The following is a 57,671-nucleotide window of genomic DNA, read 5'->3' as shown; positions in this document are numbered from 1 at the left end:
TTTGGTATCTATGACGGCTATTTGGGTTTGTATGAAGATCGCATGATCAACCTGGACCGCTACAGCGTGTCAGACATGATTAATCGTGGCGGTACTTTCCTGGGTTCTGCCCGTTTTCCCGAATTTCGCAATGAAGAAATTCGCCAGGTCGCTATCGAAAACATGAAGAAGCGCGGCATTGACGCGCTGGTCGTGATTGGCGGTGACGGCTCTTACATGGGCGCAAAGCGCCTGACTGAAGTGGGCTTTCCGTGCATTGGTCTGCCAGGCACCATTGATAACGATGTTGCCGGCACCGATTACACCATTGGTTATTTCACTGCGCTGGAAACAGTAGTAGAAGCCATTGACCGCTTACGTGACACCTCGTCATCGCACCAGCGTATTTCAATTGTTGAAGTGATGGGCCGTCATTGCGGCGACCTGACGCTGGCAGCCTCAATTGCGGGCGGTTGTGAATTTATTGTATTGCCAGAAATTCCTTATACCCGTGAAGAGTTAGTTGCGGAAATCAAAGCGGGTATTGCCAAAGGTAAAAAACATGCGATTGTCGCTATTACCGAGCACATCTGCGACATTGACGATCTGGCGCGCTTTATTGAAACAGAAACCAAACGTGAAACACGCTCAACTGTCCTGGGTCACATTCAGCGAGGCGGAGCGCCTTGCGCCTATGACCGTATTTTGGCATCACGTATGGGCGCTTACTCGATCGAGCTGCTGATGCAGGGTTACGGCGGACGTTGCGTGGGGATTCAAAACGAAAAAATGGTGCATCACGACATTATTGATGCCATTGAAAATATGAAACGTCCTTTTAAACGTGACTGGCTGGACACCGCAAAACAGCTTTACTGATTTTTCAGGGCGTATTATTAATGCGCCCTGCCATCTTCGCTGTATATTCCCTTAAGTTATATTGGCTTTTTTTTAATTCTTTTAGCTCTGCTTTGGTTTATGTCACGCTTATTCCATAACGACATTGGGAGAGCGCGTGATGAACAAGTGGAGTATCGGTTTTACCCTGTTGCTGGCATCCTCCAGCGTATTGGCAAAGGATATTCAGTTATTAAACGTTTCCTATGATCCAACGCGTGAGTTGTATGAACAATACAACAAAGCGTTTAGTGCGCATTACAAACAGGAAACTGGCGATAATGTAGTGATTCGTCAATCTCACGGCGGCTCTGGTAAACAGGCCACCTCAGTGATCAACGGTATTCGCGCTGATGTTGTCACGCTGGCATTACAATCAGATGTTGATGCAATTGCTGAACGCGGCCGCATCGACAAAAACTGGATCAAACGTTTGCCGGATAATTCCGCTCCCTACACGTCCACCATTGTTTTCCTGGTACGTAAAGGCAATCCCAAGGGGATCCATGACTGGAGCGATCTGATCAAGCCGGGCGTGTCTGTTATCACGCCAAATCCAAAAACGTCAGGCGGGGCTCGCTGGAACTATCTGGCGGCGTGGGGTTGGGCATTAGATCATAACAATGGCGATCAGGCTAAAGCGCTGCAATACGTCAAAGCGCTGTTTAAAAACGTTGAAGTGCAGGATTCGGGGGCACGTGGCGCGACCAACACCTTTGTAGAACGTGGGATTGGTGACGTGCTGATTGCCTGGGAAAACGAAGCGTATCTGGCTGTGAACAAGCTGGGTAAAGACAAGTTTGAAATCGTTACGCCGAGCGAATCGATTCTGGCTGAACCTACTGTTTCGGTTATCGACAAAGTCGTCGATGAAAAAGGCACGCGTAAAGTGGCCAATGAATACCTGAAATACCTCTACTCGCCAGAAGGCCAAACCATTGCAGCGCAGAACTATTACCGTCCACGCGATACAGAAGTGGCGAAGAAATTTGCCAGCACTTTTGCACCGGTAAAACTGTTCAACATTGACGACAAATTTGGCGGCTTGACAAAAGCGCAGAAAACGCACTTCACTGATGGCGGCACCTATGATCAGGTTATGAAGCCGTAATATTATCGTATCGTTCAGCTAAACCCCGAAAGCTGGGTAACCAGTCAGTAGGGGTTTTGTCTTTTTAGCGCGGTTTAGTTCCAGGCTGGCCATGTTCTTGTGCGTGACATTGAAACGTTACCAGGCGAGGATGCTGACTGGTCGGGAACAGAGGAAGCCTTGCTATGCAGGGACGTCGTTGCGCCTTCAATCCAGTCGTGGTTCTGCTCGCACTCATTATTACCGCAATGCTTGTCGCGGCCTTTCATTTCAGAAAAAATTCTGACGCCTTATGGCAGATTGTCAGCGAAAAATGCGTACCAAATCTGCAACGAGAAGGTCAGCCAATGCCATGCCAGAAGGTTGACCTTGCGCGTGGCTATGCAACCCTGAAGGATCTGAAAGGTCCGCTGCAATACCTGCTTATCCCAGTGGTGAAAACCACTGGCATTGAAAGTCCGCAACTGCTTGACCCTGCTACAGCCAACTACATTGCCCTTGCCTGGCAAGAACGGCATTTATTAGCGCAACGTCGTGCTAAGCCTATTAAAGATCGCATGCTGTCGCTGGCGATCAACGCACAATATGGCCGCACGCAGAATCAGCTACACATTCATATCTCTTGTTTGCGACCTGATGTGCGACAGCGCCTCGACGTGCTGGCAGCCTCTCTCAACGATCAATGGCAAACAGAAACCTTACGCAAGCACCGCTATTTGCTGCGCACGCTGACAACGCCGGAATTGCTACAGCAAAGCGCATTTATCCGTCTGGCGACAGAAGTACCCAATGCGCGCAACGCAATGGGAAAATATGGTCTGGCAGTGGCAAGCTTATCGGATGGTCGTTTGGTGTTAATGGCAATTGAGCGTAACTGGCTGCTGTTTAACAGCGGCTCGGCAGAAGAATTGCAGGATCACAGCTGTAAATTATTGCGACCAATAAATGAGGCGGCACAGGCGCCGCCCTTCAATCCACAGGTAAAGACTTACGCGTTTTTCGCTGCGGCTGCGGCTTTAACGATTACGGTGAAAGCTTCGGCTTTCAGCGACGCACCGCCAACTAATGCACCATCAATATCTGGCTGAGTAAACAGCTCGGCGGCATTCTTATCGTTAACAGAACCGCCATATTGAATGATCACCTGTTCAGCGATAGCTGCATCTTTCTTAGCGATATGATCGCGGATGAATTTATGAACCGCCTGCGCCTGCGCTGGCGTGGCCGATTTACCGGTACCGATCGCCCAAACAGGTTCATAAGCGATAACGGCATCTTTGAACGCTTCCGCGCCCTGTGTTTCTAATACTGCGTCAATCTGACGTGCGCAGACTTCTTCTGTTTTTCCCGCCTCATTTTCTGCATCGGTTTCACCGATGCACAGAACAGGGATCAGACCAGCTGTTTTCAGCACTGCGTATTTTTTAGCGATGAATTCGTCGCTCTCTTTGTGATAAGTACGACGCTCAGAGTGACCGATGATGATGTATTTCGCACCGATGTCTTTCAGCATGTCCGCTGAAACTTCACCCGTGAATGCGCCAGACAGATTCACATCTACGTTCTGAGCACCCAGTGCAATGTGACTACCGGAGATAGCATGTTTTGCCTGATCGAGGTAAATCGTCGGTGGCGCAATCGCCACGCCACACCCTTCAACACCAGACAGCTCTTTGCGCAGACCGTCGATCAATTCGGCTGTCATGTGCTTGCTACCATTCAGCTTCCAGTTACCCATAACCAGTGGATGTCGCATTCTATCCTCCGCATAATGCGTTCATGAAATGGCACTGCCGGCAGGCAGCGTTATCTGCCAGACAGTATAGAGATCAAATGTGTCGATAGCTTTGCTTTTCGTCATTTTTGCCCAACCGATCAAGGGCTGGCGAGCGTCAGCTTGAGGGGTTCGATAGCGAAAGTTAATCCCTTATCACCGTTATCAGCCACCACAAAGCGCAAAGCGCCTTCATTATGGGCAAAATAGGGCGAGCCTTTGCCGTCGCTCAGGAGCTTCTCCAGCTTTTTATATCCCTCTTCAGGGGATAAACCCGGCACAAAAAAGCGCAACATTGCCGTCATATACTCCATGGCCCTGGTCTGAGATGCGCTTTGGTCCGGTCCCGGCAGCGGTAACCAGGTAATTTGCAGGGTTTTAATCTTGCCGGTGCCCGGTTCCAGCGCGGTAGAAGCATACAGCGTTTCGCTGATTTTACTGGCAGCGCGCGTCAGATTGCTTTTGTCATCCCGATTATCAATGGCACGATATTCCATCAGCGGAAGTTGAGGGTTAGTCGCGTTATATTTCTCGCGAAACTGGCCGATAGTCATATCAAAAGTCGGTGCGCCGGATAACAGATAAGGCGCGGTAGGCATATGTTCGGCCCGATCCCGTGGTAGTGGATCGGCGGCAAATGCCGGAACCGTCAGCGCAAAACTTAACAACAGCGCGCCAGGCAAACTCTTCATTTTTGTCGACCCTAACCAGTAAACTCAGCCCCAAATTAGACCGGGTTTTAACCGCAAGGTCAAAAGCGCGGCGGCTTAAATTTCTCTCAGGGTGATAAAGCCTAACATTACGCAGCGCTGGCATGGCTTGCGGCACCGTCAGAGAAGCCGATGTGGTGCCGCGGCGTTGCCGGTGCGATATAAAGCGGTTTACCAGTAATGTTCGCTGGTCATATGTCCCGGTTTGCGCTTGAGATGTTTATGCATGCCGCGCGACTCCTTCAGCAGCTGCTGGGTGTCACGCACCATTTGTGGATTGCCGCACAGCATAATATGGCTACTTTCTGCCTCCATCGGCAACCCAACGACGCGTTCCAGCTCACCACTTTCGATCAATGCGGGAACGCGGCCAGTTAGCGAACCGGCAATCTCCTCACGACTCACCACGGTCTGAATGTGCAGTTTGCCGTTATAGATCTGCTGGAGCTGCTGCATCAAGGGCAAAAAACTTAAATCGGCGGCATAGCGCGCCGCATGCACCAGCACAATGTTTTCGAAACGCTCCAGACCTTCGCCCTGCTGCAAAATCGACAGATAAGGGCCAATCGCGGTGCCGGTCGCCAGCATCCACAGCGTTGTGCAGTCCGGCACCTCTTCCAGTACAAAAAAACCGGAAGCCTCTTTCGTTACCATCACTTGATCGCCAGGCCGTAACGCAGACAGATGTGGACTCAATTTTCCTTCCGGTACAGTGACCAGATAAAATTCCAGCAGGGGATCGTTTGGTGCATTCACATACGAATAGGCGCGTTGTACGCGTTCGCCATTAATCTCCAGTGCCAGCTTGGCAAATTGTCCGGCGATAAACGTATCGACAGGCGCCTGAACCCGCAGGCTGAACAGCGCATCGGTCCAGTTCTTCACTTCTTTCACTTGCGCATTGACCCACTCGGCCATATTCACTCCTTGGTTGATTTTCAGGCATACGGGTATCTTCGCTATCTGGCACTGTGATTTCCACCCTGCGTCCGTTCAAAGGCTCTAATCGACAAACTGTTATGTCACCTTTACAAGCTGGTGCATAAACTTGACGTATGCAAGTTCTGCGCTTTTATCACACCCCTCGCTTTGTCATCGAATCCTGATATTTTGTCCCGCCAGTAACCCTAAGCAACCCTGCGTTATGGCTGCTTTTTTCTTAATTTACAGTTAGAAATTTTGCTCAATAATGATGAATAAACTGGAAAATCGCCCGCTGCTGGTGATGTTAATTGTTCTGGTCGCGGTCGGACAGATGGCACAAACCATTTATGTTCCGGCGATGGCAACCATGGCGGAGGCGTTAAACGTGCGTGACGGCACCATGCAACGCGTTATGGCGGCCTATTTAATCACCTATGGGGGATCGCAACTGATCTACGGTCCGCTTTCCGATAGCGTAGGGCGGCGCCCGGTGATCCTGGCTGGCATGATGATCTTTATGATCGGCGCGCTAATCGCGATGCTGGCGCCTGCACTCAATATTTTGATATTGGGCAGCGCTATTCAGGGAATGGGAACCAGCGTGGCTGGTGTGATGGCGCGAACCCTGCCCCGCGATCTCTATTCTGGTCAACCGCTGCGTCAGGCGAACAGCTGGTTAAATATGGGCATTTTAGTCAGCCCGTTGCTGGCTCCCGTGATTGGCGCATTGCTGACGCAACTGTTTGGCTGGCACGCCTGTTTCGCCTTTTTACTGGCGCTGTGTCTGACCGTCACGGGCGCAATGGTGCGCTGGTTGCCGGAAACGCGTCCTTACAGCGCTGAAGTCACGCCATTTTTTATGCGTTACGCTAAATTGCTGAGCGACATCAACTTTATTCGCTATATCATTTTATTGATTGGCGCGCTGGCGGGAATTGCCGTGTTTGAGGCCAGCTGTGGTGTGCTGCTGGGTGGCGTACTGGGGCTGAACAGCTTAACTGTGAGCATTCTGTTTATCCTGCCTATTCCGGCTGCCTTCTTCGGCGCCTGGTTCGCCGGACGTGAGCAGCGTTCGTGGCACAGCCTGATGTGGTATGGCGTAAACAGTTGTCTGCTGGCGGGTATCCTGATGTGGCTTCCGGCGTGGTTTGGTGTCATGAATATCTGGACGCTGTTAGTGCCTGCTGCGCTATTTTTCTTTGGCGCAGGTATGCTGTTTCCACTGGCGACATCCGGTGCCATGGAACCCTACGCGTGGTTAGCAGGGAGCGCAGGCGCATTGATCGGCGGTTTACAAAATTTAGGGGCCGGGCTGGGGGCATGGTTGTCAGCGTTTATGCCACAGCGCGATCAGTTCAGCATGGGTATGCTGATGTTTTTTACCGCGTTGGTCATGTTGATCTGTTGGTTGCCGCTCTCACGTCAGCCGGAAGGCGGCAACCAGCCAGTTACAGGATAAACTGATGCAGCGCTGGATCCTTCCGGTCGAGATAGTGAATCGACTGAATACGGCGGATGGTACGCGATTTACCGCGAATCAATAAGGTTTCACTGGTGGCGATGTTGCCCTGGCGCGTTATGCCCTTGAGTAAATCGCCGCTGGTGATGCCGGTGGCAGCAAAAATGACATTGTCGTTACGCGCCATCGCATCCAGCGTTAGCAGTTTGCCTGCTTCAATATTCATCTCGGCACAGCGCTGTAGTTCCTGTTCACCCAGTTGACGGTTTTCTGGGCTGTCGCCTTTTACCTGATGTCGCGCTAATAATCTTCCCTGCATATCGCCATCCAGCGCACGGATTACAGCTGCTGATACCACACCTTCAGGCGCGCCGCCAATTCCGTACATCACGTCTACTTCGCTATCCGGCATGCAGGTCAAAATCGAGGCTGCGACATCGCCATCCGGGAAGGCAAACACGCGCACACCGAGCTGCTGCAGCTGTTTGATGACAGCATCGTGACGTGGCTTAGCCAAAACCGACACGGTTAACTGCGTCAGCGGTTTATTTATCGCAGCAGCAATATTACGCAAATTCGTTTCCAGCGGCAGGTCGAGATTGATATGTCCACGAGCAGCCGGACCCACAATCAGCTTTTCCATATACATATCAGGCGCGTGCAGAAAACTGCCTTTATCGCCAACCGCCAGTACGGCCAGCGCATTGGCCTGACCCATTGCGGTCATGCGAGTGCCTTCAATCGGATCGACGGCAATATCTACCGCATCGCCGGTGCCGGTTCCGACTTTTTCACCAATGTAGAGCATTGGCGCTTCATCGATTTCACCTTCGCCGATCACAATCTGGCCGTCGATATGAATGGTATTTAAGACGTGACGCATCGCGTGGACAGCGGCGCCGTCGGCAGCGTTTTTATCGCCGCGTCCTAACCAGCGGTATCCCGCTAAAGCGGCCGCTTCGGTTACGCGGGAAAATTCAATGGCAAGTTCTCGTTTCATGGCATGCACCTGACAAAAAAACAGGCAGGCAGTGTAACACAGCGGGAGTCGGGCGGGGGGAAAGGCCCGCGACAGCACATCGCGGGCCAGAACATTATTCTTGATCTTCCCAGGCTTGCGCACGGGCAACGGCTTTTTTCCAGCCTGCATAACGGAAGTTACGCTCGGTAGTTTCAAGGCCTGGACAGAACTCACGCTCGATAACGGACTTGGCGCGCACTTCCTCCAGATCTTTCCAGAAGCCAACCGCCAGACCTGCCAGATAAGCTGAACCCAGCGCAGTCACCTCGCGCACTTCGGGACGCTCAACGCGCGTACCAAGAATGTCCGACTGGAATTGCATCAGGAAATTATTCGCGACCGCGCCGCCATCTACACGCAGCGACTTCAAACGGTTTTTCGCATCGTTCTGCATGGCTTCCAGCACATCACGCGTCTGATAAGCCACAGACTCCAGCGTTGCACGGATAATATGGTTAGCGTTGGCGCCGCGCGTCAGGCCGAAAATCGCACCGCGCGCATACGGATCCCAGTAAGGGGCACCCAGGCCGGTAAATGCTGGCACCATATAAACGCCGTTAGAATCCTTCACTTTCATCGCAAAATATTCAGAGTCAGCAGCATCGCTGATTAGCTTCATTTCGTCACGCAGCCACTGAATTGATGCGCCACCGATAAACACCGCGCCTTCCAGCGCATAGTTTACTTCGCCGCGTGGACCGCAAGCGATAGTGGTCAACAGGCCATGGGTTGACGTTACGGCTTCGGTCCCGGTGTTCATCAACATAAAGCAGCCAGTGCCGTAGGTGTTTTTCGCCATGCCAGTTTGAACGCACAGTTGACCATATAGCGCAGCCTGCTGATCGCCCGCAATACCCGCGATGGGAATACGCGTACCGCCTTTACCACCGATATTGGTCTGGCCGTAAACTTCCGAGGAGGATTTTACTTCTGGCAGCATCTCACGTGGAATATCAAGGATGTCCAGCATACGCTGATCCCATTCCAGCTTGTGGATGTTGAACATCATGGTACGCGAGGCGTTGGTATAGTCAGTGATATGCACGCGTCCCTGGGTCATTTTCCACACCAGCCAGGTGTCAACCGTACCGAACAGCAGCTCGCCGCGTTTTGCGCGTTCACGTGCTCCTTCTACGTGATCCAAAATCCACTTCACTTTCGTGCCGGAAAAATAAGGGTTAATCACCAAACCGGTGGTGTGCTGGATATACTCCTCCAGACCCTCTTTCTTCAGCTTGTGACAGTAATCTGCGGTACGCGGATCCTGCCAAACGATAGCGTTGTAAATAGGCTTACCGGTTTCTTTGTCCCAGACGATGGCGGTTTCGCGCTGATTGGTGATACCGATCGCCGCGATTTCATCAGAGCGAATGTCCGCATGGGCCAGCACTTCAACTAAAGTGGAGCTTTGTGATGCCCAGATGTCCATTGGGTCATGCTCAACCCAGCCCGCTTTTGGGTAGATCTGGGTAAATTCGCGCTGTGATACCGCCACGATGTTTGCGTCGTGATCGAGGATCACGGCACGGGAACTGGTTGTGCCCTGATCGAGCGCGACGATGTATTTTTTATCGGTGGTAGTAGTCATAAATTCTGTCCTGATGATAAAGGTGAAACTTACGCTTTACGCTGTTGAGCGCGTGCGACCGGTTTTTCTGTTGTAGGGCTGGCAGGTTCCTGTACTGCGCCAGGTAAATGGCGGCCAATCAGAGCGCGATACCCAAAAGCACCCAAACAAGCACCCACAATGGGACCAAAAATCGGCACGAGGAAATAAGGAATATCACGACTGCCAGTAAAGGCCACGTTACCCCAACCGGCTAACCAGGCGAAGAGTTTTGGACCGAAATCACGCGCCGGGTTTAAGGCGAATCCGGTCAGCGGACCCATTGATCCGCCAGTAACGGCAACCAACAGGCCAATCAATAGCGGTGCCAGCGGACCACGGGGCAGGCCGTTACCATCATCGGTCAGGCCCATAATTACCGCCATCAGCACGGCAGTAATGACCATCTCTACTAAAAATGCCTGGCCTACGCTGATTTGCGGATTGGGATACGTTGAGAAGATACCGGCTAAATCGAGGCTTTCGACAGTGCCTCGCACCATTTGATGGCTGGCTTCGTAATCGAGGAACAGGTTGTAATACAGTCCATAGACCAGCGCCGCCGCGCAGAAGGCACCCGCAATCTGCGCAATGATGTAAGGTACGACTTTACGTCCCTCAAAATTAGCAAACAGGCAAAGCGCGATGGTAATAGCAGGATTAAGATGCGCACCCGATACGCCAGCGGTGAGATACGCTGCCATGGAAACACCTAATCCCCAGATGATACAGATTTCCCACTGACCGAACGCAGCGCCCGCTAATTTCATCGCAGCAACACAACCGGCGCCAAAAAAGATGATCAATCCGGTTCCGATAAATTCGGCGATACACTGGCCTTTGAGCGTGTTAGTTGTCTGACTCATGATGTTATTCCTGAAGCGAGGTTAAATTTTATCCGTTTTTGTTCTCAATCCGTGAGCCACCCAGCTCTAATGTAGGGCTGCTGTAAACTTATCGTTAACGAACATAAACGAGAAATAGCGAAATCAATTTTTGTGTGCTGTGTCATAAAAATGCGCGTTATCGCGTGTTTTTGCTTTCCTTAATCATCATATGCGCATTCCTGAATGGTGAGCGCGATCGCGCAAATACGCAGCAAGTCGATTCTTAGGCATAGGCTGAAAAGTGTTACATACTGCGCTGGAAAGGGCAGCGTTGCTGGACTTGCGCGGTGAGGCTACATACAATCGAAACATCGTTGCTGGCTGAAGCGTTGTGCGCTTAAGTTGGCATCATCAACGCCTTGCAAGATTTGGGAGAGGTCAGAAAGATGTCATTTGAAGTGTTCGAAAAACTGGAAGCGAAGGTACAGCAGGCGATTGATACTATCACTCTGCTGCAGATGGAAATTGAAGAACTGAAAGAGCAGAACAACAATCTGCGTAATGACGCGCAACAGGCGGCAGGTAATCAGGACGCACTGGTGCGTGAAAATCAGCATCTGAAAGAGGAGCAGCATGTCTGGCAAGAGCGCCTGCGTGCACTGCTGGGAAAAATGGAAGAGGTTTAAATTAAGCCTCAGCTGAGATGAAAAACGGGTGCGCTGGCACCCGTTTTCGTTGCTGGCTTTATTCGATGTCCAGCGGATCTTCTGAAAGAATCATGCCGGTGTTATCAGCGTACAGATGGTCACCCGAGAAGAAGGTGACGCCGCCAAAGTTAACGCGCACATCGCTTTCGCCAATACCTTCACCCGCAGCGCCAGCCGGAACGGCGGCGATGGCCTGAATGCCGACCTCCAGCTCTTCCAGTTCATCAACCTGACGTACCGAACCGTAAACCACGATACCTTCCCACTCGTTTTGTGCCGCTAAACGCGCCAACTGCGCATCCACCAATGCACGACGTACCGAGCCGCCACCGTCAATCAATAATACGCGACCACGGCCATTCTCTTCGAGCAGATCGTAAAGCAAGCCATTGTCTTCAAAACATTTCACTGTGGTAATCTGACCACCGAATGAGGTGCGCCCACCAAAGTTTGAAAAAAGCGGTTCAACAACATTCACTTCTTCATGGTAGATGTCGCAGAGTTCAGATGTATCGTATTTCATAAGGGTTTCGTCTGTTTGCCACAGGAGCGGTAAGTATATCGCTTTCTGCGGATTGTTGGCAAAATCATCAACGGATGAAAAGAGCGATGCATCAGCGATATGCAACGAAAAAAGCCCAACCGGATGGCTGGGCTTTGAGCAAACGCATAGACAGCAAGATTAAAGGATAAAGCGACTCAGGTCTTCGTCTGCAACCAGCTGATCCAGGTGCTGGCCCACGTATTCGGCGTCAATGGTGACCGATTCGCCATGACGATCGCTGGCATCATAAGAGATGTCTTCCATCAGGCGCTCCAGCACGGTATGCAGGCGACGCGCACCAATATTCTCGGTCGTTTCGTTAACCTGCCATGCCGCTTCAGCAATACGGCGAATACCGTCATCGGTAAAGTCAATATTCACGCCTTCGGTATTCATCAACGCTTTGTACTGCACGGTAACAGACGCATTCGGTTCGGTCAGAATGCGCTCGAAGTCGTTCACGGTCAGCGCCTGCAATTCAACACGAATCGGCAAACGCCCCTGCAGTTCTGGAATCAGATCTGACGGGCTGGCGACCTGGAACGCGCCGGAAGCGATAAACAAGATATGGTCAGTTTTCACCATGCCGTGTTTGGTTGACACCGTGCAGCCTTCAACCAGCGGCAGCAAATCACGCTGTACACCCTCGCGCGACACATCCGGTCCGCCGGCGTTCTGGCCGCCGCGCTTACAGATTTTGTCGATCTCATCGATAAACACGATGCCATGTTGCTCAACGGCTTCGATGGCGTCTTGTTTCAGCTCTTCTGGGTTGACCAGCTTAGACGCTTCTTCTTCAATCAGCAGCTTCATCGCTTCTTTGATCTTCAGCTTGCGCGGCTTCTGTTTCTGGCCGCCCAGGTTCTGGAACATTGACTGTAACTGGCTGGTCATCTCTTCCATGCCCGGAGGCGCCATAATTTCTACTCCGGCTGAAGTCGCCGCGAGATCAATTTCAATCTCTTTGTCATCCAGCTGGCCTTCACGCAGTTTTTTGCGGAATGACTGACGCGCTGCGGACGGTTCGCTGTTTTGCTCCGCCTGACCCCAGTTATTTTTCGCCGGGGGGATCAATACATCGAGAATGCGCTCTTCCGCCATCTCTTCTGCACGATATTTGTTCTTCTCGATTGCCTGCATGCGCACCATTTTTACAGCCGCATCGGTCAGATCGCGGATAATAGAATCCACTTCTTTACCCACATAGCCGACTTCGGTGAACTTGGTGGCTTCGACTTTAATAAATGGCGCGTTAGCCAGTTTAGCCAGTCGACGCGCAATTTCGGTTTTACCCACGCCGGTTGGACCGATCATCAAAATATTTTTCGGCGTAACTTCATGGCGCAGCTCTTCATCAAGCTGCATGCGGCGCCAGCGGTTACGCAGCGCGATAGCCACGGCGCGTTTTGCACTGTCCTGGCCGATGATAAAACGGTTTAGCTCGCTGACGATTTCGCGAGGAGTCATCTCAGACATGGTTAAAATCCTTACGACTTAGACGGTAATTCTTCGAAATTAACGTTGTGGTTAGTGTAGATGCAAATATCACCGGCAATATTTAGCGATTTTTCCACGATGTCGCGGGCACCCAGATCGGAGTTTTCCAGCAGCGCGCGCGCCGCAGCCTGGGCATAAGGACCACCGGAACCAATCGCGATCAAATCATTCTCAGGCTGAATCACATCACCGTTACCGCTGATAATCAGCGACGCAGACTCATCAGCCACCGCCAGCAGGGCTTCGAGACGGCGCAACATACGGTCGGTGCGCCAGTCTTTTGCCAGCTCAACAGCGGCCTTCACCAGATGACCCTGATGCATTTCAAGTTTACGTTCGAAGAGTTCAAACAGGGTAAAGGCATCTGCGGTGCCGCCAGCGAAACCGGCAATTACTTTATCATTGTAAAGACGACGCACTTTTTTAACGTTGCCTTTCATTACGGTATTGCCGAGAGTAGCCTGGCCATCACCGCCAATCACTACCTGGCCGTTGCGTCGTACACTTACTATTGTTGTCACGGGCAGACCCCTTGTTCAGTCGAAAAAAGCTTCGCGCAACGAGGCGCGAAGCATCATGCAAATTGATATGGGGCGGGTTTGACGGGTTTCAACCCCCAACGGTAAGCGGAATACAGCTGGAATGGCCAGAACCGCGCAGACGTTTTAAGACGTTGTCGACAGTCGAACGATCTTTATACGGGCCGATAACTACGCGATTCCAGCCGCCACCGGTTGTGATGCGGCTTTCGAAGCCTTCAAATGCTAAGCCAGCACGAACTGATTCAGCCTGATCGGTGCCTTTGAATGAACCGCACTGTACCATCCAGCGCTGTGATGAGGCTTTTTCAACCGGTTTTTTCGCCGTTTCTTGCGGTTTCGGCTGAGCAGTGGGGGTTGGCTCATGCGTGATCGGTGCTGGTTGCGGCTGATGTTGCACGCTCTGCTGTTGTTGTTGGCGTTGTTGCTGAAGCTGTTGACGCTGCTGCTGTTGAACTTGCTGTTGCTGGCGCTGGAGTTGTTGCAATTGTTGCTGATGTTGCAGCGTAACCTGACGCTGTGCTGGAGTTTGTTCGTTCCACGGTACTTCGTTTAGCTGCGTTGGCTGTTGACGCATATCGGCTTGCATCTGCTCCAGCAGTTGGCGCTGTTCATCAGTTAATTGCGTTTGCGACTTCACTTCGCCGCCCGCCGAAGGTTCGATTGGCGTCGGCACCGTTACCTGACGGTTTTCCAGCTCTTTGATGTATTTCCAGCGCTCTTCAGGCTTCGGCGGTAAGCCATTGCCGTTGGCTTTATGATCCGTAATCACCGGCGTATCTTCTTTTTGGTGATGCGCGAGGAACCATAAACCACCGGCAAAGGTCACCAACACCGCAACCGCCAGTACAATCATTAATTTCGATGCACCCGATCCGCCTTTAGTGCTCTTCTTGCTACGGCTGGGGCTTTTTTTGCGACGCGTCCCTGTTGAACGTCCGCGGCCTACATAATCTTTTTGTGCCACTCTCGTTCAGATACCCTTTAAAAAATAGTGCCAAATGGGCGATTTTACTGCTGTTAATCGGCCCGGTAAGGAGTCCGCCATGTTACTTAAGGGCCGGTGCTTTGACCAGCAGTGTTCGCCTTAAGAATTTACTGAAAAAAGTAGAAAGTTACGTCTATTTTTCACGTTTTTTGCATGGCGCGGTGCTGCCTCGTACCGCCAGCTCAGCATCTAGCAGGCGTGAGCCATTATTTACCCGCTGACCCTGTAACTCATCAAGCAACAGCAGCATTGCTTCCCGGCCAATCTGATAACGCGGCTGTGTCACCGTTGTCAGCGGCGGCTCGCAATAGCGCGACAGTTCAATGTCATCAAAGCCCACGACTGAAAGATCTTCCGGGACGCGAAGCCCCATGCGTTTTGCCTGCTTTATCGCGCCGAGCGCGATAATATCGCTGTGACAAAACAGGGCGCGCGGAGGTTGCGGCAGCGCCAGTAGCTGCTTCAGTGCCGCCACGCCCGCTTCAAACGTAAAGTTGCCACGTACGATATAAGTCGGATCAATCGCCAATCCGCTACGGCGCATCGCCTGAAGGTAACCCTGCAGACGATACTGGCACAGCGGCATGGTTTCAGGCCCGGCAATACAGGCAATCTGTGTATGACCCAGCTGAAGCAGATGATTAACCGCTTCGAAGGATGCGGTTAAATTATCAATATGTACCGTTGGCAAAGCCATCTCAGGCGCAAATTCATTGGCCATCACCATTGGCGGCAGGTTGCGTTGTTCATCAACACTGGCATCAAAGGGTAATTGTGAACCGAGCAACACCATGCCATCAACCTGGCGCGCCAGCATCATGTTCATGAAGGTCTTTTCTTGCTGATTTTGATGCGCACAGTCGCCAATGAGTACCAGGTAACCTTCCTGCGCTGCGGTCACTTCGACGCCACGAATGATCTCACTGAAAAAGGGATCACAAATATCGGGTACGATAATCAGAATAGTTTGTGTCTCACCCCGGCGGCCGTTGCGTGATAAACCATGCGGCGCATAGCCGACAGCAACGACAGCGCGCTCAACTTTCTGTCGGGTTGCGGCAGAGACTTTTTCCGGATTCATTAGCGCACGAGAAACGGTTGCGGTCGAGACGCCCGCTTTTTCCGCCACATCTTTCATGGTAGTGGCGGGCTGTTGTTGATTCTGCTCCAACACTGACTCCTGACGCGTTATTCACGTTCGAATGTTTATTTGGTCTGACCTGAAAGCAGGCCGGTCAGTATTGTTAACGATCGCCCGGCAAGGTTGTTACTTAATTTGCATAAAAATTGTGACTTATGCGACTTTTTTCGATCTGGCTCGCACTCTTGCTGCAACTTAGCTTTCTGTTGGATCAATATCCAGCGTCCATTTCACCTTACGTGCAGTCGGCAGGGTGGAGACCAGGGGTAATGAACTGCTAAGTAAGTGTTGTAAACGCTTACGTGATGGATGTTGCACCAATAGCTGCCAACGCCAGCGTCCGCTACGCTTGGGTTGCAGGGCAGGTAGCGGACCCATTAACCACATCGATTTGTCATTGAGCGGGCTGACTTCCAGCAGATTTCGCAACTGTTGCAGAAATTCGGCAGCCTGCTGGTTATCATGATCTTCCGCACGAAACAGCGCATGGCTGGTCCATGGCGGTAAAAACACCGCTTGTCGTTCCAGCAGCGTTTGCTGAGCAAAAGCAAAATAGCCCTGATGCAGCAATATTTGCAGCAATGGATGTTCAGGATGATGGGTTTGCAGCAGCACTTCGCCCTGTTTGCCTGCACGACCCGCACGTCCGGCAACCTGGGTATATAGCTGCGCAAAGCGTTCTGCTGCGCGGAAATCTGCTGAAAATAGTGCGCCATCCACATCCAGTAACGCTACCAGTGTCACATCTGGAAAGTGGTGACCTTTTGCCAGCATTTGCGTACCAACCAGTATACGGGCGCCGCCACGATGTACATCGGCCAGATGTTGTTCCAGTGCGCCTTTACGGCTGGTGGTGTCACGATCGATACGCGAAACGGCAACACCGGGAAACAGCGTACCGAGATGCTGTTCGAGCTGCTCCGTTCCGACGCCAACCGGCAATAAATGAGTTGAACCGCATTGTGGACACTGGTTTGGTAGCGGACGCTGGCTGTCGCAGTGATGGCATCGTAGCTGACGCTGATGCTGATGTAGCGTGTAATAACGATCGCAGCGCTGACACTCAGCTATCCAGCCGCAATCATGACAGAGCAGGGCGGGTGAGAAACCGCGTCGATTCAGAAACAGCAGAACTTGATTGTTCGCCTGCAGATGCTGACGCATTTTGCCAATCAGCGCAGGCGCAAGACCGCCAGTCAGCTGTACGCCTTTTAAATCAATCAGCTGCTGTAGCGCGGGTTTAGCATTACCGGCACGTTTCGTCAGATCGAGCTGGCGATATTTGCCATTACGCACGTTATGCAGCGTTTCCAGCGCAGGTGTCGCTGACCCCATCACAACCGGAATATCCTCTTCATGTGCGCGGAACACTGCTAAATCGCGGGCCTGGTAGCGCCAGCCTTCCTGCTGCTTGTACGAACTGTCATGCTCTTCATCAATGATGATGACGCCAGGCCGCGCCAGCGGCGTGAAAAGCGCCGAACGTGTACCAATCACAATCGCCGTTTCGCCACGGCGTGCACGCAGCCAGACTGCCAGACGTTCGCTGTCATTCAGCGCGGAATGCAACACATCAACTGGCGCGTCAAAACGTTCACGAAAGCGGGCGATGGTCTGTGGTGTTAAACCAATTTCCGGCACCAGGACCAGCGCCTGTTTGCCACGCGCCAGCACATTTTCCAGCACGCTAAGATAGACTTCAGTTTTGCCAGAACCCGTAATACCTGCCAGCAGCCAGGCGGCGTAATGTTCATCTTCGCCACGTATCGCACCAACCGCGGTAGCCTGATCGGTATTCAGTCGCAGACGTTCGCCTTTAACAGCAAAGCTGTCGCGCCAGTCATGCCTCGGCGGTAAATGCGCATGCAGGTCGCACAAACCTTTCGTACGCAGCGACTGCATCACGGCATCGGTTAAATCATGGGACGTTACCTGATGGCGATACAGCGGCTTTTGCCGCAATGCAGCCAGCGCTTGCTGTTGCTTCGGGGCGCGCTTCAGGCTTTCGGGAGCGGTAGCACGTCCCTGTTCGGTGATTTGCCATTGCCACAAGGGGGTTTCCTGGGCGGCTTTGCCCTGACGCAGCAGAACCGGCAGCGCATGACTTAACACTTCGCCAGGCGGAGAATGGTAATAATCTGCGGCCCAGTTCAGGATGCGCCATAGCGAGGGCGGGAACAGCGATTCGCTATCCAGCACCTCATTGATCTTTTTGAGTTGTGTTTCCGGCAGATCGCTGGTTTCTCGCCAGGCGACGACGATGCCGATCATCTTCCGGTTGCCAAACGGCACGCTCACACGCCCACCGATGACCGGCTGCGTACCCAGCGGCGGCAGATAGTCAAACAGGCGAGGTAAAGGAACGGGCAGGGCAACCTGAACAACGGGCATGGCAATCTCTTTCCGGTTCAATGATCGGGAAACGTAGTGTACACGCTACACGTTTAAGCGGATATATCAGGCCATATTTGCAGCAGGGCGAAAATACCTGTATAATTTGCCGCCTTCGATGAGAAAGAGCTTGTCGGAGTACACCATTAATGTTTAACAGCGTGTGGTACCGTGCGGGATTGCTTCCTGGCGCGGAGAGCGACACGGCCTTATATGAGGTTTCCCATGAAACAAGGTATTCACCCAAAATACGAAGCAGTGACCATTAACTGTACTTGCGGTAACGTGATTCATACGCGTTCTACGCTGACTCACGAACTGAACCTGGACGTTTGCGGTCAGTGCCACCCGTTCTACACCGGTAAGCAGCGTGAAGTTGCAACTGGTGGCCGTGTTGACCGCTTTAACAAGCGTTTCAGCCTGCCGGGCAGCAAAAAATAAGATTACGGCATTCGAATCGAACCGGTTCGACAGCAAGAAAAACCCAGCTTCGGCTGGGTTTTTTTATGCCTGACGATTTAGTATTCCCAGGTATCGGGGTCAATGCCCATATCGCGCATGATCTTTTTTGCTTCTTCTGGAATTTCATCACTGCGTTCTTTGCGCAGATCCACATCATCTGGCAGCGGTTGCCCAGTAAAGGCATGTAAGAAGGCTTCGCACAGCAGTTCACTATTAGTGGCGTGACGCAGGTTATTCACCTGACGACGGGTACGTTCATCCGTTAAAATTTTTAGCACGCTCAACGGGATAGAAACTGTGATCTTTTTAACCTGCTCGCTCTTTTTACCGTGCTCAGCGTACGGGCTGATATATTTGCCGTTCCATTCAGCCATGGTTTACCTTAATCAATAAAAGTTAAATGTTAGGAAATCAGAGGATTATGCCTGATCTTTTAGCGCCTGACCCCTTAAATGGCGGGTTTTTCTCCGTTCAAAGTCGCATATACACAATCCTGAACGTCAGGCGATGACGCATAATTTTAGCGGGTATTGCGTTTTTGCTCAATCTATACGCAAAGACATTTAGATGTCCAGATGTATTGACGTCTAATTGCGGAGTGTTATCCTGTTGCCTTCTTAATTTCACTCTTCAGGAACAGTTAGCACCATGACGCGTAAACAGGCAACCATCGCAGTTCGCAGCGGTTTGAATGATGACGAGCAATATGGCTGCGTTGTCCCACCCATTCACCTTTCCAGCACGTATAACTTTATTGATTTTAACGAGCCGCGTGCTCACGACTATTCGCGTCGTGGTAATCCAACCCGTGACGTAGTGCAGCGTGCATTGGCCGAGCTGGAAGGAGGAGCGGGGGCGGTATTAACCAATACCGGCATGTCAGCGATTCATCTGGTGACAACGGTGTTCCTGAAGCCTGGCGATCTGCTCGTCGCGCCACATGACTGTTACGGTGGCAGCTATCGCCTGTTTGATAGCCTGAGCAGGCGCGGCGCTTATCGCGTAAAATTTGTCGATCAAGGTGACAAAGCGGCATTGCAGGCAGCGCTTGATGAAAAGCCGAAGCTGGTGCTGGTGGAAAGCCCCAGCAACCCATTGCTACGCGTGGTTGATATTGCCGCTATTTGCGAAGCCGCTCGCGCAGCCGGGGCAATCAGCGTGGTCGATAACACCTTCCTCAGCCCGGCGTTGCAAAATCCACTGGCGCTGGGTGCCGATTTAGTCGTCCACTCCTGCACTAAATACCTTAATGGGCATTCAGATGTCGTGGCGGGTGCGGTCATTGCTAAGGATCCTCAGCTGGCCACCGATCTCGCCTGGTGGGCCAACAATATTGGCGTGACCGGCGCGGCATTTGACAGTTATTTATTGTTGCGTGGTCTGCGCACCTTATCGCCGCGCATCAACGCTGCCCAGCGCAACGCCCTGGCAATAGTCGATTACCTAAAGCAACAGACGTTAGTGAAAAAGCTGTATCATCCTTCACTGCCCGAAAACGCCGGACATGAGCACGCGGTACGTCAGCAGCGCGGTTTTGGCGCAATGTTAAGCTTTGAAATTGATGGAGACGAAGCTTTACTGCGCCGTTTCCTGAAAGCACTACGGCTGTTTACGCTCGCAGAATCACTGGGCGGCGTAGAAAGTTTAATTTCTCATACTGCAACCATGACGCATGCGGGCATGTCAGCCGAGGCGCGGGCCGCAGCGGGCATCTCCGAAACGTTACTGCGGGTTTCTGTAGGTATTGAAGATCACGAAGATTTAATTGCCGATTTGGATAATGCATTCCGGGTCGCTGCCGAGGGTTAATAATGACGATTTCAGCAGGCGCAGGAACGCCGAACAGCAAGCAGTTGCACAAATTTGGTGGCAGTAGTCTGGCGGATGCTCGCTGCTATCAGCGCGTGTCCAGCATTATGGCAGGCTACAGCCAGCCGAGTGATATAATGGTGGTTTCTGCCGCTGGATCGACGACTAACCAGCTGATCAGCTGGTTAAAGCTCAGCCATAGCGATCGCCTTTCGGCGCATCAAGTGCAACAGGCTTTACGACGCTATCAAAGCGAACTGATTAGCGCGCTGCTTCCTGCTGAAATGGCTGAACGTTTAATTGAGCAGTTTATCCGCGATTTGGAAAAACTGGCCGCACTGCTGGATGGTAATATTACTGAAGCCGTGTATGCCGAGGTGGTGGGTCACGGCGAAGTCTGGTCAGCACGCCTGATGGCCGCGGTTTTAAGCCAGAATGACATTGACGCCTGCTGGCTGGATGCCCGCGACTTTTTGCGTGCCGAGCGAGCAGCACAACCGCAGGTAGATGAAGGGAAATCGTGGCCGCTGCTGCAAACCTTGCTGGCGCAGCATCCGCATAAGCGTGTGGTGGTGACCGGATTTATCTGTCGTAACGATGCCGGTGAAACCGTGCTGCTGGGCCGTAATGGCTCCGATTACTCTGCAACCCAAATTGGCGCGTTGGCGAGTGTAAGTCGCGTCACCATCTGGAGCGATGTGGCCGGTGTTTACAGCGCTGACCCACGCAAGGTCTCTGATGCCTGCCTGCTGCCGCTGTTGCGTCTCGACGAGGCCAGCGAGCTGGCGCGCCTTGCTGCGCCGGTATTACATACCCGCACGCTACAGCCCGTTTCCGGCAGCGATATTGACCTTCAGTTGCGCTGTAGCTACCAGCCAGAACAAGGCTCAACGCGTATTGAGCGCGTGCTGGCCTCTGGCACCGGTGCGCGTATTGTCACCAGCCATGACGATGTATGCCTGATTGAGATTCAGCTACCGGAACAACATGATTTTGCCCTTCTGCAGAAAGAGATCGAACTGCTGTTGAAGCGTGCGCAGCTACGTCCGCTGGCGGTTGGTGTGCATCCCGATCGGCAGTTATTGCAGCTTTGCTATACCTCTGAAGTGGTTAACAGCGCTTTCACGCTGCTCCAGGATGCCGGTTTGCCGGGGCATTTGCAGTTACGTGATGGGCTAGCCCTGGTCGCTTTGGTTGGGGCAGGCGTTACCCGTAATCCGTTGCATACTCACCGTTTCTGGCAGCAGCTAAAAGATCAGCCAGTTGAGTTTGTCTGGCAGTCGGAAGATCATATCAGCGTGGTTGCGGTATTACGCGTGGGCCCTACTCAACATTTGATCCAGGGCCTGCATCAGTCACTGTTCCGGGCGGAAAAACGTATTGGCCTGATTTTGTTTGGTAAAGGTAATATCGGTTCACGCTGGCTGGAACTGTTCGCACGCGAACAGGAAACGCTGTCGGCACGCACGGGGTTTGAATTTGTTTTAGCGGGCGTAGCGGATAGCCAGCGCAGCCTGCTGAATTATGAAGGGGTTGATGCCCGCCGTGCGCTCGCCTTCTTTGACGATGAGGCTGAAAAGCGCGACGAAGAATCCCTGTTCCTGTGGTTGCGTGCGCACCCGTTTGACGATCTGGTGGTGTTGGATGTTACCGCTAGCGCACCGCTGGCTCAGCAGTATCTTGATTTTGCCAGCCACGGTTTCCACGTCATTAGCGCGAATAAAGTGGCTGGCGCATCCGACAGCCAGACCTGGCGTCAGATCCGTGATGCGTTCACTAAAACAGGCCGCCACTGGCTTTATAACGCCACAGTCGGCGCTGGCTTACCGATTAATTATACGGTGCGCGATCTGCGCGACAGCGGCGACACCATATTGTCAATCAGCGGTATCTTCTCAGGCACGTTATCGTGGTTATTTCTGCAATTTGACGGTACGGCGCCTTTCACCGAGCTGGTGGATCAGGCATGGCAGCAAGGCTTAACCGAACCTGATCCGCGCGTTGATCTGTCTGGTCAGGACGTAATGCGTAAGCTGGTAATTCTGGCGCGTGAAGCAGGATATAACATCGAGCCGGATCAGGTACGGGTTGAGTCATTAGTCCCCCATAACTGTGAAGAAGGCTCAATCGACCATTTCTTCGAGAATGGCGATGCGTTAAACAAGCAGATGTTGCAGCGTTTTGAAGCGGCACAGGAGATGGGGTTAGTGCTGCGCTATGTGGCGCGCTTTGATGCTAACGGCAAAGCGCGCGTGGGTGTAGAAGCGGTGCGACCGACGCACCCGCTGGCCTCGCTGCTGCCGTGTGATAACGTGTTCGCCATTGAAAGTCGTTGGTATCGCGATAATCCACTGGTGATCCGGGGGCCGGGGGCCGGGCGCGATGTCACCGCAGGCGCAATTCAGTCAGATATTAACCGTCTCGCCCAGCTATTATAATTTTTCAGGCGGGCGCGTTTATCGCCTGCCTTTTTCTTATTTCTCGCCGCATGTTGAATTTTATTCACGTTCCCTGAAGATTTGTCACTTTTCTGGTTCATTTTTAAGTTGACGCTGCGCGAGGAATCGTTCATTTTGAGCATCTGGACGTCTAAACGTATGGATGTTCGCAGGGCGACAGTTAACCGATGTGATCGATGAGGTAGCAGGATGAGTTTCTTTCATGCCAATCAGCGCGAAGCGCTAAATCAAAGCCTGGCAGAGCTGAACGGGCAAATTAATGTCTCTTTTGAATTCTTTCCGCCTCGTACCAGCGAAATGGAAGACACACTGTGGAGTTCAATCGATCGCCTGAGTAGCCTGAAGCCCAAATTCGTTTCGGTAACCTATGGTGCCAATTCGGGCGAGCGCGATCGTACCCACAGCATTATTAAAGGCATCAAAGATCGCACCGGTTTAGAGGCGGCACCGCACCTGACCTGCATTGACGCCACGCGTGGTGAGTTACGTACCATTGCGCAGGATTACTGGAACAATGGCATTCGTCATATTGTGGCGTTGCGTGGCGATCTGCCAGCGGGCAGCGGCAAACCAGAAATGTACGGCTGCGATTTAGTCTCGCTGCTGAAAGAAGTGGGTGATTTCGATATTTCAGTCGCGGCTTATCCTGAAGTGCATCCTGAAGCCAAAAGCGCGCAGGCTGATTTAATTAACCTGAAGCGTAAAATTGATGCCGGTGCTAATCGCGCAATTACTCAATTCTTCTTTGACGTTGAAAGCTATTTACGTTTTCGCGATCGCTGCGTATCAGCAGGCATTGACGTTGAAATCATACCGGGCATTTTACCGGTATCTAACTTTAAGCAGCTACAACGCTTCGCTACCATGACCAATGTGCGTGTTCCTGGCTGGATGAGCGCGATGTTTGAAGGGCTGGATGATGATGCGGAAACACGCAAAATGGTCGGCGCGAATATCGCCATGGACATGGTGAAAATTCTTTCTCGCGAAGGCGTTAAAGATTTCCACTTCTATACGCTGAACCGCGCTGAAATGAGTTACGCCATCTGTCATACCCTGGGGGTACGACCGGCTGTGGCGGTGTAATTCTTCTTCTTATAAAAAAGCCGGGCAATTTATCGATTGCCCGGCTTTTTTTGTCTTCCATTTCGGTTGATTAGAAAGCCGCTATGTACATCACTGTATCCAGCGGCTCGTTCTACATTAACCGGTATTGCGCATGCCTGCCGCCACGCCTGCAATAGTAACCATTAGCGCTTGTTCCACACGCGCATCCGGTTCGTCACCGCGCGTTTCCTGAGCACGTGAACGATGCAACAGTTCAGCCTGAAGAACGTTGAGCGGATCGGTGTAGACGTTGCGCAGCGCAATTGATTCGGCGATCCAGGGCTGGTCAGCCATCAGATGTGCGTCGTTGGCAATGGTCAGCACCGCTTTAATATCCAAATCAAGCTGGTCGCGCAGCTGCTTGCCCAGTGGCCACAGTGATTTATCAACCAGACGTTGATCGTAATATTCCGCCAGCCACAGGTCGGCTTTCGAAAACACCATTTCCAGCATGCCGAGGCGAGTCGAGAAGAAAGGCCAGTCGCGGCACATCGCTTCAAGCTGATCCTGATGGCCCGCTTCCATCGCCTGTTGCAGCGCCGCACCGGCGCCCAGCCAGGCTGGCAACATTAAGCGGTTCTGCGTCCAGGCGAAAATCCACGGAATTGCACGCAGCGACTCAACGCCACCGGTGGGACGGCGTTTCGCCGGACGCGAACCGAGCGGCAATTTACCCAGTTCCTGCTCTGGTGTTGCCGAACGAAAATAGGGTACGAAATCTGGATTTTCACGTACGTAACCGCGATACATTGCACATGAATCTGCGGACAGCTGATTCATAATGTTGCGCCACTCCGTTTTTGGCTCTGGCGGCGGCATCAGGTTAGCTTCCAGGATGGCACCGGTGTACAGCGAAAGGCTGGCAATAGTGACTTCTGGCAAACCGTATTTAAAGCGGATCATCTCGCCTTGTTCGGTAACACGCAGGCCGCCTTTCAGGCTGCCTGGCGGTTGTGACAGCAGCGCGGCGTGTGCGGGTGCACCGCCACGACCAATAGTGCCGCCACGTCCATGGAACAGGGTCAGCGAAATTCCGGTAATGACTCCAACTTACTGATAGTGTTTTATGTTCAGATAATGTCCGATGACCTTGTCATGCAGCTCCACCGATTTTGAGAACGACAGTGACTTCCGTCCCAGCCTTGCCAGATGTTGTCTCAGATTCAGGTTATGTCGCTCAATGCGCTGAGTGTAACGCTTGCTGATAACGTGCAGCTTTCCCTTCAGGCGTGATTCATACAGCGGCCAGCCATCCGTCATCCATACCACGACCTCAAAGGCCGACAGCAGGCTCAGAAGACGCTCCAGTGTGGCCAGAGTGCGTTCACCGAAGACGTGTGCCACAACCGTCCTCCGTATCCTGTCATACGCGTAAAACAGCCAGCGCTGACGTGATTTAGCACCGACGTAGCCCCACTGTTCGTCCATTTCAGCGCAGACAATCACATCACTGCCCGGTTGTATGCGCGAGGTTACCGACTGCGGCCTGAGTTTTTTAAGTGACGTAAAACCGTGTTGAGGCCAATGCCCATAATGCGTGCACTGGCGCGACATCCGACGCCATTCATGGCCATATCAATGATTGTCTGGTGCGTACCGGGCTGAGAGGCGGTGTAAGTGAACTGTAGTTGCCATGTTTTACGGCAATGAGAGCAGAGATAGCGCTGATGTCCGGCAGTGCTTTTGCCGTTACGCACCACGCCTTCAGTAGCGGAGCAGGAAGGACATCTGATGGAAATGGAAGCCACGCAAGCACCTCAAAATCACCATCATACACTAAATCAGTAAGTTGGGAGCATTACCGAAATTCCTGCTTTCTCGCAGGTTTTGATTAGAGCGTCTTGCGCCTGATACTGCGCCCAGCTGGCAGCCATCACACCGGCATCTTTTGCCGAGTCTGAGTAGCCAATCATGACCATTTGCTTGCCCTGAATAAAACCGCGATACCAGTCGATGCTAAGCAATTGGCTCATTACATCATTGGCGTTGTTCAGGTCATCCAGCGTTTCAAACAGCGGGGCAACTGGCATCGCGAAGTTAATACCCGCTTCTTTTAACAGAAGGTGTACAGCCAGTACGTCAGAGGGCGTTTTCGCCATTGAGATAACATAGGCCGCAATAGAACCCTGAGGAGCTTCAGCCGCAACGCGACAGGTTTCCAGGACTTCGCGCGTCTCATCGCCTGGCTCCCAGTTACGTGGCAGCAGGGGACGTTTAGAGTTCAGTTCGCGGATCAGGAACGCCTGCTTATCGGCTTCAGACCAGCTTTCATAGTCGCCAAGACCAAGGTAGCGCGTAACTTCCGCAATGGCTTCAGTATGACGGGTGCTTTCCTGACGCAGATCGATGCGTACCAGCGGGACGCCAAAGCATTTTACGCGGCGCAGCGTATCCAGCAGTTGGCCGTTGGCGATAATGCCCATACCGCATTGCTGAAGCGACTGATAAATAGCATAAAGCGGCTGCCACAGCTGATCGTTGGAGACCAGCAAATCAGCCGGTCGTGGCAGACGTTCTCCTTTCAGGCGGCGCTCGAGAAAGGATTGCGTAGACATTAACTGGCTGCGGATACGCTTCAGGATCATGCGATACGGTTCAATCGCTTCTGGATCGCCACACAGTTCACGCACTTCATCGCTACATTCCGACATCGACAGTTCTGAAATCAGCACGCCAATATCACGCAGGAACAGGTCGGTCGCTTTCCAGCGGCTTAGCTGCATGGCATGACGCGTAATAGAGGCAGTCACGTTCGGGTTGCCGTCGCGATCGCCGCCCATCCACGAGGTAAATTGCACCGGTACGAAATCAACCGGCAGTTTAATACCGAAAGATTCTTCAACCTGTTCATTCAGTTCACGCAAAAATGCGGGCACGCCTTCCCATAAGCTGTTCTCAACCACCGCAAAGCCCCATTTGGCTTCATCAATAGGGGTTGGGCGATATTTACGGATCTCATCAGTGTGCCACGCTTGTGCCACCAATTGGCGTAAACGACGCATGATTTGATTGCGTTCGTAATCGGAAATATCGCTGTGATCGAGCTGCTTCAGACAGCTGTTCACTTCAACCAGCTTATGGATCAGCGTGCGGCGGGTGATTTCAGTGGGATGCGCGGTCAAAACCAGCTCCAGCGACAACGATTCAATCGCTTGACGGATGGCGCTTTCGCTGATGCCACGCTGCTGCTTAAGGTTTTCGAAGGTTTTTTTCAATAGCTCCGGGTGATTCGCCCCCTCGCCATTGTGAGAAATGGTTTGATACTGTTCAGCCACGTTGGTGAGATTAAGGAACTGGCTAAACGCACGAGCCACCGGCAAAAGTTCATCGTTAGACAAGTTTTGCAGCGTGTTCAGCAGTTCCTTACGATGAGTGTCATTTCCTGCACGAGATGACTTGGACAGTTTACGGATGGTTTCCAGCCGATCGAGGATGTTCTCTCCAAGCGCATCCTTAATCGTATCCCCGAGCAGTTTGCCGAGCATACTGACATTACTTCGCATTGCGGAATATTGTTCGTTCATTGGACCCTGACACCCTTATCGTCTTTTAACTTATATACCCACCGGGCATAACATCGTCTTTTATCTAGCCACGTTATGTTCCGTTCGTCAATTGACTTGAAGCGTCCTGAACGTGTCGCTAAATGACGGAAATTCATAGAATTTAACGGAAGCAAAGCGGGATAAGTTATTCTTATTGGTAAATCCCGCAGAATGACCGGGCATTTTACTGGTAATGCAGTTAAATGCCCCATTTGCTGTTAATCAGAGGCAGAAATGGCGTACGACCTGACTGATAAGTTCGCGAGTTGGCTTGATAAATGCCGTATCGATAAATTCATCTGCCTGGTGTGCCTGATTAATGGATCCTGGGCCTAAAACCAGGGTTGGGCACAATTGCTGGATAAAAGGCGCTTCGGTGCAATAGTTCACTATCTCTGTCGGCATACCCAGCAGTTTTTCCACTACTTTTACCAGCTCATGATTGGCGGGACATTCGTAACCCGGAATCGGTGGATGCAGTTCACTGACGGTAATACGGCCCGGCCAGGCTGCACTCACCGGTGCCAGCGCTTCGTTGAGTAATTCATCTAAATCGCTCAGTGACAGTCCCGGCAGCGGGCGAATATCCATATGCAATTCACAGCAGGCGCAAATGCGATTCGCCGCATCACCGCCATGAATATGACCAAAGTTCATGGTTGGATAAGGGATAGCGAACCCATCATGGTGATAACGCTCTTTCAATGTATTACGCAGCTGCATTAAATGCCCGATCGCGTCGTGCATCAGTTCAATGGCATTGATGCCCCGTGACGGATCGCTGGAGTGGCCAGACTGGCCCTGAATGCGAATCGCATTTGACAGGTGGCCTTTGTGCGCACGCACCGGTTTAAGGGATGTTGGCTCGCCAATAATGGCACAATCCGGGCGCAGCTGAGTCGATTCAGAAAAGTACTTAGCGCCTGCCATAGTAGTTTCTTCATCAGCGGTCGCCAGGATGTAAAGCGGTTTGCTCAGCGTTGTTACATCAACATCGCGTAGCGTGTCGAGAATGAAAGCAAAGAAACCTTTCATATCGGCAGTGCCTAAACCGTACAGTTTGTTGTCGTGCTCGGTCAGCGTGAACGGATCGCGCGTCCAGCGACCTTCATCAAACGGAACGGTATCGGTGTGACCGGCGAGCAGCAGGCCACCAGCGCCGCTTCCGGTGCGGGCCAGCATGTTAAATTTATGACGCGTACCGGGCACCGGCTGCACTTCAATGCTGAAGCCCAGGTCGCGAAACCAGCCAGCCAGTAAATTGATTAAAGTTTCATTACTCTGGTCCAGCGAGGCATCGGTTGCACTGATTGACGGCGTGGCGATTAGCTGGCGGTAGAGTTCGATAAAAGGCGGTAATTTTGACTTCACTGTTGACGGTCCTTGAGTTAGGATGTATCAATATTCATGCATTAATAGTGAATAAAAATACATAAAAGTCGTTTGCCTGGGAACCTAAGTTTTCTGCAAACGACACCATGGGCAACGGGGCAAGGCCGCGACCCGGAACGTGTGACTGTAATAAGGTATACAGCCTGATGTTGAATACACTGATCGTGGGTGCCAGTGGTTACGCTGGTGTAGAGCTTGCCACCTTCCTGAATCGCCATCCACATATGAACATAACCGCTTTGGCGGTTTCAGCGCAAAGCCCGGATGCCGGTAAGCGTTTATCTGACCTGCCCCCCCAGCTGAAAGGCGTGGTGGATCTGCCGCTGCAACCGCTGAGCAGTGCCGCTGAATGGGCAGATAAAGTCGATGTTGTGTTTCTGGCAACCGCTCACGAAGTTAGCCACGATCTGGCGCCGGAATTTCTGAAAGCCGGCTGCGTCGTTTTCGATTTGTCAGGCGCTTTCCGCGTTAATGATGGCGAGTTTTATACCCAGTACTACGGATTTACGCATCAGCACGGAGACTGGCTGGATAAAGCTGTGTACGGCCTTGCTGAGTTCCAGCATGAAAAAATTAAAGAAGCGCAGCTGGTAGCCGTACCTGGATGCTACCCAACCGCATCACAACTGGCATTGAAACCCCTGGTAGATGCGGGCCTGCTGAATGAAGCGCAATGGCCCGTGATCAACGCAACCAGTGGTGTAAGCGGCGCAGGGCGTAAAGCTAACGTTGGCACCAGCTTCTACGAAGTGAGCCTGCAACCCTACGGCATCTTCACGCATCGCCATCATCCAGAAATCGTGGCGCATCTTGGTACGCCGGTGATTTTCACTCCGCATCTTGGTAGCTTTCCGCGTGGTATTCTGGCAACTATCACCTGCCGCCTGAAAGCTGGCATTAGCCGGGAAGATGTCGCCAAAGCCTTCCATCATGCTTATCACGACAAACCGCTGGTACGTGTTTACGATCAAGGCGTTCCGGCATTGAAAGCGGTGGTTGGCCTGCCGTATTGTGATATTGGATTTGCGGTACAGGGCGAGCACCTGATTGTCGTGGCGGCAGAAGACAATTTGCTGAAAGGTGCAGCGTCGCAAGCGGTGCAGTGTATGAATATTCGTTTTGGTTTCTCTGAAACGCAGTCACTGATTTAACGGACGAGTAAGTTAACCATGACCAATCCTTTAATTATCAAGCTTGGCGGCGTACTGCTGGACAGCGAAGAAGCGCTGTCCCGGTTGTTTGACGCGCTACTGGCCTATCGCGCAGCACATCAGCGCTCGCTGATTATCGTTCACGGCGGTGGCTGCCTGGTAGACGAATTAATGAAAAAACTGGCGCTGCCGGTGAAGAAAAAGGGTGGCCTGCGCATTACGCCAGCCGATCAAATCGACATCATTACCGGTGCGCTGGCGGGAACAGCCAACAAAACGCTGCTGGCATGGGCGAGAAAATATGGCATCAACGCGGTTGGCCTGTGTCTTGGCGATGCTGGGTTGGTGAACGTGGCGCAGTTTGATGAAGAACTCGGCCATGTTGGCAATGCTACGCCGGGTAATCCAGCGTTGATTAATACGTTGCTGGACGCCGGATACATGCCCGTGATCAGCTCAATCGGGATCACCGATAGCGGTGAGTTGATGAATGTTAACGCCGACCAGGCCGCAACAGCGCTGGCTTCAACTATCGGTGCTGATTTAGTCTTGTTGTCGGATGTCAGCGGTATTCTGGATGGTAAAGGTCAGCGCATTGAAGAAATGACTGCAGATAAAGCCGAACAGTTAATTGCTCAGGGCATCATTACGGATGGCATGATTGTTAAAGTGCACGCGGCGCTAGATGCCGCTCGCACCCTGGGCCGCCCGGTGGATATTGCCAGCTGGCGCCACGCTGAGCAGCTCCCAACCCTTTTTAACGGCGTGTCGATTGGCACCCGGATTCTCGCTTAACGACTCTGATTCAAGGATTACGACATGCAAACGCAAGGCATCAAAAAAATCGTTCTGGCTTACTCTGGCGGCCTTGATACTTCTGCCATCATTCCATGGCTGAAAGAAAACTATGGCGGATGTGAAGTTGTCGCGTTCGTGGCAGATATTGGCCAGGAACGTAGCGATTTGGACGGCGTTGAGAAGAAAGCGCTACAGTCTGGTGCCTCAGAGTGTCACGTGGTTGATCTGCGTGAAGAATTTATCAGTGATTATGTCTATCCAGTGCTGCAAACCGGTGCGCTGTATGAAGGAACGTATCTGCTGGGCACTTCTATGGCGCGTCCTATCATCGCTAAAGCGCAGGTTGAACTGGCGCTGAAAGTGGGCGCTGATGCGCTGTGCCACGGCGCGACCGGTAAAGGTAACGATCAGGTACGTTTTGAAACTACCTACACCGCGCTGGCGCCGCAGCTGAAAGTGGTAGCGCCATGGCGTGAATGGGATCTGCGTTCACGTGAAGCGCTGCTGGATTATCTGAAAGAGCGCGACATCCCGACCACCGCATCGCTGGAAAAAATTTACAGCCGTGACGAAAATGCATGGCACATTTCTACTGAAGGCGGAGTGCTGGAAAGCCCAGCGAACGCACCGAACAAAGACTGCTGGGTGTGGACCGTTGACCCGCTGGACGCGCCTGATCAGCCTGAAAATGTTACTGTGACCGTAGAAAAAGGTCGCGTAGTCGCGGTAAACGGCGAAAAACTGAGCCCGTTCCAGTGCCTGGAAAAACTTAACGTAATCGGCGCTAAACACGGCGTAGGTCGTATTGATATTGTGGAAAATCGCCTGGTGGGCATTAAGTCGCGCGGTTGTTACGAAACCCCAGGCGGCACCATTATGATCAATGCGCTGCGTGCGGTTGAGCAGCTGGTTTTGGATCGCGACAGCTTTAAGTGGCGTGAGCAGCTGGGCCATGAAATGGCTTATGTTGTTTATGATGGCCGCTGGTTTGCGCCGCTGCGTAAATCTATCCAGGCCGCCGCTGAGTCGCTGGCTGAAGACGTGAATGGTGAAGTTGTCCTGCAGCTGTATAAAGGCCAGGCTACGGCTACGCAGAAACGCTCTGCGAACAGCCTGTATTCAGAAGAATTTGCGACCTTCGGTGAAGATGAAGTCTACGATCATCGCCATGCGGGCGGCTTTATCCGTCTGTTCTCGCTCTCGTCACGCATTCGTGCGCTGAACGAGCAGAAGAAGTAATTCGCAGGCGAGGTGCGCCTCGCCTCATAGCATAACCACAGGGCGGCATTTATGCCGCCCTTCGTTTAACGATTTGAAGGAGATTTTCACATGGCACTTTGGGGTGGACGGTTTACCCAGGCAGCAGATCAACGTTTCAAACAGTTCAACGATTCGCTGCGCTTTGATTATCGCCTGGCGGAGCAGGATATTGTCGGCTCAATCGCCTGGTCCAAAGCGTTAGTGACAGTGAATGTGCTGAATAGCGATGAACAGCAACAGCTGGAAGCTGCACTGAATGCATTGCTGGAAGAGGTACGTGCCAGTCCTGAACAGATTTTACAAAGCGATGCCGAAGACATTCATAGCTGGGTTGAAGGTCAGCTAATCGAGAAAGTCGGTGCGCTGGGTAAAAAACTGCACACTGGCCGCAGTCGTAACGACCAGGTCGCTACCGATTTAAAGCTGTGGTGCAAAATGCAGGTGGAAGCCTTGCTGGGTGCCACGCGTGAACTGCAACAGGCGTTGGTAGTAACGGCAGAAGTCAACCAGGACGCGGTGATGCCGGGTTATACCCATTTACAGCGTGCGCAGCCGGTAACGTTTGCACACTGGTGTCTGGCGTATGTGGAAATGCTGGCTCGCGATGAAAGCCGTTTGCAGGATACGCTGAAGCGTCTGGATGTTAGTCCGCTGGGCTGCGGCGCGCTGGCCGGAACAGCGTATGAAATCGATCGGCAACAGCTGGCGGGTTGGTTAGGTTTTGCCTCAGCGACACGTAACAGCCTGGATACCGTTTCCGATCGCGATCATGTACTTGAGCTGTTGTCTGATGCTGCAATTGGTATGGTGCATCTATCGCGCTTTGCTGAAGATATGATTTTCTTTAACACCGGCGAAGCAGGTTTTATTGAGCTGGCAGACAAAGTCACCTCTGGCTCATCTTTAATGCCACAGAAGAAAAATCCGGATGCGCTGGAGTTAATTCGGGGTAAGTGTGGCCGCGTACAAGGTGCATTGACCGGCATGATGATGACGCTGAAAGGCCTGCCGCTGGCGTACAATAAAGATATGCAGGAAGACAAGGAAGGGCTGTTCGATGCGCTGGATACCTGGCTCGACTGCCTGCACATGTCTGTGCTGGTGCTTGATGGTATTCAGGTGAAGCGTCCGCACTGTCAGGAGGCTGCTGAGCAAGGTTACGCAAACTCTACTGAGCTGGCAGATTATCTGGTCGCTAAAGGTGTACCGTTCCGGGAAGCGCACCATATTGTTGGTGAAGCGGTCGTGGAAGCGATCAAACAAGGCGTAGCGCTGGAAGCGTTGTCGCTGGCGCAGCTGAAGCAGTTTAGTACGGCGATTGAAGAGGATGTGTATCCGACTCTGGCGCTCCAGTCCTGCCTCGACAAACGTAACGCCCAGGGTGGCGTATCACCGCAGCAGGTGGCGTATGCCATTACTGAAGCGAAGCAGCGTTTAGCGTAAATTGCAGATAAAAAAAGCGGGCACAGAAAATGCCCGCTAACCTCTAACTTCAGAATTGTCGCTACCGATGTAAAACTGGCCCACCTGCCGATGTAAATCTGACCCACCTAGGGTAAAAATGGCAGTTTTAAGGCACTGCCAATGATGACATTGGAGACCAGAGTGGAGATTAGTGTTTTACACCGTCAGGGCATGTCGATACGCGCCATCGCGCGCCAGCTTTCATGCTCTCGTGAGACCGTTCGCAGATATATTCGTAGCCCGCTGCCCGTAGCGGATATGCGCTACAAGCCTCGCGCACCCAGACCCTGCAAGCTTGACCCGTTCAAGACCTATATCCTTGAGCGCGTGGCCGCTGCCAGGCCCCTCTGGATACCCGCCAGTGTGCTGCTGCGCGAGATCCGTCAGCGTGGTTACGAGGGTGGTTACAGCATGCTGACCGCTTTCCTGCACCCCATTAAGCAGCCCGTCACTGAAGAGGTAACACGCTTCGAGACCGAGCCTGGCTTTCAGATGCAAGTTGATTTCACCATCATCAGACTCGGTCATAACCCATTGCTGGCCTTTGTCGCCACGCTGGGCTGGAGCCGCGCGACTTTCGTCAAGTTTTACAGCAACCAGGACTCCGCTGCCTGGTGTGACGGCATTGAGTCTGCGCTCAGGTTCTTCGGCGGGACGCCGCATCAGCTGCTGTTCGACAACGCCAAGGCCATCATCATTGAGCGCGATGTCTACGGCCCCGGTAAGCATCGCTGGAACCCGCAGTTGATGCACGTCGCCGAGAAGTATGCCTTTACTCCCAAGGTCTGCCGACCCTATCGCGCCAAGACCAAGGGTAAGGTTGAGCGGTTTAACCATTACCTCAAGAACAGCTTTATCGTGCCTCTTACCGCGACCTTCCGGCAGGCCGGGCTGGTACTGGATGTACCTGCTGCCAACACACGCATCGGCGAGTGGCTGGTCACCGTCGCGAACACACGAGTGCATGGCACCACAGGCGTACCGCCTGAGCAGCGCATGCCGCGCGAGCGTGCTGCGCTATTGCCGTTACCGAAGGTCACGTTGGCATTGCCTGCACCTGTCCCAGCGCTCAGCCAGCGTCCGGTGCCGACCGAGAGCCTGCAACATCCTCTGGCAACGTACCAGGCCTTGCTCGAGGTGCCAGCATGAACCTTCAACATGATCGTATTGCCGCGCTCTGCGAGCAACTCAAGCTCGACCGCCTGCCGGCAGAGTGGCCGGGTGTGGCACAGGCGACCATCGACAACAGCGGCACGCATGCCGACTTCCTGGAAGCCGTTTTGCAGCTCCAGCATGATGGCCAGAACGAACGGCGTCGCCAGACCATTTTGCGGTTATCAGGCCTGCCGGTGATAAAAACACTGGAGCAGTTCGATTACGCCTATGCCAGTGGCGTTCCACGAAGTCAGATCCAGGAGTTGGCGGGTCTGACATTTATCGAACGTCAGGAGAACGTTGTCCTGCTCGGGCCTTCTGGCGTCGGCAAAACGCACCTGGCGACCGCCATTGGCTATAAGGCCGCGATGGCGGGTTTAAGCATTCGGTTCATTACCGCCGCCGACATGATGCTGCAACTGATGGCGTCACATCGTCAGGGTGACCTGAAGGGCTACCTGAACCGCGTCGTAGGTAAACCTAAGCTGTTGATCATCGACGAAGTGGGATATCTGCCGTTCGGTAAAATGGAGGCGAACCTGTTCTTCCAGGTAGTCGCTAAACGGTATGAGTCAGGCAGCGTGATCCTGACCAGCAACCTGCCGTTTACGCAGTGGTCCGGAACGTTTGGTGATGACGAGACACTGACGGCAGCGATGCTGGATCGGCTGCTTCACCATGCGCATATCGCCCAAATCAGCGGCCAAAGCTATCGACTGAAAGATAAGCTGAAAAGCGGTCAACTCCAGAAGAAAACGAAAGCAACAACGCTCGAATGATTCAAAGGGGGTGGGTCAGTTTTACTTTGGCAGGGTGGGTCAGAATTCGATCGGTATTGACAGAATTACCACTTTCTTATAGGCACATCATTAAAGGCCAGCTCCCAGCTGACACAGAGATTTTTTACGCTGACAGCAGAAACTGTTCAAGGTCATCGCTACCGCCAATGTGACGGCCACCGATAAACACTTGTGGCACCGTGGTGCGACCGGTAACGGCACGTAAACTCACGGTAGTGGCATCTTGCCCCAGCACGATCTCTTCGTACTGAATACCGCGATCCAACAGCATCTGCTTAGCTTTGGTGCAGAACGGGCAGCCTGGCTTAGTGAAGACAGAGACTGATTCCTGCACTTTAAATTCTGGTGCCAGATAACGCAGCATGGTGTCTGCATCAGACACTTCAAACGGGTCGCCCGGCTTGTTTGGCTCAACAAACATCTTCTCAATGACACCGTTACGGACCAGCATAGAGTAACGCCAGGAGCGTGGACCGAAGCCCAGATCGGCCTTCTCCACCAGCATATCCATGCCGCGTGTGAATTCGCCGTTGCCATCGGGGATAAAGGTAATATGTTCAGCGCGCTGTTCGGCTTTCCACGCATTCATCACAAAGGTGTCGTTCACAGAGACGCAAAGAATGCTGTCAACGCCGTGCTGCGCAAACACGCTGTGTAATTCGTTGTAGCGTGGCAGATGGCTGGATGAACAGGTTGGGGTAAAAGCACCTGGCAGTGAAAACACGATGGCGGTTTTGTCTTTGAACAATTCATCAGTGGTGACATCAACCCAGCGATCGCCCTGACGGGTGTGAAAAGTGACCTGCGGGATCGGTTTACCTTCCTGACTTGCAAACATATTTTCTCCTCGTGAGCGACAGCTTTGAATTTGATGGCTGCATTATTCCCATCGCAGCTTGATAGGGCTAATCGTTCATTGCTATTCTATCTATCGCCATGGGCTATCGTGGTATGGAGGATAACAATGAACATTCGTGATCTGGAATATCTGGTGTCGCTTGCGGAGCACCGTCATTTTCGCCGTGCAGCGGATGCGTGTCATGTGAGTCAGCCAACGCTGAGTGGGCAGATTCGTAAGTTAGAAGATGAACTGGGCGTCATGCTGCTGGAGCGGACCAGTCGTAAAGTCTTATTCACTCAAGCCGGTTTGTTGCTGGTGGATCAGGCTCGCACTGTGCTGCGGGAAGTGAAAGTGCTGAAAGAGATGGCGAGCCAGCAGGGCGAAGCGATGTCAGGTCCGTTGCATATTGGTCTGATTCCAACCACCGGCCCGTATTTGTTGCCGCAGGTCATACCGATGCTGCATCAAACTTTTCCGAAGCTGGAAATGTATTTGCATGAAGCACAAACCCAGCAACTGTTAGCCCAGCTTGATAGCGGTAAGCTTGACTGCGCCATCCTGGCTCTGGTTAAAGAGAGTGAGGCGTTTATTGAAGTGCCGTTGTTTGATGAGCCGATGAAGCTGGCGATCTATCAGGATCATCCGTGGCATGACCGCGATCGGGTGCCGATGTCCGATCTGGCGGGTGAGAAACTGCTGATGCTGGAAGATGGACACTGCTTACGCGATCAGGCGATGGGCTTTTGTTTTGAAGCTGGCGCAGATGAAGATACGCATTTTCGTGCGACCAGTCTCGAAACGCTGCGCAATATGGTCGCGGCAGGAAGTGGCATCACGCTGTTACCGGCGCTGGCAGTGCCTCCGGAACGCGTGCGTGATGGTGTCTGCTATTTACCGTGTTACAAGCCGGTTCCACAACGCACCATTGCGCTGGTGTACCGCCCTGGCTCACCTCTGCGCAGCCGTTATGAACAGCTGGCAGAGGCGATTCGTACCCACATGCAGAGCTATTTTGACACGACGTTAAAACAGGCGGTTTAAGCCATTTAACGCGGCCACGCGATAAGCTTCGGCCATGGTGGGGTAGTTGAAGGTGGTGTTCACGAAATACTCAATCGTGTTGCCACCGTTCTTCTGTTCCATGATTGCCTGGCCGATGTGAATTATCTCTGCGGCACGTTCACCAAAGCAGTGGATGCCGAGGATCTCTTTGGTTTCGCGATGGAACAAAATCTTCAGGCTGCCCACATTCATGCCGACAATTTGTGCGCGTGCTAAATGTTTAAACTGTGCACGACCCACTTCGTAAGGCACTTTCATGGCCGTCAGCTGCTGCTCGGTTTTACCCACAGAGCTGATTTCTGGAATGGTGTAAATCCCGGTTGGAATATCTTCGATCAGATGCGCTGAGGCTTCCCCTTTAATCAGCGCCTGGGCAGCAATACGCCCTTGATCGTAAGCAGCGGATGCCAGGCTTGGGTAACCAATTACGTCGCCCACCGCATAGATGTGCGGCTGTGCAGTCTGATACATGCTGTTCACTTTTAGCAAACCGCGGCCATCCGCTTCCAGACCAACGTTTTCCAGCGCCAGCGAATCGGTATTCCCGGTACGGCCGTTTGCATAAAGCAGGCAGTCGGCCTTCAGTTTTTTGCCGGACTTCAGGTGCATGATCACACCATCGCTTACGCCTTCGATCTTCTCAAACTCTTCGTTGTGACGTATCACCACGCCGTTGTTCCAGAAGTGATAAGAAAGCGAGTCGGACATCTCCTGATCAAGGAACGCCAGTAGGCGATCGCGTGTATTAATCAAATCGACTTTGACGTTCAGACCTCGGAAAATCGAGGCATATTCACAGCCAATTACCCCGGCGCCGTAAATAATCACATGGCCCGGTTCGTGATGCAGGTTAAGGATAGAGTCGGAATCATAAATGCGTGGATGGGTAAAATCGACGTCTACCGGGTGATACGGACGGGAACCGCAGGCGATAACGAATTTTTCTGCTGTCAGGCGCTCACGTGATCCGTCCGGCTGTTCAATTTCAATTGTGTTGGCATTAACAAACTGTGCATCACCCTGATAAAGCTCACAGCGATTACGCTCATAAAAGCCCTGGCGCATTGCCGTTTGTTGGCTAATGACGTTTTCGGTGTGATTGAGAATGTCAGCAAAGGAAGAGCGAAGAAGGCGAGTATGATCACTGTAAAGCGGGTTTTGATTGAACTCAATGATACGGCTTACTGCGTGACGAAGCGCTTTAGAAGGGATAGTACCCCAGTGTGTACAACCGCCGCCGATGTTATGGTAGCGTTCGATCACCGCGATACGCGCTCCTTGCTTCACCAGCCCCATCGCCGCACCTTCGCCGCCAGGTCCTGAGCCAATTACAATGGCATCGTAATCGTAAGACTTTTGCATACCGATACGTCCTATTATTTATACATTTTTACAACGGGATTCTAACATCTCGCCGCGCACATCTGAATTCTATCAGCGATTTTCAACTCAGTTTGACAAAGAGTGAGGTTCACAGTCATACACACAGTTTGCACTTATGTACGCTGAAAATTTTGTTATAGTGCCCGCTTAATTCCGCAAAAGGCCGAGAGAATGGGCGTCAGAGCGCAACAGAAAGAACGTACACGACGTACACTGATTGAAGCAGCCTTCAGTCAGCTCAGCGCCGAACGCAGTTTTACCAGTTTGAGTTTGCGTGAGGTTGCCCGCGAAGCTGGCATTGCGCCAACCTCATTTTATCGCCACTTCAAAGATGTCGATGAACTCGGTTTAACGATGGTGGACGAAAGCGGATTAATGCTACGCCAGCTGATGCGTCAGGCACGTCAGCGCATTGCTAAAGGCGGTAGTATTATCAAAACGTCGGTAGCCACCTTTATGGAGTTTATCGGCAACAATCCTAATGCATTCCGCCTGTTATTGCGCGAACGCTCTGGCACGTCTGCCGCTTTTCGTGCGGCAGTTGCGCGCGAAATTCAGCATTTTATCGCTGAACTGGCTGATTATCTTGAAGTCGAAAACCGTATGCCGCGTAGCTTTACCGAAGCGCAGGCCGAAGCGATGGTCACTATTGTTTTCAGCGCGGGCGCGGAAGCGCTGGACATCGATATTGATCAGCGTCGCAAGCTGGAAGATCGTCTGGTGTTGCAGCTACGCATGATCGCCAAAGGCGCTTATTACTGGTATCGCCGTGAGCAAGAACGTCTGGCGGTAACCCTGGATAAACCTGAAGAGTAACGAAATAAGGATAATGCCATGACCCAACAGATTTCCCGCGATAAAGGCACGCTGTTACTGGCTTTTATTACCGGACTAGCGATTAACGGCTCATTTTCAGTGCTATTTAGCGCTTTTGTACCGTTTTCAATCTTTCCCTTGCTTGCGCTAGGTCTGGCAGCCTGGTGTCTGCACCAGCGTTACCTGAACTGCAGTATGCCAGACGGTATGCCCGGATTAGCGGCGGCTTTTTTCCTGTTGGGAATTTTGGTTTATAGCGCATTAGTTCGCGCTGAGTATCCAGACATGGGTTCCAACTTTATTCCTACCATTTTGATGGTGGCGCTGGTGTTCTGGATAGCCACGCGCATTAAACGGAAGCGCAAACAGTGAAAGTGAAAACGGGAACCCAGCGGTTCCCGTTTTTTTAAGCTTTGCGTATAAGCAGCACGCCACATTCCATATGGTGGGTGTAGGGAAACTGATCAAACAGCGCCAGCCGAGTGATGTCATGGGTCTGCGCCAGGATTTGCAGATTATCGCTCAGCGTTTGCGGATTGCAGGAGATGTACAGGATGCGCGGGTAAGCTTGCACCATCTTCACCGTTTCATCATCCAGCCCGCTGCGTGGCGGATCGACAAAAATTGTCTCGCAATCATAACTTTTCAGATCGATGCCTTCCAGGCGGTTAAAGCTGCGTACTCCCTTCATTGCCTGAGTAAACTCTTCGGCCGCCATACGAATGATCTGCACGTTATCGATCTGGTTAGCTACAATATTAAACTGTGCTGAGGCGACCGACGGTTTAGCAATCTCTGTGGCCAGCACCCGGCGGAAGTTACGCGCCAGCGCCAGCGAGAAGTTGCCATTGCCGCAGTAAAGTTCCAGCAGATCGCCGCGCGACGCCTTTGTTACGTCCAGCGCCCATTCCAGCATGTGAATATTCATTGCTGCGTTCGGCTGGGTAAAACTGTTTTCGACCTGACGATAGATCATCTCACGACCCGCCACTGGCAGGCGTTCATCGACATAATCGCGATCGAGGCAGATTTTGGTTTTGGTCGCCCGGCCAATCAGCTGGGCATCAATGCCTTCTGCTCGCAGTTGGTCGCGAAGTTCGCTCGCAGCCTGCTGCCACACATCGTCCAGCTTGCGGTGATAAAGCAAGGAAATCACGATCTGATTACTCATCGTTGACAGGTAATCGATCTGAAACAGCTTGTGGCGCAGCGTTTGGTTATCACGGATCGCTGCGATCATTTTCGGCATGACCAGATTGATTAACGCGCTGGCCGCCGAAAATTGATCGACGCGGATACGCTCACGCGTTTGCTGATCAAAAATGATGTGATAGATGTCGTCGCCATCATGCCACAGGCGGAACTCCGCGCGCATACGATAGTGGCTGACCGGTGAACGAAACACCTCCACTTCGGGTGCGGCAAATGGCGTCATCATCGTGGTTAAACGACTGACTTTTTCCGCCAGTTGCACGTCATATTGTTCAATCGGGAGATGTTCGGGCGTCATGATCAATCCTGGTTAATGGCATTCTCGCCGGGCGATTGTAGGCATTCACTTGCTGATGTCCAGTGTTGTGCAGATAAGATGTTTGGAAGTCTGGACATCCACATCGGCCCTCCGTAGACTGCGTGCGCCGGTCTCAGCCTGAGTTAAGAGGGAATCCAGTGTAAATCTGGAGCTGACGCGCAGCGGTAAGGAATGTCGTAGTGATTGCAGTTGCAGACACTGTCCTGCGGGATGGGAAGTCGTCACTACTTATGATTCCCAGCCCGAAGACCTGCCGGTGTGACGTCGCAACTCGTACAGTCATCGCGTGCTATTGATTGTATGCCTGCGGCATCCTGTTTCGTCTTTTGGATGCTATGAAAAATGATTAAAACTAAAGAGTTGCTGTTTGCCTCCAGTGCAACGGCGATTTCTCTCTGGGCGCAAAACGGTTTTGCTCAGGGGAATGATGATACGCAAATTGTGACTGCTAACCGCTTTGTACAGCCGGTGTCGAGCGTGCTGGCACCCACAACCGTTGTCACGCGCGATGAGATTGATCGCTGGCAAGCAAAAAGCCTGACCGATGTGATGCGCCGACTGCCGGGTGTTGATGTAGCGCAAAATGGCGGATTAGGACAATCCAGCTCACTGTTTATTCGCGGCACCAATTCCAGCCACGTTCTGATCCTGATCGATGGTATCCGTCTTAATCAGGCCGGTATCTCCGGTTCGTCCGATCTCAGCCAGATTCCGTTATCGCTGGTACAACGCATTGAATACATTCGCGGCGCACGTTCCGCCGTTTATGGTTCGGATGCAATTGGCGGCGTAGTGAATATTATTACTGGTCGTGCGCAACCCGGTAGCACGTTGACTGCCGGTGTCGGTTCCAATGGTTATCAGTCCTATGATGGTTCTACGCAACAAATGTTGGGCGATGCCACCAGGCTGACGGTAGCAGGCAACTATACCTATACCAAAGGGTATGATGTGGTTGCCAATCTGCCGGATGTTTATGGCGATCCGGCGCAAAAAGACCGTGATGGTTTTATGAGCAAAACGGTTTATGGATCCCTGGAACATCAGTTTAACGACCAGCTTAGCGGCTTTGTACACGGTTATGGTTTTGATAATCGTACTGACTATGATGGGTATCCAACTTACGTTGAACCCAATTCTTTTGTGGATACGCGCCAGCTCTACAGTCAAACGTGGGATTCTGGGTTGCGCTTTAATCAGGGTATTTATTCAACACAGCTCATCGCCAGCTACAGCCATACTAAGGATTATAACTACAGCCCTGCTTTGGGACGTTATGATGCGACGGCCACGCTGAATGATGTTCAACAATATAATCTTCAGTGGGGAAATACCGTTCAGGTTGGTCACGGCACGGTCAGTGGCGGCATTGACTGGCAGAAACAAGACTCAGAGCCAGGGACCAATTCCACAACGGAAGGGCAAGAGCAACGTAACACCGGCATTTATGCCACCGCGCAGCAGCAGTTTGGCAGCGTGACGCTGGAAGGTGCGGTACGTGGCGATGATAACAACACCTTTGGCTGGCACAATACCTGGCAAACCAGCGCAGCCTGGGAGTTTATCGAAGGGTATCGCGCATTTGCCTCTTACGGTACGGCATTTAAAGCTCCGAATCTGGGACAGCTTTACAGCAGCTTTTATGGAAACGCCGATTTAAATCCTGAAAAAAGCAAACAATGGGAAGGCGGTTTTGAAGGGCTGACCGGACCCGTTAACTGGCGAGTATCAGGCTACCGCAACGATATTGATAATCTGATTGATAGCGACCCGGTAACCTATCGCTATTACAACATTGATAAGGCACGTATCAAGGGGGTGGAAGCGACGGCGTCATTTGAAACGGGCCCGTTAAGCCATCAGCTTTCTTACGATTATGTTGATTCTCGTGACGCAGAAACTAACCAGCAGCTGGCTCGTCGTGCTAAGCAGCAGGTTAAATATCAGCTGGACTGGTCCCTCTACTATTTTGACTGGTCAGTCACTTATCATTATCTGGGCGAGCGCTACGACACGGATTATAACCATTCATATACTGCGCAGCGCATTAAGCTGGGCGGCGTAAGCTTGTGGGATCTCGCGGTGTCGTATCCGGTCACATCACAACTCACCGTTCGTGGTAGAATTGCCAACCTGTTCGATAAAGATTATGAGACAGTGTATGGCTATCAAACTCCAGGACGAGAGTACTATCTCAGCGGCAGCTACAGCTTCTAATTTACGTCCCACCGTGCTGGTATTTGATTCTGGCGTCGGTGGGCTTTCCATTTATGATGAAGTCCGACAGCTACTGCCGGACCTTCATTATCTTTATGCCTTCGATAATGCGGGTTTTCCTTACGGTGAAAAAACGGAAACGTTTATTATTGAGCGAGTCGTTGCTGTCGTTGACGCTATCACCCAGCGTTATCCGCTCTCTTTAGTCATCATTGCCTGTAATACGGCGAGCACTATTACTTTACCTACGCTACGTGAACGATTTGCTTTTCCGGTTGTGGGGGTTGTGCCCGCGATCAAACCGGCGGCGCGCTTAACACGTAATGGTGTGGTTGGCTTGCTGGCTACCCGTGCAACAGTGAAACGTACTTATACCCACACCTTGGTGGCGCAGTTCGCTACAGCCTGCAAAATCGAAATGCTGGGATCAGCAGCGTTAGTGGAATTAGCCGAAGCTAAGCTGCATGGAGAAAACGTTGCCCTGGAAGATGTGCGCCACATTGTACAGCCCTGGCTGCGCATGTCTGAGCCGCCGGATACGGTCGTACTGGGATGTACTCACTTTCCTTTATTGCGGGAAGAATTACAGCAGGTATTGCCGGAAGGCACACGTTTAATTGACTCTGGCGCAGCCATTGCGCGTCGAACGGCCTGGTTGCTTGAGCATGAAGCCCCGGAAGTCTGCTCTTCACAAGTAAACGCAGCGTTTTGTACCCGAATGGACAGCGAAGCGGTGCAATTATCGCCGGTACTAAAGCGATATGGTTTTCCTTTGCTTGAAAAACTAGCGGTTTAGCTCACTTTAGTTGAAAAAAAAAGCAGTCAGAAAAATATTTGAAATTAGCGCTTGTCAGCCCGTAAGAACTCCCTATAATGCGCCTCCACTGACACGGCACACCGGCTTACGGTATGACGTGCTGGCAGGTTCGGGAGACTGAGCCGCCGGAGAAAAACTTCTCAGAAAGAGGTTGACTCTGCAGGAGGAAAGCGTAATATACGCCACCTCGCGACAGCCGGTTAAGCCGCTGTACGCACTGCTCTTTAACAATTTATCAGACAATCTGTGTGGGCACTCGCAGGATTGATATCAGCGTCTCCGGACGTAAAAAATATCAAGCCTCTGCTGAGTGAACACGTAATTCATTACGACGTTAAATTCACAGAGCATCGCTGCGCCATTCTTTAATGAACGGTGTCAGCAAATCAGACTTTTAATTGAAGAGTTTGATCATGGCTCAGATTGAACGCTGGCGGCAGGCCTAACACATGCAAGTCGGACGGTAACGGGAAGAAGCTTGCTTCTTTGCCGACGAGTGGCGGACGGGTGAGTAATGTCTGGGAAACTGCCCGATGGAGGGGGATAACCACTGGAAACGGTGGCTAATACCGCATAATGTCTTCGGACCAAAGTGGGGGACCTCCGGGCCTCACACCATCGGATGTGCCCAGACGGGATTAGCTGGTAGGTGAGGTAAAGGCTCACCTAGGCGACGATCCCTAGCTGGTCTGAGAGGATGACCAGCCACACTGGAACTGAGACACGGTCCAGACTCCTACGGGAGGCAGCAGTGGGGAATATTGCACAATGGGCGCAAGCCTGATGCAGCCATGCCGCGTGTATGAAGAAGGCCTTCGGGTTGTAAAGTACTTTCAGCGGGGAGGAAGGGATGAGGTTTAATACGCCTCGTCATTGACGTTACCCGCAGAAGAAGCACCGGCTAACTCCGTGCCAGCAGCCGCGGTAATACGGAGGGTGCAAGCGTTAATCGGAATTACTGGGCGTAAAGCGCACGCAGGCGGTCTGTTAAGTCAGATGTGAAATCCCCGGGCTCAACCCGGGAACTGCATTTGAAACTGGCAGGCTTGAGTCTCGTAGAGGGGGGTAGAATTCCAGGTGTAGCGGTGAAATGCGTAGAGATCTGGAGGAATACCGGTGGCGAAGGCGGCCCCCTGGACGAAGACTGACGCTCAGGTGCGAAAGCGTGGGGAGCAAACAGGATTAGATACCCTGGTAGTCCACGCCGTAAACGATGTCGACTTGGAGGCTGTGCCCTTGAGGCGTGGCTTCCGGAGCTAACGCGTTAAGTCGACCGCCTGGGGAGTACGGCCGCAAGGTTAAAACTCAAATGAATTGACGGGGGCCCGCACAAGCGGTGGAGCATGTGGTTTAATTCGATGCAACGCGAAGAACCTTACCTGGTCTTGACATCCACGGAATCTGGCAGAGATGCCTGAGTGCCTTCGGGAGCCGTGAGACAGGTGCTGCATGGCTGTCGTCAGCTCGTGTTGTGAAATGTTGGGTTAAGTCCCGCAACGAGCGCAACCCTTATCCTTTGTTGCCAGCGGTTCGGCCGGGAACTCAAAGGAGACTGCCGGTGATAAACCGGAGGAAGGTGGGGATGACGTCAAGTCATCATGGCCCTTACGACCAGGGCTACGCACGTGCTACAATGGCGCATACAAAGAGAAGCGACCTCGCGAGAGCAAGCGGACCTCATAAAGTGCGTCGTAGTCCGGATCGGAGTCTGCAACCCGACTCCGTGAAGTCGGAATCGCTAGTAATCGTGGATCAGAATGCCACGGTGAATACGTTCCCGGGCCTTGTACACACCGCCCGTCACACCATGGGAGTGGGTTGCAAAAGAAGTAGGTAGCTTAACCTCCGGGAGGGCGCTTACCACTTTGTGATTCATGACTGGGGTGAAGTCGTAACAAGGTAACCGTAGGGGAACCTGCGGTTGGATCACCTCCTTACCTGAAGATACCTTCCTGCGAAGTGCTCACACAGATTGTCTGATAGAAAATAATGAGCAAAGCGTCTTGCGAAGCGACTTTAGTGTCCCCTTCGTCTAGAGGCCAGGACACCGCCCTTTCACGGCGGTAACAGGGGTTCGAATCCCCTAGGGGACGCCACTGCTTGGTGACAGGTGAAAGGTGTCTCCCCAGTATCTCAAAACCGGTTTCGCGGGTAAACAGCGGCGCCGTGTTTGAGATATTTGCTCTTTAACAATCCGGAACAAGCTGAAAATTGAAACGACACCCCGTGTTCATTCTCCGTAATAAGAGTGAAATTAACGGTGTGTCCGGGTCTCAGCTTTGCAGTCTGCATGCGTAAAACGCCTGTGGGTTGTGAGGTTAAGCGACCAAGCGTACACGGTGGATGCCCTGGCAGTCAGAGGCGATGAAGGACGTGCTAATCTGCGTAAAGCGCCGGTAAGGTGATATGAACCGCTACAGCCGGCGATGTCCGAATGGGGAAACCCGGTGCACTCCGTGCATCATCGTAACATGAATACATAGTGTTACGAGGCGAACCGGGGGAACTGAAACATCTAAGTACCCCGAGGAAAAGAAATCAACCGAGATTCCCCCAGTAGCGGCGAGCGAACGGGGAGGAGCCCAGAGTCTGAATCAGCGTGTGTGTCAGTGGAAGCGTCTGGAAAGGCGCACGGTACAGGGTGACAGTCCCGTACACGAAGACACACAGGCTGTGAGCTCGATGAGTAAGGCGGGACACGTGATATCCTGTCTGAAGACGGGGGGACCATCCTCCAAGGCTAAATACTCCTGACTGACCGATAGTGAACCAGTACCGTGAGGGAAAGGCGAAAAGAACCCCGGCGAGGGGAGTGAAACAGAACCTGAAACCGTGTACGTACAAGCAGTGGGAGCACCTTCGTGGTGTGACTGCGTACCTTTTGTATAATGGGTCAGCGACTTATATTCTGTAGCAAGGTTAACCGTATAGGGGAGCCGCAGGGAAACCGAGTCTTAACCGGGCGACAAGTTGCAGGGTATAGACCCGAAACCCGGTGATCTAGCCATGGGCAGGTTGAAGGTTGGGTAACACTAACTGGAGGACCGAACCGACTAATGTTGAAAAATTAGCGGATGACCTGTGGCTGGGGGTGAAAGGCCAATCAAACCGGGAGATAGCTGGTTCTCCCCGAAAGCTATTTAGGTAGCGCCTCGTGAATTCATCTCCGGGGGTAGAGCACTGTTTCGGCTAGGGGGCCATCCCGGCTTACCAACCCGATGCAAACTACGAATACCGGAGAATGTTATCACGGGAGACACACGGCGGGTGCTAACGTCCGTCGTGAAGAGGGAAACAACCCAGACCGCCAGCTAAGGTCCCAAAGTCATGGTTAAGTGGGAAACGATGTGGGAAGGCCCAGACAGCCAGGATGTTGGCTTAGAAGCAGCCATCATTTAAAGAAAGCGTAATAGCTCACTGGTCGAGTCGGCCTGCGCGGAAGATGTAACGGGGCTAAACCATGCACCGAAGCTGCGGCAGCGGCGCGTAAGCGCCGCTGGGTAGGGGAGCGTTCTGTAAGCCGTCGAAGGCGGACTGTGAGGTCTGCTGGAGGTATCAGAAGTGCGAATGCTGACATAAGTAACGATAAAGCGGGTGAAAAGCCCGCTCGCCGGAAGACCAAGGGTTCCTGTTCAACGTTAATCGGAGCAGGGTGAGTCGACCCCTAAGGCGAGGCCGAAAGGCGTAGTCGATGGGAAACAGGTTAATATTCCTGTACTTGGTGTTACTGCGAAGGGGGGACGGAGAAGGCTGTGTCAGCCGGGCGACGGTTGTCCCGGTTTAAGCGTGTAGGCGTGTGTGCCAGGCAAATCCGGCACACTCTACGCTGAGGCGTGATGACGAGGCACTACGGTGCTGAAGTGACAGATGCCCTGCTTCCAGGAAAAGCCTCTAAGCTCCAGGTAACACGAAATCGTACCCCAAACCGACACAGGTGGTCAGGTAGAGAATACCCAGGCGCTTGAGAGAACCCGGGTGAAGGAACTAGGCAAAATGGTGCCGTAACTTCGGGAGAAGGCACGCTGGCGCGTAGGTGAAGGGACATGCTCCCGGAGCTGAAGCCAGTCGAAGATACCAGCTGGCTGCAACTGTTTATTAAAAACACAGCACTGTGCAAACACGAAAGTGGACGTATACGGTGTGACGCCTGCCCGGTGCCGGAAGGTTAACTGATGGGGTTATCGCAAGAGAAGCTCCTGATTGAAGCCCCGGTAAACGGCGGCCGTAACTATAACGGTCCTAAGGTAGCGAAATTCCTTGTCGGGTAAGTTCCGACCTGCACGAATGGCGTAATGATGGCCAGGCTGTCTCCACCCGGGACTCAGTGAAATTGAACTCGCTGTGAAGATGCAGTGTACCCGCGGCAAGACGGAAAGACCCCGTGAACCTTTACTACAGCTTGACACTGAACCTTGAGCCTTGATGTGTAGGATAGGTGGGAGGCTTTGAAGCGTGGACGCCAGTCTGCGTGGAGCCATCCTTGAAATACCACCCTTTAATGTTTGATGTTCTAACGTAGGCCCGTGATCCGGGCTGCGGACAGTGTCTGGTGGGTAGTTTGACTGGGGCGGTCTCCTCCTAAAGCGTAACGGAGGAGCACGAAGGTCAGCTAATCACGGTCGGACATCGTGAGGTTAGTGCAATGGCATAAGCTGGCTTGACTGCGAGCGTGACGGCGCGAGCAGGTGCGAAAGCAGGTCATAGTGATCCGGTGGTTCTGAATGGAAGGGCCATCGCTCAACGGATAAAAGGTACTCCGGGGATAACAGGCTGATACCGCCCAAGAGTTCATATCGACGGCGGTGTTTGGCACCTCGATGTCGGCTCATCACATCCTGGGGCTGAAGTAGGTCCCAAGGGTACGGCTGTTCGCCGTTTAAAGTGGTACGCGAGCTGGGTTTAGAACGTCGTGAGACAGTTCGGTCCCTATCTGCCGTGGGCGCTGGAAAACTGAGGGGGGTTGCTCCTAGTACGAGAGGACCGGAGTGAACGCACCGCTGGTGTCCGGGTTGTCACGCCAGTGGCACTGCCCGGTAGCTAAGTGCGGAAAAGATAAGTGCTGAAAGCATCTAAGCACGAAACTTGCCCCGAGATGAGTTTTCCCTGACCCTTTAAGGGTCCTGAAGGGACGTTGAAGACGACGACGTTGATAGGCCGGATGTGTAAGCGCAGCGATGCGTTGAGCTGACCGGTACTAATGACCCGTGAGGCTTAACCTTACAACGCCAGAGGCGTTTTAGAGAGACCCGGTTTTCAGCTTGGTTCACGGACTGGTTCACGTGGTTGCCTGAGGGTGACGGCGTGAATAAAACAGAATTTGCCTGGCGGCCGTAGCGCGGTGGTCCCACCTGATCCCATGCCGAACTCAGAAGTGAAACGCCGTAGCGCCGATGGTAGTGTGGGGTCTCCCCATGCGAGAGTAGGGAACTGCCAGGCATCAAATTACGGACGGTACAGTATACCGGCCATGACCACCCCGGTGACGCGGGATGGGCGAAATACCTGAAGTCAGCCTGCGGGCGGACGGCAGTACAGAATCGGTGGAGCGGTAGTTCAGTTGGTTAGAATACCTGCCTGTCACGCAGGGGGTCGCGGGTTCGAGCCCCGTCCGTTCCGCCACCCTATATAGGGGCGTAGTTCAATTGGTAGAGCACCGGTCTCCAAAACCGGGTGTTGGGGGTTCGAGTCCCTCCGCCCCTGCCAGAAAAAGAAAAACCTTTGCTCAGGCAAAGGTTTTTTTTTGCTTTGTCGCTAAGAAAAAAATTAAGGCAGCTAACTCAATAACTGACTTAATTGGCGGTCATGCAGCAATATTAAAATCGCCTTTCCTTACGTTAGCGCACCATCACTGGAAACTTCAATAGCTGTCTGATATGCGCCTGTTGATCGCTATTCTGCAACCATACTGCATAAAGCGGACGGACAGCGACTGGCGTGTCAGGAATAATCATTAAATCACCATAAAGGCCATGCCAGTAATCAGGCAAAAAAGCGCAGGCGCTAGTGGTATATAATAATTCACGCGTTACATGTGCAGACGTAGTTGTTAAAACCGGTACGTCATCTCCTCCCGAAAGATAACTTTCATGCTGATGAAAATCAGCCCCCCATTCCAGTTTAATGTAATCGTATTTCTCACGTTTCTCAGTTTTGCGCGCACGGAATAATGCTAAAGAGATATGGCCGATTTGCTGGCTGGTTAGTTCATCCATTTTGGGCGCCTCAGTCTTCAACAACAGATCAAGTTGACGTTCATGCAATTGCTTAACCAGCAGATGTCGTTGCGCCACACGAGCTTCCAGATGAAGGCTTTCCCGATTCTCATAGAGCGTCCGTAGCCACGGCGTCAGATAGGCTTCCCAAAGCGAGGCGCTGGCACCAATTGAAAGCTCATGATGCTGCTGAGTATGCGAGACTTCCTTCTTGGCCATTGACCATGTACTCATCAAACTTTCAGCATATGGCAATAAACGTTCACCGGCTGAGGTCAATCGTATGTTATTGCGGTGACGAGTAAAAAGATTAACCCCTAACTGATTTTCTAACTGACGGATGCGAAAACTGACAGCAGATTGTGTTAAGTAAAGTGCTTCTGCCGCGCGCCCGAAATGGCGAGTTCGACTCACTTCCAGGAAAGTTTTCAGTAATTCCGTATCCACAGTGTTCTCCCAAAAAATGTTTGTCGTATAGATTTAAATGTTTTGTTTTACACTCTGTCAAGCCTATCTAATACTCCGCGCCATAAATAGCACGGCCATACGAGAATCAGGAGCGTGTAACATGGCGGAAAGCTTCTCAACAGAAAATCGGTTCTTTGATAACAAACATTACCCACGCGGTTTCTCGCGTCACGGTGACTTTACTATTAAAGAAGCACAGCTTCTTGAGCGGCATGGTTTCGCTTTTAACGAGCTTGATTTGTCAAAGCGCGAGCCAGTAACAGAAGAAGAATGTTTGTTCATTGAAGTATGTCGTGGGCTGCGTGAGCCGCAAACAGAAGCTGAACGAGTATGGTCAAAATATACTGCACGTATTAAACGACCTAAACGTTTTCACACTTTATCGGGCGGCAAGCCGCAAATGGATTCTGTTGAAGACTACAGCGATAACGATGATTAAGAGAAGGGGCGAAAGCCCCTTTTTTACTGCAGACTTTTATGTAGATGAATCAACAACCGCTCAATACTGCGATAACTTACCGCCTCCTGTAAATGGGCCCGGCTAATATCACTTTCGCCAGCTAAATCCGCTATCGTACGCGCTACCTTTACTATCCGCTGCCATGCCCGTACAGATAAACCCAGTTTGTTTAATACGGCTTCAAGCCATTCTGCATCTTCCTTACGAAGATTACACCAACACTGAATATCTGCATTACTCATATGCGCATTGATTTTCCCTGCGCGTGCCATTTGCAGCGTCCGGGCTGTCAAAACACGATCACGAACTTTTGCTGATGATTCACCGATTTGGCGTTCCTTGCTCAGCATCCCGCTGGGTAATAGAGGCACTTCCAGTGACAAATCAAATCGATCAAGAAACGGTCCTGAGAGTTTGCTGAGATAGCGTAAAACCTGCTGAGGGGTACAACGATTATGCTGCCCCTGATAATGGCCGGTTGGACTTGGATTTAAAGCGGCGATTAGCTGAAAACGAGCGGGGTAGGTTACTTTTGCCCGGGCGCGAGAAATCGCAATTTCACCGGATTCAATCGGTTCACGGAGCGAGTCTAAAACTTTGCGATCGAATTCAGGCAGTTCATCTAAAAAAAGCACGCCATTATGCGCTAACGAAATTTCGCCGGGACGAGGCAGCGAGCCACCGCCAATTAAAGCATGCAACGAAGCGCTGTGATGAGGGGACCTGAATGGCCGCTTACGCCATGTTTGATGCAAGTCACCGCTGTTAACCAGGCTGGCAATAGCAGCGCATTCCAGCGCTTCCTGATCGCTTAAGGGAGGCATTATGCCAGGCAACCGTGTGGCTAACATAGTCTTCCCCGTTCCCGGCGGGCCAATCAGCATCAAATTGTGGCCTCCCGCCGCGGTAATTTCTAACGCCCTGCGACCCTGATCCTGACCAAAAATGTCGCTTAAATCTTCGCTAAAATTCTCGACCACATCTTCCCGCGGCGTAGCCACCGTTAACTCGCATTGATTATGCAAAAAAGCACATACCCCTAACAAATGCGTGCTGACTAATGACGTACCCTGACGGATAAGTCCGACATCCGCTTGATTCTCAATTGAAAGCACCAGCTGGCGGCCAGCCTCAAGCGCCGCCATTGCGGCCGGAATTGCGCCCTGAACGCGACAGAGCGCGCCATCAAGAGCCAGCTCACCCAGAAATTCGTATTGGTTGAGTTTCCCGGCAGGAAGCTGTTCAGAGGCCACAAGAATGGCAATCGCCATTGGCAGATCGTAGCGACCTCCTTCTTTCGGCAAATCTGCGGGACCCAAATTGATGGTGATGCGCTTCGCTGGAAAGTTAAAACCGCTATTAATAATGGCGCTGCGCACACGCTCGCGCGCCTCTTTCACCGTTGTTTCGGGTAAGCCAACCAACGTCAGCGCAGGTAAACCATTGCTGATATGTACCTCAATAGTGACCAGCGGAGCTTCTACCCCTAATGCAGCGCGTGTGAGTACTTTCGACAATGACATAACCGCTCCTTGTTACAGCGATTTTGTCGCACTGTTTTTTCCACGGCGAGGAAGATAAAACTTATACGCGAGCCACTACGCAACAAACCACCATCATGTGCAGCAGGGTACATGTCAATACCGATCGAATTCTGACCCACCCTGCCAAAGTAAAACTGACCCACCCCCTTTGAATCATTCGAGCGTTGTTGCTTTCGTTTTCTTCTGGAGTTGACCGCTTTTCAGCTTATCTTTCAGTCGATAGCTTTGGCCGCTGATTTGGGCGATATGCGCATGGTGAAGCAGCCGATCCAGCATCGCTGCCGTCAGTGTCTCGTCATCACCAAACGTTCCGGACCACTGCGTAAACGGCAGGTTGCTGGTCAGGATCACGCTGCCTGACTCATACCGTTTAGCGACTACCTGGAAGAACAGGTTCGCCTCCATTTTACCGAACGGCAGATATCCCACTTCGTCGATGATCAACAGCTTAGGTTTACCTACGACGCGGTTCAGGTAGCCCTTCAGGTCACCCTGACGATGTGACGCCATCAGTTGCAGCATCATGTCGGCGGCGGTAATGAACCGAATGCTTAAACCCGCCATCGCGGCCTTATAGCCAATGGCGGTCGCCAGGTGCGTTTTGCCGACGCCAGAAGGCCCGAGCAGGACAACGTTCTCCTGACGTTCGATAAATGTCAGACCCGCCAACTCCTGGATCTGACTTCGTGGAACGCCACTGGCATAGGCGTAATCGAACTGCTCCAGTGTTTTTATCACCGGCAGGCCTGATAACCGCAAAATGGTCTGGCGACGCCGTTCGTTCTGGCCATCATGCTGGAGCTGCAAAACGGCTTCCAGGAAGTCGGCATGCGTGCCGCTGTTGTCGATGGTCGCCTGTGCCACACCCGGCCACTCTGCCGGCAGGCGGTCGAGCTTGAGTTGCTCGCAGAGCGCGGCAATACGATCATGTTGAAGGTTCATGCTGGCACCTCGAGCAAGGCCTGGTACGTTGCCAGAGGATGTTGCAGGCTCTCGGTCGGCACCGGACGCTGGCTGAGCGCTGGGACAGGTGCAGGCAATGCCAACGTGACCTTCGGTAACGGCAATAGCGCAGCACGCTCGCGCGGCATGCGCTGCTCAGGCGGTACGCCTGTGGTGCCATGCACTCGTGTGTTCGCGACGGTGACCAGCCACTCGCCGATGCGTGTGTTGGCAGCAGGTACATCCAGTACCAGCCCGGCCTGCCGGAAGGTCGCGGTAAGAGGCACGATAAAGCTGTTCTTGAGGTAATGGTTAAACCGCTCAACCTTACCCTTGGTCTTGGCGCGATAGGGTCGGCAGACCTTGGGAGTAAAGGCATACTTCTCGGCGACGTGCATCAACTGCGGGTTCCAGCGATGCTTACCGGGGCCGTAGACATCGCGCTCAATGATGATGGCCTTGGCGTTGTCGAACAGCAGCTGATGCGGCGTCCCGCCGAAGAACCTGAGCGCAGACTCAATGCCGTCACACCAGGCAGCGGAGTCCTGGTTGCTGTAAAACTTGACGAAAGTCGCGCGGCTCCAGCCCAGCGTGGCGACAAAGGCCAGCAATGGGTTATGACCGAGTCTGATGATGGTGAAATCAACTTGCATCTGAAAGCCAGGCTCGGTCTCGAAGCGTGTTACCTCTTCAGTGACGGGCTGCTTAATGGGGTGCAGGAAAGCGGTCAGCATGCTGTAACCACCCTCGTAACCACGCTGACGGATCTCGCGCAGCAGCACACTGGCGGGTATCCAGAGGGGCCTGGCAGCGGCCACGCGCTCAAGGATATAGGTCTTGAACGGGTCAAGCTTGCAGGGGCTGGGTGCGCGAGGCTTGTAGCGCATATCCGCTACGGGCAGCGGGCTACGAATATATCTGCGAACGGTCTCACGAGAGCATGAAAGCTGGCGCGCGATGGCGCGTATCGACATGCCCTGACGGTGTAAAACACTAATCTCCACTCTGGTCTCCAATGTCATCATTGGCAGTGCCTTAAAACTGCCATTTTTACCCTAGGTGGGTCAGATTTACATCGGCAGGTGGGCCAGTTTTACATCGGTAGCGACAGGTACAAGTCATTGCGAGAATGCGCGCAAAAGCAGCGATAAATTATTACGTCAGTAAAGTGATGAATATTTATCAAACAATAAATATTCTTTTAATTACAACGGGATGATTACTGGTGCAGGTTACTCTTACGAAAAAAATGATTAAAATTATTGTAATTGCCACGGTAACTATGATAACTCTGTAGACATTACTTCGAACTCGTAAAAGAATTGAACGACCTATGAAAGCCCTTCTACAAGTGATTAGCCTAGTCGTGATTAGCGTGGTGGTGATTATTTTCCCACCGTGCGGGGCATCGCCTGGAGAAAGAAAGGCTTAAAAATCAAGCCAGGAATTCGAAAAACCCCCGCACCGAAAGGTCCGGGGGTTTTTTTCGACCAGACAGAATATCAGTCAATCATTAAGGAACAAGCAATGAACAGTAGCATAAAATTCTGTTGTTCCCAGCAGGATACAGGAGAATAGCGATGACAGGTGCACAGTGGGTGGTTCAGGCTTTACGCGCGCAGGGAGTTGATACAGTATTTGGCTATCCTGGTGGCGCAATCATGCCGGTCTATGATGCGCTCTATGATGGCGGCGTGGAGCACCTACTGTGTAGGCATGAACAGGGAGCCGTGATGGCCGCCATTGGCTATGCGCGATCAACCGGCAAAACAGGCGTGTGCATCGCAACGTCTGGCCCAGGAGCCACTAACCTCATCACCGGCCTTGCTGACGCAATGATGGATTCTGTTCCCGTGGTCGCGCTGACCGGTCAGGTCTCTTCGGCTTTCATCGGAACCGACGCCTTTCAGGAAATTGATGTGTTGGGCCTTTCCTTAGCCTGTACCAAACATAGCTTTCTTGTTGAATCGCTTGATGATTTGCCTTCCGTCATGGCAGAAGCGTTCGCCATCGCCCAGTCTGGCCGCCCTGGCCCGGTGTTAGTAGATATTCCTAAAGATATTCAGATCGCTAAGGGTGAGCCTGCGCCCCATCTACTGCCGGTTGAAGAAGTGTTAGCGTTGCCACATGACGCCATTCAGGAATCACGCACGCTGATGGCGCAGGCAAAAAAACCCATACTGTATATCGGCGGTGGAGTGGGCATGGCACAGGCAGTGCCGGCGCTGCGTGCGCTGGCACAAGAAACCGGCATACCAGCCGTTGCGACCCTGAAAGGTTTAGGCAGCGTCGATAAAGATAGCGACGTTTACCTTGGTATGCTGGGCATGCATGGAACCAAAGCCGCCAACTTTGCTGTTCAGTCCTGCGATTTACTGATTGCCGTTGGCGCGCGCTTTGATGACCGCGTGACCGGCAAGCTGGATACCTTTGCGCCACTGGCTAATGTGATTCATCTGGATGTTGATCCGGCTGAACTCAACAAACTGCGCCGTGCGCATGTTTCTCTGCAAGGCGATCTCAATCACGTATTGCCAGCTTTAAGTCAGCCGCTGCAAATTGAGGCCTGGCGCGAAGAGGTGAAAGCGCTTAAGGCGATGCATAGCTGGCGTTACGATCATCCGGGTGAGGCAATTTATGCCCCGCTGTTGTTAAAGCAATTATCCGATCGTAAACCTGATAATGCCGTCATTACCACAGATGTTGGACAGCATCAGATGTGGGCGGCTCAGCACATGTCTTTCAGTGCGCCTGAAAATTTCATCACATCCAGCGGCCTGGGCACGATGGGGTTTGGTTTACCTGCGGCCATCGGCGCACAGGTTGCTCGTCCCCAGGACACGGTTATCTGTGTTTCGGGCGACGGCTCAATCATGATGAATATTCAGGAGTTGGGCACGATCAAACGTGGCAAGCTGCCGGTAAAAATCGTGCTGCTGGATAACCAGCGTTTAGGCATGGTGCGTCAATGGCAGCAGCTATTTTTTGATGGTCGCTATAGTGAAACAAATCTGTCTGATAACCCCGATTTCCTCACGCTGGCCAGCGCCTTTAACATCCCAGGTCAGCGTATCACCCGAAAAGAACAGGTCGACGCCGCACTTGATGCTCTGCTGAACAGCGAAGGTCCTTACTTCCTGCATGTTGCGATTGATGAGCATGAAAACGTCTGGCCATTGGTACCACCGGGTGCCAGCAACGCAAACATGATGGAGAAAACCGCATGATCCAGCATCAATTGTCTATCGAAGCTCGCTTTCGTCCTGAAATATTGGAGCGCATCTTACGCGTGGTTCGTCACCGTGGTTTCCAGGTGTGTTCCATGAACATGGCATCAGTGGCGAATGCCGATAACGTTAATATCGAAATGACCGTTGCCAGCCAGCGCTCAGTCGATTTACTGTCTTCGCAGTTAAGCAAACTGATGGATGTCGCGTGCGTCCAGATACAACACCAAACAACACAACAAATCCGCGCATAGCCGCGAAAGGAATAAAAAAATGAGTACGAAGAAAGCAGACTTTATTTGGTTCAATGGCGAGATGGTTAAGTGGGAAGACGCGAAGGTCAGCGTTATGTCACACGCGTTGCACTACGGCACTTCAGTATTTGAAGGCGTGCGCTGCTACGACTCTCACAAAGGACCCGTTGTGTTCCGCCATCGCGAACATATGCAACGTCTGCACGACTCAGCCAAAATTTATCGTTTCCCCATCAAGGCAAATGTTGACGAGCTGATGGAAGCCTGCCGCGAAGTCATCCGCGTCAATAATCTGAAAAGCGCCTATATCCGTCCGCTGGCATTCGTGGGTGATGTGGGCTTAGGCGTGAACCCGCCAGATGGTTTCAGCACCGATGTGATCATTGCCGCGTTCCCGTGGG

General features: G+C 52.4%; 46 protein-coding genes, 3 tRNA genes, 3 rRNA genes, 3 pseudogenes and 1 riboswitch (2 of these 56 cut by a window edge). Of the genes and pseudogenes, 31 read left to right on the top strand and 24 right to left on the bottom strand.

The window, feature by feature from the left end; translation table 11 throughout:
- The 3 genes and pseudogenes from pfkA to H2P46_RS17140 all read left to right on the top strand — a co-directional run.
- Positions 1 to 858: the 3' portion of a 6-phosphofructokinase gene (gene pfkA / locus H2P46_RS17150; protein ID WP_193406112.1), read on the top strand. It extends 105 nt beyond the left edge of the window; only the last 858 of its 963 coding nucleotides appear in the window; its start codon lies beyond the left edge, outside the window; it ends in the stop codon at positions 856 to 858.
- Between the two features lie 139 nt (positions 859 to 997).
- Entirely contained in the window at positions 998 to 1,987 is a 990-nt protein-coding gene (locus tag H2P46_RS17145) for a sulfate ABC transporter substrate-binding protein (protein WP_193406155.1), read from the top strand.
- 164 nt (positions 1,988 to 2,151) lie between these two features.
- Positions 2,152 to 2,922, top strand: a pseudogene (locus tag H2P46_RS17140) (CDP-diacylglycerol diphosphatase); the annotation flags it as partial.
- Between the two features lie 32 nt (positions 2,923 to 2,954).
- Here H2P46_RS17140 and tpiA read toward each other — a convergent pair.
- From tpiA to fpr, 3 genes are all read right to left on the bottom strand, one after another.
- Positions 2,955 to 3,722, bottom strand: coding sequence for a triose-phosphate isomerase (tpiA, locus tag H2P46_RS17135; protein ID WP_193406110.1), 768 nt, complete (start codon positions 3,720 to 3,722; stop codon positions 2,955 to 2,957).
- A gap of 119 nt (positions 3,723 to 3,841) precedes the next feature.
- Positions 3,842 to 4,432 carry a YiiQ family protein gene (locus H2P46_RS17130; protein WP_193406109.1) on the bottom strand — a complete coding sequence of 197 codons (591 nt, stop codon included), beginning with the start codon at positions 4,430 to 4,432 and terminating at the stop codon, positions 3,842 to 3,844.
- A 189-nt stretch (positions 4,433 to 4,621) separates the two neighbouring features.
- Positions 4,622 to 5,368 carry a ferredoxin--NADP(+) reductase gene (gene fpr, locus H2P46_RS17125; RefSeq protein WP_193406108.1) on the bottom strand — a complete coding sequence of 249 codons (747 nt, stop codon included), beginning with the start codon at positions 5,366 to 5,368 and terminating at the stop codon, positions 4,622 to 4,624.
- 271 nt (positions 5,369 to 5,639) lie between these two features.
- Between fpr and emrD the strand changes: the two genes are divergently transcribed.
- Positions 5,640 to 6,833 (top strand): multidrug efflux MFS transporter EmrD, encoded by a 1,194-nt coding sequence (gene emrD / locus H2P46_RS17120; protein WP_275092437.1) that lies wholly within the window; start codon positions 5,640 to 5,642, stop codon positions 6,831 to 6,833.
- Here emrD and glpX read toward each other — a convergent pair.
- The 3 genes from glpX to H2P46_RS17105 all read right to left on the bottom strand — a co-directional run bounded on the left by glpX (position 6,823) and on the right by H2P46_RS17105 (position 10,326).
- A complete protein-coding gene (gene glpX / locus H2P46_RS17115) occupies positions 6,823 to 7,833 on the bottom strand; it encodes a class II fructose-bisphosphatase (RefSeq protein ID WP_193406107.1) in 1,011 nt (336 codons plus the stop codon). The genes emrD and glpX overlap by 11 nt on opposite strands.
- Before the next feature lie 94 nt (positions 7,834 to 7,927).
- Positions 7,928 to 9,442: a glycerol kinase GlpK gene (gene glpK / locus H2P46_RS17110; protein ID WP_193406106.1), complete on the bottom strand. Its 1,515-nt coding sequence runs from the start codon at positions 9,440 to 9,442 to the stop codon at positions 7,928 to 7,930.
- A gap of 29 nt (positions 9,443 to 9,471) precedes the next feature.
- The gene (locus tag H2P46_RS17105; RefSeq protein WP_193406105.1) at positions 9,472 to 10,326 is read right to left on the bottom strand and encodes an MIP/aquaporin family protein; all 855 of its coding nucleotides are present in this window, start codon (positions 10,324 to 10,326) and stop codon (positions 9,472 to 9,474) included.
- A 407-nt stretch (positions 10,327 to 10,733) separates the two neighbouring features.
- Here H2P46_RS17105 and zapB point away from each other — a divergent pair, with 407 nt between their 5' ends.
- Positions 10,734 to 10,973: a cell division protein ZapB gene (zapB, locus tag H2P46_RS17100; protein WP_193406104.1), complete on the top strand. Its 240-nt coding sequence runs from the start codon at positions 10,734 to 10,736 to the stop codon at positions 10,971 to 10,973.
- A gap of 58 nt (positions 10,974 to 11,031) precedes the next feature.
- Here zapB and rraA read toward each other — a convergent pair whose 3' ends face one another.
- From rraA to priA, 6 genes are all read right to left on the bottom strand, one after another.
- Entirely contained in the window at positions 11,032 to 11,517 is a 486-nt protein-coding gene (gene rraA / locus H2P46_RS17095) for a ribonuclease E activity regulator RraA (protein WP_193406103.1), read from the bottom strand.
- A gap of 159 nt (positions 11,518 to 11,676) precedes the next feature.
- Positions 11,677 to 13,014, bottom strand: coding sequence for an HslU--HslV peptidase ATPase subunit (gene hslU, locus H2P46_RS17090; protein WP_193406102.1), 1,338 nt, complete (start codon positions 13,012 to 13,014; stop codon positions 11,677 to 11,679).
- An 11-nt stretch (positions 13,015 to 13,025) separates the two neighbouring features.
- Positions 13,026 to 13,556 (bottom strand): ATP-dependent protease subunit HslV, encoded by a 531-nt coding sequence (gene hslV / locus H2P46_RS17085; RefSeq protein ID WP_193406101.1) that lies wholly within the window; start codon positions 13,554 to 13,556, stop codon positions 13,026 to 13,028.
- 88 nt (positions 13,557 to 13,644) lie between these two features.
- Positions 13,645 to 14,541 (bottom strand): cell division protein FtsN, encoded by an 897-nt coding sequence (gene ftsN / locus H2P46_RS17080; RefSeq protein ID WP_193406100.1) that lies wholly within the window; start codon positions 14,539 to 14,541, stop codon positions 13,645 to 13,647.
- Positions 14,542 to 14,695: 154 nt separating this feature from the next.
- Entirely contained in the window at positions 14,696 to 15,733 is a 1,038-nt protein-coding gene (gene cytR, locus H2P46_RS17075; RefSeq protein WP_193406099.1) for a DNA-binding transcriptional regulator CytR, read from the bottom strand.
- A gap of 165 nt (positions 15,734 to 15,898) precedes the next feature.
- A complete protein-coding gene (gene priA, locus H2P46_RS17070; protein ID WP_193406098.1) occupies positions 15,899 to 18,094 on the bottom strand; it encodes a primosomal protein N' in 2,196 nt (731 codons plus the stop codon).
- Between the two features lie 225 nt (positions 18,095 to 18,319).
- On the opposite strand from priA, the gene rpmE reads away from it, so the two are divergent.
- Positions 18,320 to 18,535, top strand: a complete 216-nt coding sequence (gene rpmE, locus H2P46_RS17065) for a 50S ribosomal protein L31 (RefSeq protein ID WP_193406097.1) — start codon at positions 18,320 to 18,322, stop codon at positions 18,533 to 18,535.
- A gap of 77 nt (positions 18,536 to 18,612) precedes the next feature.
- On the opposite strand, the gene metJ is transcribed toward rpmE, so the two are convergent.
- Positions 18,613 to 18,930 (bottom strand): met regulon transcriptional regulator MetJ, encoded by a 318-nt coding sequence (metJ, locus tag H2P46_RS17060; RefSeq protein WP_193406096.1) that lies wholly within the window; start codon positions 18,928 to 18,930, stop codon positions 18,613 to 18,615.
- 274 nt (positions 18,931 to 19,204) lie between these two features.
- Between metJ and metB the strand changes: the two genes are divergently transcribed.
- The 3 genes from metB to metF all read left to right on the top strand — a co-directional run bounded on the left by metB (position 19,205) and on the right by metF (position 23,910).
- Complete coding sequence (gene metB, locus H2P46_RS17055) at positions 19,205 to 20,365, top strand: cystathionine gamma-synthase (protein ID WP_193406095.1); 1,161 nt, start codon at positions 19,205 to 19,207, stop codon at positions 20,363 to 20,365.
- 2 nt (positions 20,366 to 20,367) lie between these two features.
- Complete coding sequence (locus tag H2P46_RS17050; RefSeq protein ID WP_193406094.1) at positions 20,368 to 22,803, top strand: bifunctional aspartate kinase/homoserine dehydrogenase II; 2,436 nt, start codon at positions 20,368 to 20,370, stop codon at positions 22,801 to 22,803.
- 210 nt (positions 22,804 to 23,013) lie between these two features.
- Positions 23,014 to 23,910 carry a methylenetetrahydrofolate reductase gene (metF, locus tag H2P46_RS17045; RefSeq protein ID WP_193406093.1) on the top strand — a complete coding sequence of 299 codons (897 nt, stop codon included), beginning with the start codon at positions 23,014 to 23,016 and terminating at the stop codon, positions 23,908 to 23,910.
- Between the two features lie 117 nt (positions 23,911 to 24,027).
- Here the strand turns inward: metF and H2P46_RS17040 are convergent.
- The 4 genes and pseudogenes from H2P46_RS17040 to argE form a co-directional block, all read right to left on the bottom strand.
- Positions 24,028 to 24,966, bottom strand: a pseudogene (locus tag H2P46_RS17040) (phosphoenolpyruvate carboxylase); the annotation flags it as partial.
- A 15-nt stretch (positions 24,967 to 24,981) separates the two neighbouring features.
- Positions 24,982 to 25,679, bottom strand: a protein-coding gene (locus H2P46_RS17035) for an IS1 family transposase (protein ID WP_239952247.1) whose coding sequence is annotated in 2 segments (ribosomal slippage) — positions 24,982 to 25,430 and positions 25,430 to 25,679 — 699 coding nt in all. Because the reading frame shifts where the segments join, the coding sequence is not laid out codon by codon here.
- A gap of 45 nt (positions 25,680 to 25,724) precedes the next feature.
- Positions 25,725 to 27,455, bottom strand: a pseudogene (locus H2P46_RS17030) (phosphoenolpyruvate carboxylase); the annotation flags it as partial.
- Between the two features lie 243 nt (positions 27,456 to 27,698).
- Complete coding sequence (gene argE, locus H2P46_RS17025) at positions 27,699 to 28,847, bottom strand: acetylornithine deacetylase (protein WP_193406092.1); 1,149 nt, start codon at positions 28,845 to 28,847, stop codon at positions 27,699 to 27,701.
- Positions 28,848 to 29,014: 167 nt separating this feature from the next.
- Here argE and argC point away from each other — a divergent pair, with 167 nt between their 5' ends.
- The 6 genes from argC to istB (H2P46_RS16995) all read left to right on the top strand — a co-directional run bounded on the left by argC (position 29,015) and on the right by istB (H2P46_RS16995) (position 35,475).
- Positions 29,015 to 30,019 (top strand): N-acetyl-gamma-glutamyl-phosphate reductase, encoded by a 1,005-nt coding sequence (gene argC / locus H2P46_RS17020; protein ID WP_193406091.1) that lies wholly within the window; start codon positions 29,015 to 29,017, stop codon positions 30,017 to 30,019.
- 18 nt (positions 30,020 to 30,037) lie between these two features.
- Positions 30,038 to 30,814 (top strand): acetylglutamate kinase, encoded by a 777-nt coding sequence (argB, locus tag H2P46_RS17015; protein WP_193406090.1) that lies wholly within the window; start codon positions 30,038 to 30,040, stop codon positions 30,812 to 30,814.
- 24 nt (positions 30,815 to 30,838) lie between these two features.
- Entirely contained in the window at positions 30,839 to 32,056 is a 1,218-nt protein-coding gene (locus H2P46_RS17010) for an argininosuccinate synthase (protein ID WP_193406089.1), read from the top strand.
- Between the two features lie 90 nt (positions 32,057 to 32,146).
- Positions 32,147 to 33,520: an argininosuccinate lyase gene (gene argH, locus H2P46_RS17005; protein WP_193406088.1), complete on the top strand. Its 1,374-nt coding sequence runs from the start codon at positions 32,147 to 32,149 to the stop codon at positions 33,518 to 33,520.
- Positions 33,521 to 33,661: 141 nt separating this feature from the next.
- Positions 33,662 to 34,690: an IS21 family transposase gene (gene istA / locus H2P46_RS17000; protein ID WP_193403243.1), complete on the top strand. Its 1,029-nt coding sequence runs from the start codon at positions 33,662 to 33,664 to the stop codon at positions 34,688 to 34,690.
- Positions 34,687 to 35,475 (top strand): IS21-like element helper ATPase IstB, encoded by a 789-nt coding sequence (istB, locus tag H2P46_RS16995; protein ID WP_193403211.1) that lies wholly within the window; start codon positions 34,687 to 34,689, stop codon positions 35,473 to 35,475. Before istA (H2P46_RS17000) ends, istB (H2P46_RS16995) begins: the two co-directional genes overlap by 4 nt.
- Positions 35,476 to 35,599: 124 nt before the next feature.
- Here the strand turns inward: istB (H2P46_RS16995) and H2P46_RS16990 are convergent, their stop codons facing one another.
- Complete coding sequence (locus tag H2P46_RS16990) at positions 35,600 to 36,334, bottom strand: glutathione peroxidase (protein WP_193406087.1); 735 nt, start codon at positions 36,332 to 36,334, stop codon at positions 35,600 to 35,602.
- 126 nt (positions 36,335 to 36,460) lie between these two features.
- Between H2P46_RS16990 and oxyR the strand changes: the two genes are divergently transcribed.
- Positions 36,461 to 37,378 (top strand): DNA-binding transcriptional regulator OxyR, encoded by a 918-nt coding sequence (gene oxyR / locus H2P46_RS16985; RefSeq protein WP_193406086.1) that lies wholly within the window; start codon positions 36,461 to 36,463, stop codon positions 37,376 to 37,378.
- On the opposite strand, the gene sthA is transcribed toward oxyR, so the two are convergent.
- Positions 37,361 to 38,761, bottom strand: a complete 1,401-nt coding sequence (gene sthA, locus H2P46_RS16980) for a Si-specific NAD(P)(+) transhydrogenase (protein WP_193406085.1) — start codon at positions 38,759 to 38,761, stop codon at positions 37,361 to 37,363. The genes oxyR and sthA overlap by 18 nt on opposite strands.
- 192 nt (positions 38,762 to 38,953) lie before the next feature.
- On the opposite strand from sthA, the gene fabR reads away from it, so the two are divergent.
- Positions 38,954 to 39,598 carry an HTH-type transcriptional repressor FabR gene (fabR, locus tag H2P46_RS16975; RefSeq protein ID WP_193406084.1) on the top strand — a complete coding sequence of 215 codons (645 nt, stop codon included), beginning with the start codon at positions 38,954 to 38,956 and terminating at the stop codon, positions 39,596 to 39,598.
- Between the two features lie 18 nt (positions 39,599 to 39,616).
- The gene (locus tag H2P46_RS16970) at positions 39,617 to 39,970 is read left to right on the top strand and encodes a YijD family membrane protein (RefSeq protein WP_193406083.1); all 354 of its coding nucleotides are present in this window, start codon (positions 39,617 to 39,619) and stop codon (positions 39,968 to 39,970) included.
- 34 nt (positions 39,971 to 40,004) lie between these two features.
- Here H2P46_RS16970 and trmA read toward each other — a convergent pair whose 3' ends face one another.
- On the bottom strand, positions 40,005 to 41,108 hold the full coding sequence (trmA, locus tag H2P46_RS16965) for a tRNA (uridine(54)-C5)-methyltransferase TrmA (protein WP_193406082.1): 1,104 nt from the start codon (positions 41,106 to 41,108) through the stop codon (positions 40,005 to 40,007).
- Between the two features lie 112 nt (positions 41,109 to 41,220).
- Positions 41,221 to 41,401, top strand: a riboswitch (cobalamin riboswitch).
- Positions 41,402 to 41,471: 70 nt separating this feature from the next.
- On the opposite strand from trmA, the gene btuB reads away from it, so the two are divergent.
- From btuB to H2P46_RS16925, 8 genes are all read left to right on the top strand, one after another.
- On the top strand, positions 41,472 to 43,346 hold the full coding sequence (gene btuB, locus H2P46_RS16960) for a TonB-dependent vitamin B12 receptor BtuB (protein WP_193406081.1): 1,875 nt from the start codon (positions 41,472 to 41,474) through the stop codon (positions 43,344 to 43,346).
- A complete protein-coding gene (gene murI, locus H2P46_RS16955; protein ID WP_193406080.1) occupies positions 43,291 to 44,142 on the top strand; it encodes a glutamate racemase in 852 nt (283 codons plus the stop codon). The genes btuB and murI overlap by 56 nt, the downstream gene beginning before the upstream one ends.
- A 416-nt stretch (positions 44,143 to 44,558) precedes the next feature.
- Positions 44,559 to 46,100, top strand: a 16S ribosomal RNA gene (locus H2P46_RS16950).
- Between the two features lie 84 nt (positions 46,101 to 46,184).
- Positions 46,185 to 46,259 (top strand) — tRNA-Glu (locus H2P46_RS16945).
- A gap of 220 nt (positions 46,260 to 46,479) precedes the next feature.
- A 23S ribosomal RNA gene (locus H2P46_RS16940) occupies positions 46,480 to 49,382 on the top strand.
- 101 nt (positions 49,383 to 49,483) lie between these two features.
- Positions 49,484 to 49,599 (top strand): 5S ribosomal RNA (gene rrf / locus H2P46_RS16935).
- The 16S, 23S and 5S rRNA genes sit together here with 3 tRNA genes alongside, the layout of an rRNA operon.
- A gap of 106 nt (positions 49,600 to 49,705) precedes the next feature.
- Positions 49,706 to 49,782: transfer RNA gene (locus H2P46_RS16930), tRNA-Asp, on the top strand.
- 8 nt (positions 49,783 to 49,790) lie between these two features.
- A tRNA-Trp gene (locus H2P46_RS16925) sits at positions 49,791 to 49,866 on the top strand.
- A 131-nt stretch (positions 49,867 to 49,997) separates the two neighbouring features.
- On the opposite strand, the gene hdfR is transcribed toward H2P46_RS16925, so the two are convergent.
- Positions 49,998 to 50,822: an HTH-type transcriptional regulator HdfR gene (gene hdfR / locus H2P46_RS16920; protein ID WP_193406079.1), complete on the bottom strand. Its 825-nt coding sequence runs from the start codon at positions 50,820 to 50,822 to the stop codon at positions 49,998 to 50,000.
- Positions 50,823 to 50,943: 121 nt separating this feature from the next.
- Between hdfR and H2P46_RS16915 the strand changes: the two genes are divergently transcribed.
- Positions 50,944 to 51,282 carry a MaoP family protein gene (locus H2P46_RS16915; protein WP_193406078.1) on the top strand — a complete coding sequence of 113 codons (339 nt, stop codon included), beginning with the start codon at positions 50,944 to 50,946 and terminating at the stop codon, positions 51,280 to 51,282.
- A gap of 23 nt (positions 51,283 to 51,305) precedes the next feature.
- On the opposite strand, the gene H2P46_RS16910 is transcribed toward H2P46_RS16915, so the two are convergent.
- The 3 genes from H2P46_RS16910 to istA (H2P46_RS16900) form a co-directional block, all read right to left on the bottom strand.
- The gene (locus H2P46_RS16910) at positions 51,306 to 52,826 is read right to left on the bottom strand and encodes a YifB family Mg chelatase-like AAA ATPase (protein ID WP_193406077.1); all 1,521 of its coding nucleotides are present in this window, start codon (positions 52,824 to 52,826) and stop codon (positions 51,306 to 51,308) included.
- 174 nt (positions 52,827 to 53,000) lie between these two features.
- Positions 53,001 to 53,789, bottom strand: coding sequence for an IS21-like element helper ATPase IstB (gene istB, locus H2P46_RS16905; RefSeq protein WP_193403211.1), 789 nt, complete (start codon positions 53,787 to 53,789; stop codon positions 53,001 to 53,003).
- A complete protein-coding gene (gene istA, locus H2P46_RS16900) occupies positions 53,786 to 54,814 on the bottom strand; it encodes an IS21 family transposase (RefSeq protein WP_193403210.1) in 1,029 nt (342 codons plus the stop codon). Before istA (H2P46_RS16900) ends, istB (H2P46_RS16905) begins: the two co-directional genes overlap by 4 nt.
- A 308-nt stretch (positions 54,815 to 55,122) precedes the next feature.
- Here istA (H2P46_RS16900) and ilvL point away from each other — a divergent pair, with 308 nt between their 5' ends.
- The 4 genes from ilvL to H2P46_RS16880 all read left to right on the top strand — a co-directional run.
- Entirely contained in the window at positions 55,123 to 55,221 is a 99-nt protein-coding gene (gene ilvL / locus H2P46_RS16895) for an ilv operon leader peptide (protein ID WP_193406076.1), read from the top strand.
- 148 nt (positions 55,222 to 55,369) lie between these two features.
- A complete protein-coding gene (gene ilvG, locus H2P46_RS16890) occupies positions 55,370 to 57,016 on the top strand; it encodes an acetolactate synthase 2 catalytic subunit (RefSeq protein WP_193406075.1) in 1,647 nt (548 codons plus the stop codon).
- Positions 57,013 to 57,270, top strand: coding sequence for an acetolactate synthase 2 small subunit (gene ilvM, locus H2P46_RS16885; RefSeq protein ID WP_193406074.1), 258 nt, complete (start codon positions 57,013 to 57,015; stop codon positions 57,268 to 57,270). Before ilvG ends, ilvM begins: the two co-directional genes overlap by 4 nt.
- A 19-nt stretch (positions 57,271 to 57,289) precedes the next feature.
- Positions 57,290 to 57,671 carry the start of a branched-chain amino acid transaminase gene (locus tag H2P46_RS16880; RefSeq protein WP_193406073.1) on the top strand. 548 nt of this gene lie beyond the right edge of the window, so 382 of the gene's 930 nt are visible here — the first part of the coding sequence; the start codon lies at positions 57,290 to 57,292; its stop codon lies beyond the right edge, outside the window.

The sequence above is a fragment of the Mixta mediterraneensis genome (assembly GCF_014946725.1).
GTDB lineage: Bacteria > Pseudomonadota > Gammaproteobacteria > Enterobacterales > Enterobacteriaceae > Pantoea > Pantoea mediterraneensis.
This window is presented reverse-complemented; position numbering and strand designations above follow the sequence as displayed.

Bases quoted from the DNA above. Each gene is read 5' to 3' on its own strand.
- fpr (WP_193406108.1), bottom strand. From the start codon at position 5,368: ATGGCCGAGTGGGTCAATGCGCAAGTGAAAGAAGTGAAGAACTGGACC.
- sthA (WP_193406085.1), bottom strand. From the start codon at position 38,761: ATGCAAAAGTCTTACGATTACGATGCCATTGTAATTGGCTCAGGACCT.
- ilvM (WP_193406074.1), top strand. From the start codon at position 57,013: ATGATCCAGCATCAATTGTCTATCGAAGCTCGCTTTCGTCCTGAAATA.
- oxyR (WP_193406086.1), top strand. From the start codon at position 36,461: ATGAACATTCGTGATCTGGAATATCTGGTGTCGCTTGCGGAGCACCGT.
- fabR (WP_193406084.1), top strand. From the start codon at position 38,954: ATGGGCGTCAGAGCGCAACAGAAAGAACGTACACGACGTACACTGATT.
- tpiA (WP_193406110.1), bottom strand. From the start codon at position 3,722: ATGCGACATCCACTGGTTATGGGTAACTGGAAGCTGAATGGTAGCAAG.
- metJ (WP_193406096.1), bottom strand. From the start codon at position 18,930: ATGGCTGAATGGAACGGCAAATATATCAGCCCGTACGCTGAGCACGGT.
- ilvL (WP_193406076.1), top strand. From the start codon at position 55,123: ATGAAAGCCCTTCTACAAGTGATTAGCCTAGTCGTGATTAGCGTGGTG.
- rpmE (WP_193406097.1), top strand. From the start codon at position 18,320: ATGAAACAAGGTATTCACCCAAAATACGAAGCAGTGACCATTAACTGT.
- argH (WP_193406088.1), top strand. From the start codon at position 32,147: ATGGCACTTTGGGGTGGACGGTTTACCCAGGCAGCAGATCAACGTTTC.
- argC (WP_193406091.1), top strand. From the start codon at position 29,015: ATGTTGAATACACTGATCGTGGGTGCCAGTGGTTACGCTGGTGTAGAG.
- metF (WP_193406093.1), top strand. From the start codon at position 23,014: ATGAGTTTCTTTCATGCCAATCAGCGCGAAGCGCTAAATCAAAGCCTG.
- H2P46_RS17145 (WP_193406155.1), top strand. From the start codon at position 998: ATGAACAAGTGGAGTATCGGTTTTACCCTGTTGCTGGCATCCTCCAGC.
- istA (WP_193403243.1), top strand. From the start codon at position 33,662: ATGATGACATTGGAGACCAGAGTGGAGATTAGTGTTTTACACCGTCAG.
- istA (WP_193403210.1), bottom strand. From the start codon at position 54,814: ATGATGACATTGGAGACCAGAGTGGAGATTAGTGTTTTACACCGTCAG.
- hslU (WP_193406102.1), bottom strand. From the start codon at position 13,014: ATGTCTGAGATGACTCCTCGCGAAATCGTCAGCGAGCTAAACCGTTTT.
- btuB (WP_193406081.1), top strand. From the start codon at position 41,472: ATGATTAAAACTAAAGAGTTGCTGTTTGCCTCCAGTGCAACGGCGATT.
- H2P46_RS17010 (WP_193406089.1), top strand. From the start codon at position 30,839: ATGCAAACGCAAGGCATCAAAAAAATCGTTCTGGCTTACTCTGGCGGC.
- metB (WP_193406095.1), top strand. From the start codon at position 19,205: ATGACGCGTAAACAGGCAACCATCGCAGTTCGCAGCGGTTTGAATGAT.
- H2P46_RS17105 (WP_193406105.1), bottom strand. From the start codon at position 10,326: ATGAGTCAGACAACTAACACGCTCAAAGGCCAGTGTATCGCCGAATTT.
- glpK (WP_193406106.1), bottom strand. From the start codon at position 9,442: ATGACTACTACCACCGATAAAAAATACATCGTCGCGCTCGATCAGGGC.
- trmA (WP_193406082.1), bottom strand. From the start codon at position 41,108: ATGACGCCCGAACATCTCCCGATTGAACAATATGACGTGCAACTGGCG.
- emrD (WP_275092437.1), top strand. From the start codon at position 5,640: ATGATGAATAAACTGGAAAATCGCCCGCTGCTGGTGATGTTAATTGTT.
- ilvG (WP_193406075.1), top strand. From the start codon at position 55,370: ATGACAGGTGCACAGTGGGTGGTTCAGGCTTTACGCGCGCAGGGAGTT.
- H2P46_RS16915 (WP_193406078.1), top strand. From the start codon at position 50,944: ATGGCGGAAAGCTTCTCAACAGAAAATCGGTTCTTTGATAACAAACAT.
- glpX (WP_193406107.1), bottom strand. From the start codon at position 7,833: ATGAAACGAGAACTTGCCATTGAATTTTCCCGCGTAACCGAAGCGGCC.
- rraA (WP_193406103.1), bottom strand. From the start codon at position 11,517: ATGAAATACGATACATCTGAACTCTGCGACATCTACCATGAAGAAGTG.
- H2P46_RS16970 (WP_193406083.1), top strand. From the start codon at position 39,617: ATGACCCAACAGATTTCCCGCGATAAAGGCACGCTGTTACTGGCTTTT.
- H2P46_RS17050 (WP_193406094.1), top strand. From the start codon at position 20,368: ATGACGATTTCAGCAGGCGCAGGAACGCCGAACAGCAAGCAGTTGCAC.
- argB (WP_193406090.1), top strand. From the start codon at position 30,038: ATGACCAATCCTTTAATTATCAAGCTTGGCGGCGTACTGCTGGACAGC.
- H2P46_RS17130 (WP_193406109.1), bottom strand. From the start codon at position 4,432: ATGAAGAGTTTGCCTGGCGCGCTGTTGTTAAGTTTTGCGCTGACGGTT.
- priA (WP_193406098.1), bottom strand. From the start codon at position 18,094: ATGCCCGTTGTTCAGGTTGCCCTGCCCGTTCCTTTACCTCGCCTGTTT.
- murI (WP_193406080.1), top strand. From the start codon at position 43,291: ATGGCTATCAAACTCCAGGACGAGAGTACTATCTCAGCGGCAGCTACA.
- H2P46_RS16990 (WP_193406087.1), bottom strand. From the start codon at position 36,334: ATGTTTGCAAGTCAGGAAGGTAAACCGATCCCGCAGGTCACTTTTCAC.
- H2P46_RS16910 (WP_193406077.1), bottom strand. From the start codon at position 52,826: ATGTCATTGTCGAAAGTACTCACACGCGCTGCATTAGGGGTAGAAGCT.
- istB (WP_193403211.1), top strand. From the start codon at position 34,687: ATGAACCTTCAACATGATCGTATTGCCGCGCTCTGCGAGCAACTCAAG.
- zapB (WP_193406104.1), top strand. From the start codon at position 10,734: ATGTCATTTGAAGTGTTCGAAAAACTGGAAGCGAAGGTACAGCAGGCG.
- istB (WP_193403211.1), bottom strand. From the start codon at position 53,789: ATGAACCTTCAACATGATCGTATTGCCGCGCTCTGCGAGCAACTCAAG.